The sequence below is a fragment of the Gallibacterium trehalosifermentans genome, from assembly GCF_042433055.1.
GTDB lineage: Bacteria > Pseudomonadota > Gammaproteobacteria > Enterobacterales > Pasteurellaceae > Gallibacterium > Gallibacterium trehalosifermentans.
On record NZ_JBHLWB010000002.1, the window covers coordinates 57,672 to 115,342 of the forward strand.

Annotated in this window: 53 protein-coding genes and 1 tRNA gene (2 of these 54 cut by a window edge); 27 read left to right on the plus strand and 27 right to left on the minus strand. The window is 38.2% G+C overall.

All coding sequences use genetic code 11. The annotated features are described in order from the left end of the window. Positions 1-450: the 5' portion of a 2-C-methyl-D-erythritol 4-phosphate cytidylyltransferase gene (ispD, locus tag ACFFHK_RS02970; protein ID WP_382369325.1), read on the minus strand. The gene continues 249 nt to the left of window position 1, outside the view; 450 of the gene's 699 nt are visible here — the first part of the coding sequence; the start codon lies at positions 448-450; the stop codon falls past the left edge of the window. A 23-nt stretch (positions 451-473) separates the two neighbouring features. Beyond that, positions 474-752: a cell division protein FtsB gene (ftsB, locus tag ACFFHK_RS02975; protein WP_382369135.1), complete on the minus strand. Its 279-nt coding sequence runs from the start codon at positions 750-752 to the stop codon at positions 474-476. A gap of 201 nt (positions 753-953) precedes the next feature. On the opposite strand from ftsB, the gene fmt reads away from it, so the two are divergent. The 6 genes from fmt to ACFFHK_RS03005 all read left to right on the plus strand — a co-directional run bounded on the left by fmt (position 954) and on the right by ACFFHK_RS03005 (position 7,125). Next, the gene (gene fmt / locus ACFFHK_RS02980) at positions 954-1,913 is read left to right on the plus strand and encodes a methionyl-tRNA formyltransferase (protein WP_382369138.1); all 960 of its coding nucleotides are present in this window, start codon (positions 954-956) and stop codon (positions 1,911-1,913) included. A 3-nt stretch (positions 1,914-1,916) separates the two neighbouring features. Continuing rightward, positions 1,917-3,227, plus strand: a complete 1,311-nt coding sequence (gene rsmB, locus ACFFHK_RS02985) for a 16S rRNA (cytosine(967)-C(5))-methyltransferase RsmB (RefSeq protein ID WP_382369141.1) — start codon at positions 1,917-1,919, stop codon at positions 3,225-3,227. A gap of 11 nt (positions 3,228-3,238) precedes the next feature. Further along, positions 3,239-4,615 (plus strand): Trk system potassium transporter TrkA, encoded by a 1,377-nt coding sequence (gene trkA / locus ACFFHK_RS02990; protein ID WP_382369144.1) that lies wholly within the window; start codon positions 3,239-3,241, stop codon positions 4,613-4,615. Positions 4,616-4,630: 15 nt separating this feature from the next. Continuing rightward, the gene (locus ACFFHK_RS02995; RefSeq protein ID WP_382369147.1) at positions 4,631-6,073 is read left to right on the plus strand and encodes a TrkH family potassium uptake protein; all 1,443 of its coding nucleotides are present in this window, start codon (positions 4,631-4,633) and stop codon (positions 6,071-6,073) included. A 98-nt stretch (positions 6,074-6,171) separates the two neighbouring features. Beyond that, positions 6,172-6,573 carry a large-conductance mechanosensitive channel protein MscL gene (gene mscL, locus ACFFHK_RS03000; protein ID WP_382369150.1) on the plus strand — a complete coding sequence of 134 codons (402 nt, stop codon included), beginning with the start codon at positions 6,172-6,174 and terminating at the stop codon, positions 6,571-6,573. Positions 6,574-6,588: 15 nt separating this feature from the next. Then, on the plus strand, positions 6,589-7,125 hold the full coding sequence (locus ACFFHK_RS03005; RefSeq protein WP_382369153.1) for a TIGR00645 family protein: 537 nt from the start codon (positions 6,589-6,591) through the stop codon (positions 7,123-7,125). A gap of 182 nt (positions 7,126-7,307) precedes the next feature. Here ACFFHK_RS03005 and ACFFHK_RS03010 read toward each other — a convergent pair whose 3' ends face one another. The 4 genes from ACFFHK_RS03010 to selA form a co-directional block, all read right to left on the minus strand. Continuing rightward, positions 7,308-7,703 (minus strand): hypothetical protein, encoded by a 396-nt coding sequence (locus ACFFHK_RS03010; RefSeq protein WP_382369155.1) that lies wholly within the window; start codon positions 7,701-7,703, stop codon positions 7,308-7,310. Continuing rightward, the gene (locus ACFFHK_RS03015; protein ID WP_382369158.1) at positions 7,703-14,602 is read right to left on the minus strand and encodes a two-partner secretion domain-containing protein; all 6,900 of its coding nucleotides are present in this window, start codon (positions 14,600-14,602) and stop codon (positions 7,703-7,705) included. The genes ACFFHK_RS03010 and ACFFHK_RS03015 overlap by 1 nt, the downstream gene beginning before the upstream one ends. A gap of 275 nt (positions 14,603-14,877) precedes the next feature. Further along, positions 14,878-16,731 carry a selenocysteine-specific translation elongation factor gene (gene selB, locus ACFFHK_RS03020; protein WP_382369161.1) on the minus strand — a complete coding sequence of 618 codons (1,854 nt, stop codon included), beginning with the start codon at positions 16,729-16,731 and terminating at the stop codon, positions 14,878-14,880. Continuing rightward, positions 16,728-18,119: an L-seryl-tRNA(Sec) selenium transferase gene (selA, locus tag ACFFHK_RS03025; RefSeq protein ID WP_382369164.1), complete on the minus strand. Its 1,392-nt coding sequence runs from the start codon at positions 18,117-18,119 to the stop codon at positions 16,728-16,730. The genes selB and selA overlap by 4 nt, the downstream gene beginning before the upstream one ends. Positions 18,120-18,248: 129 nt before the next feature. On the opposite strand from selA, the gene ACFFHK_RS03030 reads away from it, so the two are divergent. Further along, positions 18,249-18,343, plus strand: a tRNA-Sec gene (locus ACFFHK_RS03030). 28 nt (positions 18,344-18,371) lie between these two features. Here ACFFHK_RS03030 and ACFFHK_RS03035 read toward each other — a convergent pair. From ACFFHK_RS03035 to ACFFHK_RS03050, 4 genes are read right to left on the minus strand one after another with little or no spacing between them, the layout of a single operon-like run. Further along, positions 18,372-18,848, minus strand: coding sequence for a DoxX family protein (locus ACFFHK_RS03035; RefSeq protein ID WP_382369167.1), 477 nt, complete (start codon positions 18,846-18,848; stop codon positions 18,372-18,374). Further along, positions 18,845-19,594, minus strand: a complete 750-nt coding sequence (locus tag ACFFHK_RS03040) for an HvfC/BufC N-terminal domain-containing protein (RefSeq protein WP_382369170.1) — start codon at positions 19,592-19,594, stop codon at positions 18,845-18,847. Before ACFFHK_RS03040 ends, ACFFHK_RS03035 begins: the two co-directional genes overlap by 4 nt. Continuing rightward, positions 19,591-20,445, minus strand: a complete 855-nt coding sequence (gene bufB, locus ACFFHK_RS03045) for an MNIO family bufferin maturase (RefSeq protein ID WP_382369173.1) — start codon at positions 20,443-20,445, stop codon at positions 19,591-19,593. Before bufB ends, ACFFHK_RS03040 begins: the two co-directional genes overlap by 4 nt. 54 nt (positions 20,446-20,499) lie before the next feature. After that, positions 20,500-20,787, minus strand: coding sequence for a BufA1 family periplasmic bufferin-type metallophore (locus ACFFHK_RS03050; protein ID WP_382369176.1), 288 nt, complete (start codon positions 20,785-20,787; stop codon positions 20,500-20,502). A 161-nt stretch (positions 20,788-20,948) separates the two neighbouring features. On the opposite strand from ACFFHK_RS03050, the gene ACFFHK_RS03055 reads away from it, so the two are divergent. Together ACFFHK_RS03055 and ACFFHK_RS09800 are read left to right on the plus strand one after the other, a co-directional pair. After that, a complete protein-coding gene (locus tag ACFFHK_RS03055) occupies positions 20,949-21,545 on the plus strand; it encodes a sigma-70 family RNA polymerase sigma factor (protein WP_382369179.1) in 597 nt (198 codons plus the stop codon). After that, positions 21,545-21,721: an anti-sigma factor family protein gene (locus tag ACFFHK_RS09800; RefSeq protein WP_446685339.1), complete on the plus strand. Its 177-nt coding sequence runs from the start codon at positions 21,545-21,547 to the stop codon at positions 21,719-21,721. The genes ACFFHK_RS03055 and ACFFHK_RS09800 overlap by 1 nt, the downstream gene beginning before the upstream one ends. 69 nt (positions 21,722-21,790) lie before the next feature. Here the strand turns inward: ACFFHK_RS09800 and argH are convergent, their stop codons facing one another. The 3 genes from argH to argC form a co-directional block, all read right to left on the minus strand. Beyond that, entirely contained in the window at positions 21,791-23,164 is a 1,374-nt protein-coding gene (gene argH, locus ACFFHK_RS03060; protein ID WP_382369182.1) for an argininosuccinate lyase, read from the minus strand. 70 nt (positions 23,165-23,234) lie between these two features. Continuing rightward, on the minus strand, positions 23,235-24,008 hold the full coding sequence (argB, locus tag ACFFHK_RS03065; protein WP_382369328.1) for an acetylglutamate kinase: 774 nt from the start codon (positions 24,006-24,008) through the stop codon (positions 23,235-23,237). 2 nt (positions 24,009-24,010) lie between these two features. After that, positions 24,011-25,018 carry an N-acetyl-gamma-glutamyl-phosphate reductase gene (gene argC, locus ACFFHK_RS03070; RefSeq protein ID WP_382369185.1) on the minus strand — a complete coding sequence of 336 codons (1,008 nt, stop codon included), beginning with the start codon at positions 25,016-25,018 and terminating at the stop codon, positions 24,011-24,013. Between the two features lie 80 nt (positions 25,019-25,098). Here argC and argE point away from each other — a divergent pair, with 80 nt between their 5' ends. The 4 genes from argE to ppa all read left to right on the plus strand — a co-directional run bounded on the left by argE (position 25,099) and on the right by ppa (position 28,071). Further along, positions 25,099-26,247, plus strand: coding sequence for an acetylornithine deacetylase (argE, locus tag ACFFHK_RS03075; RefSeq protein ID WP_382369188.1), 1,149 nt, complete (start codon positions 25,099-25,101; stop codon positions 26,245-26,247). A gap of 111 nt (positions 26,248-26,358) precedes the next feature. Beyond that, positions 26,359-26,841, plus strand: coding sequence for a tRNA (uridine(34)/cytosine(34)/5-carboxymethylaminomethyluridine(34)-2'-O)-methyltransferase TrmL (gene trmL / locus ACFFHK_RS03080; protein WP_382369191.1), 483 nt, complete (start codon positions 26,359-26,361; stop codon positions 26,839-26,841). Next, positions 26,841-27,467, plus strand: a complete 627-nt coding sequence (locus tag ACFFHK_RS03085) for a LysE/ArgO family amino acid transporter (protein ID WP_382369194.1) — start codon at positions 26,841-26,843, stop codon at positions 27,465-27,467. The genes trmL and ACFFHK_RS03085 overlap by 1 nt, the downstream gene beginning before the upstream one ends. A 76-nt stretch (positions 27,468-27,543) precedes the next feature. After that, positions 27,544-28,071, plus strand: coding sequence for an inorganic diphosphatase (gene ppa / locus ACFFHK_RS03090; protein WP_382369197.1), 528 nt, complete (start codon positions 27,544-27,546; stop codon positions 28,069-28,071). A 77-nt stretch (positions 28,072-28,148) separates the two neighbouring features. On the opposite strand, the gene ACFFHK_RS03095 is transcribed toward ppa, so the two are convergent. Beyond that, entirely contained in the window at positions 28,149-28,487 is a 339-nt protein-coding gene (locus ACFFHK_RS03095; protein WP_382369200.1) for a carboxymuconolactone decarboxylase family protein, read from the minus strand. Between the two features lie 120 nt (positions 28,488-28,607). Between ACFFHK_RS03095 and ACFFHK_RS03100 the strand changes: the two genes are divergently transcribed. Next, a complete protein-coding gene (locus ACFFHK_RS03100; protein WP_382369203.1) occupies positions 28,608-29,504 on the plus strand; it encodes an AraC family transcriptional regulator in 897 nt (298 codons plus the stop codon). Between the two features lie 89 nt (positions 29,505-29,593). On the opposite strand, the gene aroE is transcribed toward ACFFHK_RS03100, so the two are convergent. The 5 genes from aroE to ACFFHK_RS03125 form a co-directional block, all read right to left on the minus strand. Then, a complete protein-coding gene (aroE, locus tag ACFFHK_RS03105; protein ID WP_382369206.1) occupies positions 29,594-30,421 on the minus strand; it encodes a shikimate dehydrogenase in 828 nt (275 codons plus the stop codon). 8 nt (positions 30,422-30,429) lie between these two features. Then, entirely contained in the window at positions 30,430-30,993 is a 564-nt protein-coding gene (tsaC, locus tag ACFFHK_RS03110) for an L-threonylcarbamoyladenylate synthase type 1 TsaC (RefSeq protein ID WP_382369209.1), read from the minus strand. Next, the gene (locus ACFFHK_RS03115; RefSeq protein WP_382369212.1) at positions 30,977-31,531 is read right to left on the minus strand and encodes a DNA topoisomerase family protein; all 555 of its coding nucleotides are present in this window, start codon (positions 31,529-31,531) and stop codon (positions 30,977-30,979) included. Before ACFFHK_RS03115 ends, tsaC begins: the two co-directional genes overlap by 17 nt. A 2-nt stretch (positions 31,532-31,533) precedes the next feature. Then, a complete protein-coding gene (gene rraB, locus ACFFHK_RS03120; RefSeq protein WP_382369215.1) occupies positions 31,534-31,935 on the minus strand; it encodes a ribonuclease E inhibitor RraB in 402 nt (133 codons plus the stop codon). A 71-nt stretch (positions 31,936-32,006) separates the two neighbouring features. Next, on the minus strand, positions 32,007-32,363 hold the full coding sequence (locus ACFFHK_RS03125; RefSeq protein WP_382369218.1) for a DUF4870 family protein: 357 nt from the start codon (positions 32,361-32,363) through the stop codon (positions 32,007-32,009). A 251-nt stretch (positions 32,364-32,614) separates the two neighbouring features. Between ACFFHK_RS03125 and adhE the strand changes: the two genes are divergently transcribed. The 9 genes from adhE (at position 32,615) to ACFFHK_RS03170 (ending at position 43,449) form a co-directional block, all read left to right on the plus strand. After that, on the plus strand, positions 32,615-35,230 hold the full coding sequence (gene adhE, locus ACFFHK_RS03130; RefSeq protein WP_382369221.1) for a bifunctional acetaldehyde-CoA/alcohol dehydrogenase: 2,616 nt from the start codon (positions 32,615-32,617) through the stop codon (positions 35,228-35,230). A 141-nt stretch (positions 35,231-35,371) separates the two neighbouring features. After that, the gene (gene narQ / locus ACFFHK_RS03135) at positions 35,372-37,081 is read left to right on the plus strand and encodes a nitrate/nitrite two-component system sensor histidine kinase NarQ (protein ID WP_382369224.1); all 1,710 of its coding nucleotides are present in this window, start codon (positions 35,372-35,374) and stop codon (positions 37,079-37,081) included. Between the two features lie 223 nt (positions 37,082-37,304). Beyond that, the gene (gene napF, locus ACFFHK_RS03140) at positions 37,305-37,814 is read left to right on the plus strand and encodes a ferredoxin-type protein NapF (RefSeq protein ID WP_382369227.1); all 510 of its coding nucleotides are present in this window, start codon (positions 37,305-37,307) and stop codon (positions 37,812-37,814) included. Then, entirely contained in the window at positions 37,811-38,089 is a 279-nt protein-coding gene (locus ACFFHK_RS03145) for a chaperone NapD (RefSeq protein WP_382369230.1), read from the plus strand. Before napF ends, ACFFHK_RS03145 begins: the two co-directional genes overlap by 4 nt. Before the next feature lie 21 nt (positions 38,090-38,110). Then, positions 38,111-40,588, plus strand: coding sequence for a nitrate reductase catalytic subunit NapA (gene napA / locus ACFFHK_RS03150; RefSeq protein WP_382369233.1), 2,478 nt, complete (start codon positions 38,111-38,113; stop codon positions 40,586-40,588). Positions 40,589-40,665: 77 nt separating this feature from the next. Further along, complete coding sequence (gene napG / locus ACFFHK_RS03155; protein WP_382369236.1) at positions 40,666-41,448, plus strand: ferredoxin-type protein NapG; 783 nt, start codon at positions 40,666-40,668, stop codon at positions 41,446-41,448. Continuing rightward, positions 41,448-42,311, plus strand: a complete 864-nt coding sequence (napH, locus tag ACFFHK_RS03160; protein WP_382369239.1) for a quinol dehydrogenase ferredoxin subunit NapH — start codon at positions 41,448-41,450, stop codon at positions 42,309-42,311. Before napG ends, napH begins: the two co-directional genes overlap by 1 nt. A 5-nt stretch (positions 42,312-42,316) precedes the next feature. After that, positions 42,317-42,790: a nitrate reductase cytochrome c-type subunit gene (locus tag ACFFHK_RS03165; RefSeq protein ID WP_382369242.1), complete on the plus strand. Its 474-nt coding sequence runs from the start codon at positions 42,317-42,319 to the stop codon at positions 42,788-42,790. Positions 42,791-42,807: 17 nt separating this feature from the next. Beyond that, complete coding sequence (locus tag ACFFHK_RS03170; protein WP_382369245.1) at positions 42,808-43,449, plus strand: cytochrome c3 family protein; 642 nt, start codon at positions 42,808-42,810, stop codon at positions 43,447-43,449. 172 nt (positions 43,450-43,621) lie between these two features. Here the strand turns inward: ACFFHK_RS03170 and ssb are convergent, their stop codons facing one another. Beyond that, positions 43,622-44,122, minus strand: a complete 501-nt coding sequence (ssb, locus tag ACFFHK_RS03175; RefSeq protein WP_382369248.1) for a single-stranded DNA-binding protein — start codon at positions 44,120-44,122, stop codon at positions 43,622-43,624. Between the two features lie 152 nt (positions 44,123-44,274). On the opposite strand from ssb, the gene uvrA reads away from it, so the two are divergent. Next, positions 44,275-47,106, plus strand: a complete 2,832-nt coding sequence (uvrA, locus tag ACFFHK_RS03180; RefSeq protein ID WP_382369251.1) for an excinuclease ABC subunit UvrA — start codon at positions 44,275-44,277, stop codon at positions 47,104-47,106. Between the two features lie 51 nt (positions 47,107-47,157). Here uvrA and ACFFHK_RS03185 read toward each other — a convergent pair whose 3' ends face one another. From ACFFHK_RS03185 to ACFFHK_RS03195, 3 genes are all read right to left on the minus strand, one after another. Then, positions 47,158-48,402: an MFS transporter gene (locus tag ACFFHK_RS03185; protein ID WP_382369254.1), complete on the minus strand. Its 1,245-nt coding sequence runs from the start codon at positions 48,400-48,402 to the stop codon at positions 47,158-47,160. Between the two features lie 88 nt (positions 48,403-48,490). Continuing rightward, on the minus strand, positions 48,491-49,450 hold the full coding sequence (locus tag ACFFHK_RS03190) for a sugar phosphate isomerase/epimerase family protein (protein ID WP_382369257.1): 960 nt from the start codon (positions 49,448-49,450) through the stop codon (positions 48,491-48,493). Positions 49,451-49,461: 11 nt separating this feature from the next. Beyond that, a complete protein-coding gene (locus tag ACFFHK_RS03195; protein WP_382369260.1) occupies positions 49,462-50,151 on the minus strand; it encodes a helix-turn-helix transcriptional regulator in 690 nt (229 codons plus the stop codon). Between the two features lie 212 nt (positions 50,152-50,363). Here ACFFHK_RS03195 and ACFFHK_RS03200 point away from each other — a divergent pair, with 212 nt between their 5' ends. After that, positions 50,364-52,559, plus strand: a complete 2,196-nt coding sequence (locus ACFFHK_RS03200; RefSeq protein WP_382369263.1) for a TonB-dependent hemoglobin/transferrin/lactoferrin family receptor — start codon at positions 50,364-50,366, stop codon at positions 52,557-52,559. 81 nt (positions 52,560-52,640) lie between these two features. On the opposite strand, the gene corA is transcribed toward ACFFHK_RS03200, so the two are convergent. The 4 genes from corA to ftsY form a co-directional block, all read right to left on the minus strand. Continuing rightward, positions 52,641-53,588 (minus strand): magnesium/cobalt transporter CorA, encoded by a 948-nt coding sequence (gene corA, locus ACFFHK_RS03205; RefSeq protein WP_382369266.1) that lies wholly within the window; start codon positions 53,586-53,588, stop codon positions 52,641-52,643. 263 nt (positions 53,589-53,851) lie between these two features. Further along, positions 53,852-54,787 carry a permease-like cell division protein FtsX gene (gene ftsX, locus ACFFHK_RS03210; RefSeq protein WP_382369269.1) on the minus strand — a complete coding sequence of 312 codons (936 nt, stop codon included), beginning with the start codon at positions 54,785-54,787 and terminating at the stop codon, positions 53,852-53,854. A gap of 10 nt (positions 54,788-54,797) precedes the next feature. After that, positions 54,798-55,463, minus strand: a complete 666-nt coding sequence (ftsE, locus tag ACFFHK_RS03215; RefSeq protein ID WP_382369273.1) for a cell division ATP-binding protein FtsE — start codon at positions 55,461-55,463, stop codon at positions 54,798-54,800. A 9-nt stretch (positions 55,464-55,472) separates the two neighbouring features. After that, entirely contained in the window at positions 55,473-56,849 is a 1,377-nt protein-coding gene (ftsY, locus tag ACFFHK_RS03220; protein WP_382369276.1) for a signal recognition particle-docking protein FtsY, read from the minus strand. A 129-nt stretch (positions 56,850-56,978) separates the two neighbouring features. On the opposite strand from ftsY, the gene rsmD reads away from it, so the two are divergent. Next, positions 56,979-57,578 carry a 16S rRNA (guanine(966)-N(2))-methyltransferase RsmD gene (rsmD, locus tag ACFFHK_RS03225; protein WP_382369279.1) on the plus strand — a complete coding sequence of 200 codons (600 nt, stop codon included), beginning with the start codon at positions 56,979-56,981 and terminating at the stop codon, positions 57,576-57,578. After that, positions 57,575-57,671, plus strand: the 5' portion of a protein-coding gene (locus ACFFHK_RS03230) for an MDR family oxidoreductase (protein ID WP_382369282.1). Its footprint extends 896 nt past the window's final position; 97 of the gene's 993 nt are visible here — the first part of the coding sequence; its start codon is at positions 57,575-57,577; the stop codon falls past the right edge of the window. The genes rsmD and ACFFHK_RS03230 overlap by 4 nt, the downstream gene beginning before the upstream one ends.

The following is a 57,671-nucleotide window of genomic DNA, read 5'->3' on the forward strand; positions in this document are numbered from 1 at the left end:
CGTTTTCTCAATTTTATGCGTTGTTCCAAAAGCTTTTTTTATCGTATCCACCACAGGTTTTGCCAAAATAGCCCCTTGAGGATCAGTAATTGCTAATAATTTGTCTAAATCTTGATGAGTAATGCAAGGTCTGGCAGCATCATGCACCATCACCCATACATCATTATCGTCTATTTCGCCTAACGCATTTAATACGGATTGATCGCGGGTTTCGCCACCAATAACCCATTGAATGTTTTGATGGTTTTTTAAAGGAAAATCAATCAAATAAGGGTCATTTTTTGCCGTAGCAACAATAATTTTTTCAATAATAGAATAACTTAATAATCTTTCTAATGTATGCTGCAGAATTGTTTTGCCTAATAATGAAAGATATTGTTTCGGGCGATCAGATTGCATTCTTGAACCAATCCCAGCAGCAGGAACAATCGCAACAATACGGCGTGTTATGTTTGGCGTTAACGTTGTATTCATTATTTTTCTGATTTTAAAATTCGATAAAAAGTTTCGTTAGGTTTAACCATTTCGTAATTACGTCTTGCTCGTTCTTCAACAGCTGAAAAACCTTGTTTTAAATCTTGGGTTTCTGCTTTTGCTTCTTGGTTTAATTGGCTTTGTTTTTCATTTTTTGCTTTTTGCTCGGCAATTTCGATTTTTGTTTGTTGATAAATTCGATAACCAGAATCGCCAAACCAGAAGTTGTATAGCGCGATTAATAATAAACAAAATAAGCTAATAACTAATAAACGCATGAGAAGAATCGTCTGAATAAAAATGAGTGGCGCATAGTTTACCTTGAAATAGGGGAAAAGATAACCATCAAATTTAGCAATATAGTGATTGTGTAGAATGAGAAAAGTAGTATGACTATTGTTTTCTTTCCTTTAAAACGCCCCTAAGGTAAGATAATTAGCTTGTTTAGAACTAAACTTTTGATTTTTTGTTGCGAATTTATGAAACCGTTAAAGATTATTTTTGCTGGTACGCCAGATTTTGCCGCACAACATTTGCAAGCATTGTTATCCTCTCAACATCAAGTTGTGGCTGTTTATACTCAACCAGATAAACCAGCAGGTCGAGGTAAGAAATTACAGCCAAGCCCTGTAAAACAATTAGCATTAACCCATAATGTACCTGTTTATCAGCCAAAATCTTTACGGAAAGCAGAAGCACAACAAGAGTTACAACAAATTGAAGCTGATGTGATGGTGGTAGTGGCATATGGGCTAATTTTACCAAAAGCGGTATTAGAAACACCTCGTTTAGGTTGTTTAAATGTTCATGGTTCTTTATTACCTCGTTGGCGTGGTGCAGCGCCAATTCAACGCGCTATTTGGGCTGGGGATCAAGAAAGTGGCGTAACCATTATGCAAATGAATGAGGGGTTAGATACAGGAGATATGTTGCATAAAGCGGTTTGTTCAATAGACGCAACAGAAACTTCCGCATCATTGTATGAAAAATTGGCTCAATTAGGTCCAACAGCCTTAATTGAAGTATTAGATAATTTGGAATCAGGTAATTATCCGCCAGAAGTACAACAAGATCAATTCAGTAATTATGCTGAGAAGTTGAGCAAAGAAGAAGCGAAATTAGATTGGTCATTATCTGCAGAACAGTTAGAACGTTGTATTCGTGCGTTTAATCCATGGCCAATTAGTTGGGTTGAGGTAATAGATCGCCAACAACAGAAACAAACGCTGAAAGTTTATCAGGCGACAGTTTTACCTCATGTAGATGCTGTACCTGGAACAATTTTGCAAGCAAATAAGCAAGGTATTCAAATTGCTACCAAACAAGGCGTGTTAAATTTAACTTTATTACAACCAGCTGGTAAGAAACCAATGTCAGCGCAAGATTTGTTAAATGGGCGGAGTGATTGGTTTGTAGTTGGGCAAACAGTGAGTGAGTAATAGATGAATCAACAAAAGAAAAAAACATTACGTGCAGTGATGGCGGAAGTGATTTTGCAGGTACTGGATCAAGGTAAATCACTCTCTACGTTATTACCTAATGCTCAACAACAGGTAAAAGCACAAGATGTAGCCTTATTACAAGAAGTCTGTTTCGGTGTTTGTCGTGTATTACCTCGTTTAGAACGTATTATTGAGAAATTAGTAACAAAACCATTAAAAGGCAAAACCAGAATTGTGCATTGCCTATTGTTGGTGGGGTTATATCAGTTGTTATATACCCGTATTCCAGCACATGCTGCAGTTGCGGAAGTAGTAAATGCAACTAGCGATGTAAAAGCAGCGTCGTTTCGAGGGCTAGTCAATGGCGTCATGCGACGTTTTTTGCGGGAGCAAGAAGCAGTTTTAGCCGTTGTTGATAAGCATTGGCAGACGTTACACCCTGAATGGTTAGTAAATTTATTAAAAAAACATTATCCAGAACAATGGCGAAAAATTGTTGATGAGAATAACTTGAAACCACCAATGTGGTTACGGGTCAATCAACAACATACAACACCAACTGCGTATCAAGCATTATTGGCGGCACAACAAATAGAAAGTGAATGTTATTTACCAAATACAGCTCTTTATTTACAGAAACCGATCAGTGTAGAACAGTTACCACATTTTGCCGAAGGGTGGGTGAGTGTTCAGGATCGTCATGCACAATGGGCAGGAGAATTACTTGAGCCACAGAATGGACAATTAATTTTAGATGCGTGTGCGGCACCTGGTGGTAAAACAACGCATATTTTAGAAATTGCGCCACAAGCAAAGGTGATAGCATTAGATGTTGAACAAAGTCGTTTAAAACGTGTAGAGGAAAACTTACAACGGTTAAAGCAACAGGCGGAGATTATTTGCGGTGATGCTAGCCAACCAGATCAATGGTTAGCTTCAGGTGTAATGTTTGATCGAATTTTATTAGATGCGCCTTGTTCAGCAACAGGCGTGATTCGTCGTCATTCAGATATTAAATGGTTAAGAAAAGAAACTGATATAGATCAATTAGTGGTGCTGCAGCAAGCGATTCTAACCGCCTTGTGGCAGCGTTTAAAAAACAATGGGATTTTGTTATATGCGACTTGTTCAATTTTACCTGAAGAGAATAGTCTGCAAATTGAACGTTTTTTAGCAACGCACCCAGAGGCAAAATTAATGCCTGTTCAGTTAGATACAACGGGAATAGATACAGGGTTTGGGTATCAATGTTTTCCTGCTCAGCAAAGCGGGGACGGTTTCTTTTACGCAAAACTGCTTAAACAACATTAAAGGTAAATATCGTGAAAATTATCATTTTAGGCGCAGGGCAGGTTGGTGGCACATTAGCGGAAAATCTCGTTAGTGAAGATAACGAAATTACTTTGGTCGATAATGATGTAGAGCGATTAAATCAATTACAAGATAAGCACGATTTACGTGTAGTTCAAGGAAATGCGTCTTCTCCAAGGACTTTACGAGAAGCAGGAGCGACAGATGCGGATATGCTCGTGGCGGTAACCAGTTCAGATGAAGTGAATATGGTTGCTTGTCAGGTAGCTTATACCTTATTTAAGATTCCTACAAAAATTGCACGTATCCGTAATGCAGAATATATTCGTGAAAAAGAAAAGCTGTTTAAAAGCGATATTATTCCTATCGATCATATTATTTCACCAGAACAGCTCGTTATTGAAGATATTGCTCGTTTAGTCAATTACCCTGGAACATTGCAGGTTGCAAATTTTGCCGATGATTTAGTCAGTTTAGCGGTAGTAAAAGCCTATTATGGCGGACCATTAGTTGGTTATTCAATAGCAACATTACAAGAACATTTACCACATATTGAAGCACGTATTGTCTCTATTTGGCGTCAAGATAAAGTTATTCGCCCTCAAGGCTCGACTATTATTGAAGCAGGCGATGAAGTAACATTTATTTGCGCTAGCCAGCACTTACGGGCTGTAATGAGTGAATTACAACGCTTAGAAAAAAATTATCGCCGAGTGATGATAGTTGGTGGGGGAAATGTTGGATCAGGATTGGCTAAAACCTTAGAAAATGACTATAACGTTAAATTAGTGGAACGGAATCCTAAACGTGCAGAATTTTTGGCAGAAAAACTCTCAAAAACAATCGTGTTCTGTGCAGATGCTTCTGATCAATCATTCTTATTTGAAGAACATATCGAAAACATTGATGCTTTTATTGCTTTAACCAGTGATGATGAAGCGAATATTATGGCATCGCTATTAGCGAAACGTTTAGGGACAAAAAAAGCTATTGCGTTGATTCAGCGCATTGCTTATTTGCATTTAGTGCAAGGGGGAACGATTGATATTGCTATTTCACCACAACAAGCCACTATTTCTGCTTTGTTAAGTTATGTGCGCAAAGGGGATATTGTGAATGTTGCGGTGTTACGCCGAGGGGTTTCAGAAGCCATAGAAATTATTGCTCATGGTAGTGAACAAACATCACAAGTCATTGGACGACCACTCGATAAAGTAAAATTACCACAAGGGGTAATTATTGCAGCAATCTGCCGACAAGGCGAAGTATTAATTGCACAACACAATTTGATCATTCAAGAAGATGATCATGTGATTTTATTTTTACAAGATAAGAAAAATATTGCAGAAGTAGAAAAATTATTCCAACCAAGTCCGTTCTTTATTTAAGGTAAGAAAGCGATAATGTTTAATCGACCATTTATGTTATATATTTTAGGTTCTATGCTTTCCAAAATAGCATGGTTAATGTTTATTCCCCTTATTGTTACTTTTTTTCATAATGGTGATGGTTTAGTGGGATTTTTAATTTGTATTGGCATAACTCATTTTGTTGCTTTTATCTTAACGCGAAAAAAACCACAAGATATGCGATTACGGGTAAAAGATATGTTATTGCTAACTACTTTGATTTGGTTAATGAGTTGTGTATTTAGTGCATTACCTTTTATTATCATCGGTGATTTTAGTTTTACCGATGCCTATTTTGAAACCGTGTCAGGCTTAACCACGACAGGATCGAGTATTATCGTCGATGTTAGTAATACCTCACCTGCATTATTGATGTGGCGCTCAACCTTACAATGGATAGGTGGATTAGGATTTATTGTGATGGCGGTAGCCATTTTGCCGTTTTTAAATGTGGGGGGAATGACGCTTTTCCGTACAGAGTCGTCCGATAAGTCAGATAAAATATTGCCACAAGCCCGTGATGTAGCCAAAAGCATTATCCAAATTTATCTCTTTTTAACAGTAGTTTGTTTATTCGCTTATATGTGGTCAGAAATGGGATTTTTTGATGCAATTAATCATGCGTTTACAACAATAGCAACAGGCGGATTTTCGACTCGTAGTGGTTCAATGGCAGAATTTAATAGCACGACACAATGGATTTGTGTCTTTTTTATGTTTGTAGGTTCATTGCCATTTTTATTAATGGTTCAATCAATTTACCGTAGAAATATTTTTATATTATTTCGTGATCAACAATTAATGGGATTTTCATTATTTATATTCGTTATTAGTTTATTTTTAGCGATATGGTTATATTATGAAAATGTCTTTAATTGGCAAGATAGCTTACGTTATTCGTTATTTACTTTAGTTAATATTATGTCTACAAGTGGATTTAGTTTAGGTAATTTTGATACTTGGACATCAACGACAACAATGATTTTTACTGTTGCTTTTATTTTAGGTGGTTGTTCAGGATCCACTACTGGAGGAATAAAAATATTCCGTTTTCAAATCATGTTCCAAGTATTAAAGCATCAAATTTTACGTTTAATACACCCTAATAGCATTTCTGCAGTCCATTACAACCGCCATATCGTTTCTAATGAAACCGTTTTTGGTATTGTCGGATTTATTTTTAGTTATTTTATGATTATGGCAATTTTAGCGGTATTAATGGGAATGTCAGGAATGGATTTTCAAAGTGCATGGAGTTCAGCGGCTACATCAATCGGTAACGTCGGACCAGGATTTGGTAACCAAGTGGGAGCTTCAGGTAATTTTTCTATGATTCCTACAGTTTCTAAATGGCTGATGATATTAGGTATGTTATTAGGACGTTTAGAGATTATGACAATTTTAGTGTTATTATTTCCACACTTCTGGAAAAAATAAATTGTAAAGAGAAATTTTTTTTGTAAGAAAATTGTAAAATGCAAATAATAAAAATATAATGAGCGCCTCTTTTTCAATAGTAAAAATTAGGAGAAAAAATGAGTCTTTTAAAAGAGTTCCGTGAGTTTGCAGTACGTGGAAACGTAGTTGATATGGCTGTTGGGGTCATTATTGGTGGCGCATTCGGGAAAATCGTTAGTTCATTGGTTGGTGATGTAGTAATGCCAATTATTGGATTATTAGTAGGCGGTGTAGATTTTAAAGATCTTAAAATTATCTTACGTGGAGCAGTTGGTGATATTCCAGCAGTAACATTAAATTATGGAATGTTTATCCAAACAGTATTTGATTTTATTATTATTGCATTTGCTATTTTTATGGCGATTAAAGCAATAAATAAATTAAAACGTGAAAAACCAGCGGAAGAACCAAAACCAGTTGAACCTTCAGTAGAAGAAAAATTATTAACTGAAATTCGAGATTTATTAAAAAATAAATAATTAGTTAAGGATTTTATGCAAAATACTCAAATACCAACACAACCACAGCCTAATTTCGTTGCAAAAATTATTTTTGCAAGTCGATGGGTACAATTACCTATTTATTTAGGTTTAATTATTGTTCAAATTGTTTATGCTTATAAATTTTTAAAATCATTATGGCATTTAGTGATAAATCTTAATCAAATGGACGAAAATACTATTATGTTAGCAGTATTAAATCTAATTGATGTTGTAATGATTGCAAATTTATTAGTAATGGTGTTAGTAGGAGGGTATGAAACGTTTGTATCAAGATTAAATACAGATAATCACCCTGATCAACCTGAATGGTTAGATCATGTTAATGCCTCAGTGTTAAAAATTAAATTATCAATGGCAATTATTAGTATTTCATCTATTCATATGTTACAGACATTTATTAATGCAGGAAACCTACCAGAAAAACAAATTATGTGGCAATTATTCCTGCATTTAGGCTTTTTAGCCTCTGCGATAGCGGTTGCATATACAGATAAAATTTTATATAGCACTACGCATAAAAATCATTAAGAAAAAATCCTCCATATTATTTAATTGGAGGATTTTTTATTTATAAGTTACATCTTCCTGTATCCCATTTGGGGTTTTGGTAGCCACATTGAGCGGGTGGTAAGAATATATATCCTTTTTCAAGCATACAATCGTCAAACTCTTTATAGAATTTACCATTTATAATGTAATTTTATAGTCTATCAATTTCGATATTTCATATTTTCTATACAAGTTCTAGTATTATCACCATCTTGGGCTAAGCACCAATATAATGGTGGTCTAAAACGAAACCCTGAATTATAAAGACACTGAAAAAGATATCTTTGGTGTAATTCAATAGCATCTTCAAGTATTTTATATTCATCTTTATTTTCATACACTGTTTCCCAAGAAACTTTGCCTCTATCAAGTATTTTTTTTTGATTCGAATCTAATATGCTATAAGCCATATCAGAACAATCATTCCATATTTTTTCTTGTTTCATTTCATTTATGTTTTCAGGGGCATACCAGTATTTAAAAGATGATGGAGAACCATTTGCCAGATAACAACCTGATAATAGTAATAAGTAAAATAATAATATAATTTTTCTCATTATTCTTTCCCATCTTTATTATTAAATTCTATTTTCTCTATTCTAGGTCCAATTTTTCCCCATATTCTTTTTTGATATGTCTCAATTTCTTTTATCTTTTTTAAATCCACTATTCTTTCCCTATCAGTATTTAAAAAACGTATTGACTCCTCATCACGATAATATGCTTTTGTATGATGCCCAGTAATCAAATCCCATAATGGAATCCCAGTACTATTACTCCCTGTTGTATCGGTATTGCCAATGCCTAAACTTAAACTTCCAGGAACAAAAGGTAAACCGATACCTGTGGCTACAATATCTCTTGGTGCTACAGCATAAGCTACACTGCCATCTCTAAATAATTCGCTGGCTTTTTCACTATAGCCTTGATCGTATAAACCCATTGAAAGTCGTCCTCCAAAAGTATTGTTAGTCATTGGATAAGAAGTGCCTATTGTATTGGCGTCTAAGGTTGTATGAGTAAAAGTGGTTCCTTGATAACTTGCCCAATTCATTGCATTTTTCGTACTAGATACTCCGAGACTATGTGCAAGGTGTTTAAGGCTAACAGGATCATTTGGATTATTTCGATTGTATTCTTCTAATAAATTCCAAATTTTTACTTGTTCTCGGCTAGCATTAGAAGCTCCAAAGATACTTGGCATATTCAAACCAGCCCTTAAGCGTTCAAATATGGTAAAAGTTAGCTCTGAACGAATAGATGTAAATGGTTTTATTACAACAAGGACATCATTATCTAAATAATCTTTACCGCCATATTGAATTGCTCCTTTTAAGCGATCCATATCACTAGTATTCATAATGCCATGTGCATACATTCTTGATAAGACTTCTGCTTCTTCTTTTGTTTTTGGTACTTCAAGGTTATTGAAATCAAGTTCATGATATTGAATACATGCAATACTCTCACATTTATTCATTCTTTTTTCCTTAATGAGAATATTTCCCTCTTTTTTCTCTATGTTGTAATAAATATCATCTCCAATAACATTTATATTCTTCATAAACGCTGTTGCAATGGTTAAATCCCTATCTAAATCAGACTTGATATTTTCAATATTAGCTTTTGTAACAGCTTGGTGAATATTTGCTTTGTTTATCTTTATTGCTGTTTCTTTAGTAGTTTGACCTGTTAAGGATTTTTGCTCATTGTCATGCCGAATATGAATATTTGTAGTATTGATAGCACTAGTTGTTACGCCATCTTCGTTATCATGATGATTGACTTGTCCTAATAGAGCAGTAGTTAAACCTTTTGCAATTCCCCAATTACCTTGAGATGCTACACCAGCAATGCCACTAAACTCCACATTAGAAGATCCATTCTTCTGATTTTGTCCTATTTGCTGTAATTTAACACCTTCTATTTCTTTTGGTGTATGACCACCGCTAATACTTATCCCTCCACTTAATCCAAATCCTTTTGCTGAATAATTCGAATGATTTTGAATGTCTTTATAAGTTAATGTCCCCGTAGTAAATCGATTTTTACCTTGTTGTTCAGCAAGTTCAGTTGAGGTAACTAATCCACCTTGTAAATCAGTGTGTTGATTAACTTCAACTTTAAACCCTTCATCACCAGCAAAAATCCCTGATTGCTGGTTAACACTGGCATAATCCGCATTGATTTTAGATTGATTATAGCTGCCAGAAAAGGACGCGCCATATCCCACAGTTACTTGAGCAGACAGTTGTTTCTGTTTGCTTTCATAAGTAGCCGTATCTTGCAGGCTAGTAATTGTTAAATTATTTGCTTGAACACTAACGCCTTGACCAATAACTTGTCCGCCTCGAATCGTCATATCTTCACCTGAAATAAGGGTTGTTTGGCTCTGTTTATGACCAATAAGCGTGGTTGCCCAAGTGGTTTCATCGCCATTACCATAACCTTTTCCATAGTTTCCTCCAGCAGTGATACCAAAGGCAAAACCATTACTTCCATAATTAATAGCAACACCAGCATTCCAACCACTAGATTTATTTTTACTTCGTTCTTTATATGTTTGTTGTTGTGCTTCAATTATTAAATTGCCTGCAGTCGCGATTGTCGTTCCTTGTTGCCCGATAACCTCTGAACCTTTAACTGTAATATGAGAAGTATCTTTATCTGCCGTCGTGAGGAGCATTGCATTACCTGCGGCGTTTATCTTGCTACTATTTGCTGTTATTGTCTCTGTAAAAGTGGTTTGTTCATTTTTTTGTTTACCATATGTAATTGATATACCAATATTATTGGTTAAACCTTGTGCGCCTTGATTGGCAACTGAATTTGCAACATTCCCCGCCACTTCAGCCGTATTTGCTAAATCAAACGAAGTATTAATTGCAGCTAATGCATTAATTCGATTATCTTTTGCATCGCCCACTTGTTTTGCTGTTTTGGCAGTTTGTTGTACTTGTTGTACGGCTTGTACAACGGGAATATTCACACCTAAGGTTAGCCCATTTTGTACTAAGGTATGACGATAGTGTGTATTGGATTTATCTTTATCAGCTGTAATATCTATTTGTTTTGCTTGAATATTAATATCTCCTTTACCTGCAGTGATTCGGCTAGATTGTTGTTGATAATGTTCAGTGGCGATAAATGAAACATTGCTTTGTAAAGATCCAAGTTGACTGCCTAGCGTAGAATCAAGATTATAATTTGTATCAGTTGATTCTTTTCGACTACCAATCGTAAACCCGATTCCGCCACTGCTCATTAACCCCGATTTTTTCTTTGCATAATAATCATATTCTTGGCGGATATTGTGTGCCGCTGTGATGGCAATATCTTGTGCTTGTAATTGCATGGCGTTATCTGAGACAACGGCGCCACCTTCAACAGCGATGGTGCCGTGCGTGGCTTGTAATGCAATGTTGTTTCCTGTGAGTTGTGAGCTTTCTGCCAAATCATATTGGTGAGCGTGTTTTATTGTGGTAGTTGTCCGACTCAGTAAGCTTTTATCTTTATATTTTGTCGCAAAATCTAGCGTTTCTTGATGGCGTCCTGCTTGTAGTTGAATATCGCCTTGTTCACTATTTACGATAATATCGCCACCAGTATTGATGGTGGCAGCTCGTAGGGTAACGCCTTGTTTACCACTGAATACGGCATTGTCTTTAATCTCAATACGAGAGCCAATTTCTTGTTGTTGCTTGAGTGTCCAATAGTTTTCGCTATTGGCGATGTAATGTGAGCGTTCTGTTTCTGTAACCGTACCAATATGGAGATTGCCGTTGGCTTTTAATAGTGCGCTGCCTGCACTGATACTGGTGGCATTTAGTTGAATATCCCCTTGGCTTTGTAGTATCAAGGCTTGTTTTATGTGTAATACAGCCTGTTCATCAAGTTGTCGGCGGGCATAGTTAGCATTGGAATTGGCTTCACTCATGCGTCCTTCAAGGTGAATTGTTTTGGCATTGAGTTGCAAGGTATCGGCTTTGAGCTGCCCACCTTGTTGATAAAAGCGATTGGCAAGGGTGAAATTTAGTTGTTCAGCGCTGATGCTTCCTGAGTTTTCTAAGGTGTGCGCTGCGAGGTGAGCGGATTGACGAGCCACTAGTTGCCCGCTATTTTTTATGTCTCCTGCGCTTTCCACTGTTATCTCTTGTGCAGAGATAATGGCGCCCGTCGGGTGGAGAGCGATATCACGTTTAACTAAATAGACTTGTGGGACAAGCACATTAACTTGCTTTCCATCTTTTAATGTAACGGTTTGCGGTTCCAGCCAAACCATATCTTCCGTAAGCGCTTGCATTTGTGCGGCGCTGAGGGTTACACCTGGCATAAGGTTGTGCGCCTTGGCATATCGAATCCCTGCGTCCATTAAGGCTTTGTATTGTTCATAATCAGAGGTGTAATTGCCTAAAAAACGTTGCCCTGTTAGTTGGTTAATTTGTTCATTAATCAGGCGTTGCTCATAATAACCATCGCCTAAGCGTTTTAATCTCATTTGGGGATCTGCCCGTAGGGCATCAAACATATAGTCTGACCCTAGCCAAGTTTTTTTATGGGTAAATCGAGGGTCAGTTTCGATTAAAACATGGCTATCAGGTGCGTGATTGATGCGATAGAGGGAGGCGTGGAGGGTATCAAGTTGTACGGGAAGGATTGCGGCGTGTTGAGCTGTGGATTGTTGGTGAATCTCGCTATTTGTGGCTTGAATCGGCTGCCCAATGCGGTTATCGACCAAATGAAATTTAAAATATTCTATCGGTAAATCACGGCTAAAGGGAATGTCCTCTCCACCGTATTTTGCCCAGACTTTTTTACCCACACCTCGCCGTTTTCGCTTTGTTACCATGGTGTACCATGTACCTTTATCATGTCGGTGAATTTCGCCGATTAAATCTTTATTTTCTAAACGGACACCATTCCCTTTTAAATTGAGATGTTGCTCATTTTGCTTAAAAAGGCGTCCTCCCATACGCAGGTGTTTGCCAACCTGAATGTGGGATACCTCATTGAGTAAATTTTCGCCGTTTAATCGTAAATTCCCTGCAATCAAAATTTTGGCTGGATCGCGATGTACTAATGTGGTGGTGATGGTATGGCGATTAAAATGCCATTGTACCCAAGTTGGTCCTGCAATACGTGGTCGACCATCATTGAAATGAAAATAGGAGTTACGGTCTTTTCGATGGTTGTTGTTGCGATTGAACCACCCTTCTAAACTGGAATAACGTTGGGATTTGTGGTTGAGGGCATATTCACTGATGCGCTGGTCTTGGTGGTGTTCTCCTGTGAGGAGATGTAAGTCATGATTCCATAAGCGTTGGGTATTCATATTACCATTGCCTAAGGCTTCTATGGTGGCGCTGCCGTTATCAATAAAGGTAGCTTGCCCTGTGGCATGAGCATGCCTGTCTAATTCACCGCCAATAAAGAGGTCGCCTTGGCTTAAAATTAAGGCATGGTCGTAATTGGTAAGGGTACCAACACCAAGGTCGAGCCGTTCACGGGCAGCGATTGTCGCCGCCTGCTCTTGTTCTGGGAGATTATTTAGATGAGTTGCTTGAATTGCAAGGTGATTGCCATAAATCCGCCCACTGCCGAGATTAGTGAGTTGGTTGGTAACAATAACGGTTTTTGAGCCGTCAATTAAGCCCTGATTCAGTAGCGTATCCGTATGTAATTGTGTTTTTTGTGCACTTAATTCACTTTGTTGTGGATTGGTAATTGATGCAGCTTGAATTGTTAAGCCTTGACCCGTGATTAATTGGGTTTGGTTGGTAAAGTGATGATTGACCTTTAAATTAAGCATGCCATCAATAAAAAGCGGGGTATCCAAGCGGAAGTGATGATGAATGGTGATATTGGCATTCGCTGCACTTTTTACCTGACCAATGTTTTCCCATTGAGCTAACTGAAAGGTTAAATCGCCCTGACTTGCAATGATACCTTGTGTATTTTCAAGCTGTAAGTTATCGCCACGCAACGCTAAGCTATTTAGTGATAGGAGTTCCCCTTGCTGATTATTGAGGGTATCCGTAATGGTGGCATTTATTGCTTGCTGGCTATATGCCCCACCAGATTGGTTAAACCAATGTGTTGCATGGATAGCTAAGGTCTCCGCAATTAAGCCTTGTGTAGGGGTATTGTGTTGCGCTTTGGTCTGTTGGTTCAATAAACGAGGGGTAGTAATGTGTAGTTGTTTTGCTTTGATTAACGCGCCAGTTGAGCCTGTCGCTTGGTTATTTAATTGGTGTTGAAGGGTGATGTCGGTTTGCTCTGCATGAATAAAACCTGTTTGGTTATTTAGGGAATGTGCTTGCGCAGTAAGCTTTTTAGTTGCGACAAGTTGACCTGCTTGTTGATTTTTTATCGTCGGAGCGGTGAGACTAACATTTTGCTTTGCCCCAATATACCCACTATTGATAATCTGTCCTTGGCTATCAATCACCACATCGCCCGCTGCCGCACCAATATGTCCTGCATTGCGCACACCTAACCCGCTTTCCGTCCCAATCAGGTGGATTTGATTGGCATACATGCCACCTAACTCAGCAACATCTACCGCATACCCCTGAGATGCTGTTACTTCACTGCCACGAATCACTTGGAGACTACTGGCATTTTTTGTTGATTGCGCTGGAACTTGATTTTGCCCCGTAGTAACCGTTAATTGATTTGCCCAAATCCCCGCATTGACTTTCACTTCTTTGGCGATAATCTCGGTGTAGTCTTGTCGATGGCTATCTAACCCTCGCCCCGATACCGTTATCTCACCCTGTTCAACTCGATACCCCTTTACTTGCCCATTTTCAATTTGCACCTGCCCTGTGGTCATCGTACTGCGTCCCGCATTGATAAAACCACACCCCTCACAATGAATACCATTCGGGTTGGCGATAATCACCTCTGCTTTGCTTCCCGCCACTTCAATATAGCCTTTTAATTGACTTGGCTTGCTGGCATTGACTTCGTTTAAAATTACTTTCGCTTCACCGCCCACTAAGTAAGGATTGGCTTGTACCCAACCACCTTGTTCGGTTTTTACATTTTTGCGGCTGTTATTGAGAATCGCCCCACGAGTATTGACATCAAATTGTTGGTATTTGTTATGTGATAAGCCTTTGTCATTGGGCGTTTGGATATTAACTTGCGGTAAGCCATTGGCGGTTTGTAACACAATCGGTTGTTGGCTTTTTGGTGCCTGACTATCGGCACGGATTTGGAGTTCATCAGCAACTGCGCTAGCGGAAAAAGAGGAGACCGCCAAAACGCCTAACAGGCTATAAAGCCCTATCATTAACGGGGGTAATCTCCAGTGAATCAGCATGCGAGAGAGATTGGTGAAAACGCGATTGCCTGATTGAGGTGCTTTCCCTGTTTTAGTTGTTATCTCGGAAACGACAACGAAACGTTGTAAGAGTCTGTTAAAGATGATGCGGTAACAATGTTTGTTCATTACTTTTCTCCTTAACGTTTAATTAATTTGAAAGAAATAACTTACATAAATTAGGTTGTGATAAAGGAAGATTATTTTTTAATATTTTTAGATCAATTAGTTAACATTTTTGATGTTAGCAAAAAGCGTATTCACGACAAAGAAAGTATATTTAAAAATGTGATCTAGCTAGAAAAATAGCAATATTGTTAGTTTTTTTGGGGTATGTTGGGAAATATAAATGTTGAACAGCGATGTTCAACATTTATTTTTGATAAAAAATTTATATTTAGCAATTAAGAAAATGTTCCATGATCACGCAATAAATGCACATTGCCTTTACGGCGTAAAAAACCTGATCGGTCAAAATATTCGATTAATTGTACCGTGAGTTTGCGCCCATATTGCAGGTGATCACGCAACTGATTAACCGAAATCGCCCCATTTTCTTGAATAAAGGCGTGAATATCGTGGGCAAATTCACGCATCTGTTCATCGAGCAGAAAACGATCTTTGACTATCGGCACAAGGTAGCCCAATTTGCCTGCTTTGTAGAGCAAATTGCGCATTGCGCTTTCTTCCACCGCCAACTGCTGGGCAATATCACGCACCCACAGCGCTTGGTTAGTTGCCTTAAATAGAGGCTCAACCTGCGCCCACAGATGCAATTCGTCATCATCAAAGGCGATGCGATGGCTGGGTGCGTGAATCCAGCCACGTGTTTGCGCCAGTTGCTGTTGAGCGATCAGCTCATCAATTAAGGCAAACATCAGCGACTGTGGCGCATCAAGTACAGCCATTCGGTAAAGACGTGCTTTGGTTACGCCCATTTGATCGTGATGCTCGGCGTGAAATTCGGTGATCTTCGCCAAAATGCGGGCTTGCATTGTTTGTTTATAGGTGCGATTAAACAGATAATCACCCACTTGCTCGCAGGCTAAACGTGGCTGAAGTGCATTGACATCGGCAGGGTAGCATTGCTCCGCCCACAAAAGCGGCGGCACGAAAATCGCCTGTTTTTCCAGCATTACTTGCACGCGCATTGCCATTTCACTTGCTTGCGACAGGGCGTGCAGGTAAGAAAGGCGTGTCTCACTGCGCTTGTAGCGCTTCGGCGAGGCAATTTCCAGCACTTGTGCCCCTGCAAGGGTATGTTGATCGTCGCCACTGCGCAAAATCAGTTTATCGCCCAATGCCAAATGTAGCGGAGTATCCAGCACAATTTCTGCAAAATAGGGCTGATTTTCGACCGCTTGTTTTGCGTTCAGCACGCTCACTTTGGCAGTAACGTGGCTGGCGTAATGGTAAAGGTGAACCTGCGTGGTCTCTTTTAGGGGCTGGCAAGGGTGCAACAGCACCGTAAAACGCTCACAAGCAAAATCAGGCGCAAGCTCGCTTAGCCAGTCGCCACGGCTGATGTCGGATTTATCGACACCAGCTAAATTCAGCGCCAAGCGCTCGCCTGCCACACCTTGCTCGCTCTCACTATTTTGTGCGTGAATACGTTTTACCCGCACCTTTTCGCCATTAGTAAGATAGAGCGTATCGCCGACCGCCACTTTACCTGCCACCGCCGTACCTGTAACCACTACGCCAATCCCTTTCAGGGTAAAAATACGGTCTATCGCATAGCGAAATGGCTTTTCCGCCAATGTGGTTTCGCTAGACAGTTGCGCCAAATGGGCTTTCAGCACATCGATACCTTGCCCCGTTTGGGCGGAGGTGATAAAAAAATCCTGCCTGTGCAAAAAAGGGTAGCGCTGTTTGATTTCCTCAATCAGCTTGGTAATTTGTGCATCGGTTGCACGATCAGCCTTAGTGATCACCACCATTATCTGGCGGAATTTCAGCAACTGCAAAATCTGCAAATGCTCTGTCGTTTGCGGTTTGATTCCCTCTTCGGCGGAAACCACCAGCAGGGCGTGTTCAATCCCCCCTAAGCCTGCCAGCATATTTGCCAAAAATTTTTGATGTCCTGGTACATCAATAAAGCCAAGTGTTCGCCCATTTAGAGGCAAATAAGCATAGCCCAGATCGATGGTCATTCCACGCTTTTTCTCTTCAGGCAAGCGATCAGCATTCGTGCCAGTGAGTGCGGCTAACAGTGCCGTTTTGCCGTGATCGACGTGTCCTGCGGTAACAATTATCATAATTCGTTCACCGTTGTTAAGAGGGCGGCTAGATTGGCAACGCTGCGTAAATCTAGCCAAATTTTATCTGCTTCAATTCTGCCAATAATTGGTTGTGATAAGGCTTTAAATTGAGCAACTAAACGATAGAGATCCTCAGCTTTGCCACTTTTTGCTTGTAACGTTACAGCACAAGACGGGATTTTTGCGGTAGGTTGTGAACCACTACCAATTTGCGCATCACTTGTTTCGACTCGAATGATAAAATCTGCTGCGAGTTTGTGTTGTAATGCTTGTTGTAATTGCTCTGCTTGTTGCTGGAGAGTAGTGAGAGCTTGAGTTAAAGCGTGCAGCGTTGGTAAGGTGTGCGTTAAATTTTCAGGCTCTAAATAAAGACGCAATGTTGCTTCTAAACCACTCAAAATTACTTTATCGCAACGTAAGACACGTTTGAGGGGGTGATGTTGTAATTGATCGATTAATGCTTGCCTCCCAACAATAATACCTGCTTGTGGACCACCCAATAATTTATCGCCAGAAAAAGAGATTAAATCTACACCCGCTGTAACTTTTGCTTGAACTTGTGGTTCATAAGGTAAGCCATAGTGGCGAAAATCAATTAATGCGCCACTTCCTAAATCTGTAATAACGGGAATATTTTTTTCTCGTCCAAGTGCAACTAATTCTTCTTCACTGACACTCGCTGTAAAGCCCATAATTTGATAGTTGCTACTATGTACTTTTAATAATAACGCCGTGTTTTCATTAATTGCCTGTGCGTAATCACGTAAATGGGTGCGGTTAGTCGTACCAACCTCCACTAATTTACAACCAGCTTGTGCCATAATATCGGGAATACGGAATGCGCCACCTATTTCAATCAGTTCACCACGAGAGATAATCACTTCTTTTCCTTGAGCAAAAGTGGCTAACATTAATAACACCGCAGCAGCATTATTATTAACCACACAAGCCGCTTCTGCGCCAGTTAAGCGAGCGATTAGCTCACTAATCGCTTGATCACGATGTCCACGTTTCCCCTGGGCTAAATCAAATTCAAGTGCAACATTTTGTTGCATAGCGTGTAATGCTGCTTGTTGTGCTGTTTCTGCCCAAATTGCACGCCCAAGATTCGTATGCAACACCGTACCAGTAAGATTATGTACTGGTTGAATTTTGACTTGGCGTTGCTGTTGTAATTGTTGCTCAATATATTGCATAAAATCTGTGTCTGTCTGACAGAAATGAGGTAATTGCTGTTGTTGTTTAATAAAATCACGTGCGAGTTGTAACTGTTCACGCATCAGTTGTACTACGGCACTATGCCCAAAGGTAACAACTAAATCTGAACCTAATTCCGTTTTTAATAAACGGTCAATAGCTGGAAGTTGGCGATACAACGCAGACATAACGAATTCCTAATGGTGAAGTGTGCGGTAAATAATACTGTTTTTATCGAAAAAATTCAGTAAAATGAAGCCGTTTTTTATGCTATATCCTGATTTATGTAGGATTGTCGTTTAAAAACCGTCATTTATGGAAGGTCGTCGTTTCCGGTGAGGCGGCAGGACTTCAAATCCTGTTAAGGCTGCCAGCAGTCTTGGGTGGGTTCAACTCCCATGACCTTCCGCCAATCATGAAAATGTGTCAATATAAATTTTTCATTTAAGATCAGAAATTATACGGTTGTTTATTCTTTTTGCTATGAAAGGATCTAACGCTATTATTCCACTACCATATTTTATTAAGATCAGTTGCATTACTATCCAGCTAAAGTGTAATGCGTAAGCCTCAGGATAGACAAAAAACTGGATAACTATTGTTATTCCAAATAATCCTAATGCAGCAAAACGTGTTGCAATTCCTAATAATAGTAAAGCTGCAAAAATATGTTCTGCATAGAGTGTAATCCATGCAGCAATATTGGGATTTAGTAATGGTAAATTATATTCATTTTGGAATAAGAAAAATGCGCTCTCACTCGGTACAGGTAATCCAAGTTGAAATGACATTGTGAGAAAATTAAACACAAATGTTTCAGTTTTTGTTTGTGCAGATAACCAAAATATACTTGCCAGAGTAATACGAGCAAGTAAGGCAATCGCACTATAAGGTACTTTTTCACACCATTTTTTCATTGTTTTACTCCAATGATTAATTTATTTTCAATAAGAAATTGCCAAGCTTGAGTGAGATCTGCTTCAGTAAAAGGGTCGATTTCTACTGTTGCTTGATATAATGTTTTTCCTTGTTTTATTGCCATTAAAAAAGAATGTAACCATTGTGGAATCTGTAATACCCCAACTTCATAATTTTCACGTAAGATCGCAGCATACTCACGCTGTTCTAGAGTAATTTTCTGCAAATCCTTTCTTATTTGATGTGCCTCCCATAAGCTAACAGCTGCATAATTTGCAGAAAATAACAGTAAACTCGGAGCAAGTTGTAATTGGTAGTTAGCTATTTCATTATTCTGTAATAATGCTATTAATTGTTCATTGGCAATCGGCTTACTATCTTCAGCATGAAATGATTGCACTCTTAAATATTCCAATGTTGCTACGTCTGCTAAATAGGGTAGGGATTTTGCTGGGGTGAAGTGAGCAATAAATTTCGGAAAGGTATCACCATAGTAAGCAAGAATTGGTGATGTAGGAGGGGATTCTTGTAAATAACAATGAGCCATAGCTTGAAAAAAGTCATCACCAACTAACTGATGTGTAACATTAAACGTTATTTGTAATGCTTTCATTAAAGAAGAAAATATATTGTTACGATAAACATTAAAACGACTTTTTACGTCTATTCCTTCTCGACTTTTTATTTGTGGTAGGAAAGAAAGATCATCATGAAAAATCGCTTCAACAAAAGCCGTTTGTTTCATACTTTATCCTTTTGATTATAACGTTGTTGAGCTTGTTGGATTTGATACAAATCTTTTTGTAATTCACTAAAAGCAGGGATATTGTTATCACGCTCTAATAAAGTGGGTTTTGATCCAATTAATTGCAATGTAAATAAATATAATTGCCAAACTTCATGGGAAACTTGTTCTGAATGGCTATCAATTAACAAGCGTTCCCCATTTGCATCTTGATCCTCACTATAACCTGCGATATGTATTTGCTGAACAGCGGCTAATGGTAGTTGTTGTAAGTAAGCATAAGGATCTCGTTGATGATTAATTGCCGAAACGTAAACATTATTTACATCTAATAACAAACCACACCCTGTTCTTTTTACGATTTCACGAATAAATTCTGTTTCTTCCATTTCATTTGCAGAAAATTCTACATAGGTTGATGGGTTTTCTAATAACATTTGGCGTTGTAAGCGATGTTGTAAATGATCAATATGATCACATACCTGATTCAGTTTTTTATTGGTATAAGCTAAAGGTAATAAATCGTTATAAAAATTAACGCTATGACTTGACCAAGCAAGATGTTCGGAAAATAGTTGTGGCTGATAGCGATGAAGTAAGGCTTTTAAGCGATCGATATGTTCTTCATCTAATTTAGTATCGCTCCCAATCGATAACCCTACACCATGTATCGATAATGGATAAATTTCACAAATACGTTGTAAATAGTGATGCATCGCACCACCAGGAACCATATAATTTTCTGCATGAATTTCTACAAAATCAACATAATCGGGTTGTTGTAAGATTAATTCAAAATGTTCTATTTTTAGACCTATTCCTGCGCCAGAAATGATTTTTTGATGTCCCATAAACTCTCCAAAAGCCTGCTATATTGCAGGCTTATTTTTTCTATTACCTATTAATTAGGCTTTTTCGGTAAATGCTTCTAACTTACCAAATCCTGTATCAGATGTTTTGGATTCAGTTTTTAAGCAAGTTCCTGCTGGCACTAATTTCCAAGCATTTCCTTGATAATCTCGAGTTGAGCTTCCAGCACAACTTGTTCCTGGACCTGCGGCACAATCATTTTGTCCTTTGAGTGCTATACCAAAACATTTTTCTTTTGATTCCGCTTGTACACTAAGGCTTGTAGCGGTAACTAATGCGGAAGTTAGAGCTAATGAAACGGCGACTTTTTTTGAAATTGACATAAGATTTCCTTTTAAGAAAAAATAAAAAATGATTAAATACATAGCGATTTTTATCGCCACATGAGATTAGTTTTTCCTAATCTTATAGTTAGACGGAGTTATCAGTTTTTTCTTACAACTTTTTTTAAAATTATTTAATTGAGCAAAATTAAGTTGTAATTATGTTGATGAGGAATGTGATGGAATATAACGGGAAGACATTATTCTCTACTCAAGAACTTAATGAGCTTCATAATAAAATGCTAAAATTTGCCACCATACAATTAAAAGATGAACACCTTGCAGAAGATGCTGTACAAGAAGCTTTTTATATTGCTTTCAATAAGGTAGAACAGTTTGAGCAACGAGCGAGTTTTAAGACATGGTTATTCACAATTTTAAAAAATAAAGTCATCGATATATTAAGAGAACAACAACGTTATTTATTACATAGCGATCAACAAGCAAATGAGGACGTAATAGAAAATCGTTTTTTTGATCAAACAGAACATTGGGATATTCGATTTACACCAAAACCAATCATAAAAGCCCATTTATTAATTCATCAACAAGAATTTTGGACGATTCTTCAGTGCTGTTTAGAGCGCTTACCACAACAACAAGCAAGAGTTTTTATGATGCGTGAATTTATGGAGTTTAGTTCTGATGAAATCTGTTTTCATGAAGAAATTAGTACATCAAATTTGAATGTCTTGCTTTATCGTGCCAGATTGAAATTACAGGATTGCTTAGTTAAAAAAGGGGTGGAGAATCATTAATGTATAGCTGTAAACAAGCCAGTTTTTTACTCTCTCAAGCAAAGGAAAGAAAATTAAGGTTGAATGAAACACTTCAACTGAAGTTACATTTAGCATTTTGTTCTCATTGTCGTCAGTTTAAACTAAATTTAGAAACAATGAGTGAATTGTGTCAGGGGATTTCTAAACAAAAATAGAGATAATTAGAAGAAAAAGTGTAGAAGAATAAATCATTTTTCTACACTTTTTAATTCTTGCAAAAATTGCTATTTAATCAACTGCTTCGCTTCGGCAATCGCTTCTGCAACACGTTGTGGTGAAACACCGCCTTTTGCACAGCGTTTATTCAAGCAAGATTCTAATGACAAGATGGCATAAACATCTTCACTAATCACATCACTAAAGCGTTTAAACTCGTCAACACGTAACTCTTCTAACGCCTTAGATTTGCTAATTGCATAGACTACCGCTTCGCCAACAATATGGTGTGAATCACGGAATGGGACACCTTTTGCGACTAAATAGTCTGCTAATTCAGTGGCATTGGAATAACCTTTAAGTGCCGCATTACGCGTTTTTTCGTGATGAACTTTAATATCTTCTAAGACTAAAGCTGCCATATCTAAACACGCGTGCCATGTATCTAACGCGTCAAAAATGCCTTCTTTATCCTCTTGCATATCTTTATTATAGGCGAGAGGTAAACCTTTTACGGTAACTAACATGCCATTTAACGCACCAATCACACGTCCTGCTTTACCACGGATTAATTCACACGCATCAGGATTTTTCTTTTGTGGCATTAATGAAGAACCTGATGTAACGCGATCAGATAACTCTAAGAAATTAGCCTCTCCGCTATTAAAGATAATTAAATCTTCTGCATAACGAGAGAGATGTACCATACTTAATGAAGCGGTAGCGAGCAATTCAATGATGTGATCACGATCAGAAACACTATCTAAACTATTACGTGTTGCACGAGTAAAGCCAAGGTCTTGGGCTAATTGTTCACGATCGACTGCGTAGGCTGTACCTGCTAATGCCCCAGAACCTAAAGGACAGGTATCTAAACGACGATACGCATCAGCTAAGCGAGAAAAATCACGTTCTAACATTTCAAAATAAGCCATGCACCAATGTGCAAATGAAATGGGTTGAGCCCGTTGTAAATGGGTATAACCTGGCATTACGGTATGTTGGTTATTTTCTGCGGTAAAAATAAGCTGACTTTGCAGATGGCGAATCGCTTGTTGTAATGAAGTGATTTCTTGTTTGCACCATAATTTAATATCTAAAGCAACTTGGTCATTACGGCTACGACCTGTGTGCAATTTTTTACCTAAATCGCCGACTTTCTCAATTAGTTTACTTTCAACCCAGCTATGAATATCTTCAGCATCATCTTGTAAAATAATTTCTGGATTATTTGCCACTAACGCTTTTAACTCAAGTAATGCCGCTTCGACTTGCTTTTGCTCTGCTGCGGTAAAAACATTTACATTGACTAATGCTTTTGACCAACCGATTGAACCATCAATATCTTGTTGCGCTAAGCGATAATCAAAACGTAATGAATCATTAAAGCTTTTAAAACGTTGATCTGCCGCCTGAGTAAAACGACCGCCCCAAAGTGCCATAATTACCTCAATATAAAAAATGAAACCGCCACGAAATGGCGGAAGTTAATTTAAACCAAAGCCTTATTAATTAAGGCTGAATTCTTGTACCTATACATTGACCAGCAAATAAATCAGCCAGTTTTTCTGGTTTCTGCCAATTTGCGATCTCTACTGGTTGATTTAATGCTTGTGCAGCAACTAATGCTGCTTTGACTTTGACAATCATACCATCTGTAATAACTTGATCATCTATTAATTGTTGAATTTGTGATGAATTTAACGCTGGAATTAGATTTTTTTGTTTATCTAAGACACCATCAACATCAGACAACATCACTAATTCACCTTGCAATAGTGTGGCAATCGCCGTTGCTGCTTGATCAGCATTCACATTCATTAATTGTCCTTGTGCATCAATCGCAATCGAACTGATAATTGGTAAAAATCCGCTTTGCAATAAACTGGTTAATAATGCTTGTTGTGCTGGTGCGACGTTTGCGACATGACCTAACTCAGGGTCGAGCTGCGTTGCTACAGTTAAATTGCCATCGCCTAAACTGATACCAACGGCATTTAATCCTGCTGTTTTTGCGGTTGCCACTAATTTTTTATTTGCAATTCCTGCTAATGCTCCTGTAATAATTTCTACCTGATCAGGTGGCGTGATGCGTAATCCTTGCTTTTTGCGGACAGGTAATTGCAAACGTTGCATTAATTCATCAACAATGCAGCCCCCACCGTGCACAATGACAATATCTCGTTGTTGTGTTTGTTTAAATTGCGCTAAGGTAGAAAGTAAGTTTTCCATTGCTTGCGGTGTATCTAATAACGCACCGCCCACTTTAATAATTAATGGTTTCATCATTAAATTAATCCTAAAACTGGGTCAAAGCCATAGCGAATATTAGCACATTGTACCGCTTGTGCCGCAGCCCCTTTTAACAAGTTATCTTCTGCTCCAACGATAATAATGTGTTGATCTTGTACCGCAAACGCAATATCGCAATATGGGGTAAACTCCACTGCTTTAATGCTTGGGAAACCTTGTTCATACAATCTAACTAAAGGTTTATCTTGATAGGCTTGTACAAAGGCAGATTGAACTTGTTCTACTGTTACGTCTGCTTTCAATTTTGCGGTAATCGTTGCTAAAATTCCACGTTTGAAATTGCCTAAATGTGGGGTAAAAATGATCTCTCGCCCAAGATGAGTGGCAATTTCTGGTTGGTGGCGGTGGTTAAATACGCCATAAGGATTTAAACTCACTTCACAGAAACTGGAGGTTAAACTTGCTTTACGTCCTGCACCACTCACTCCACTGACCGCATTAATCACTGGGAGTTGTTCTTCATCTAATAAATCATTGATAATTAATGGTTTTAGACAAAGTTGTGAAACGGTTGGATAACAACCAGCCACCGCGATTAAATCTGATTGTTTGATTTGGGCTTCATTCCATTCAGCTAAGCCATAAACCGCTTTGGCTAATAAATCAGGGTATTGATGCGCAAAGCCATAATATTTCGTATAAAACTCGGCTTGGTCAACACGATAGGCGCCAGAAAGATCGAACACTTTGCATTGATTTGCTAAGAAAATTGGCGCAAGTTGATGACTTACCTCGTGTGCAGTAGCTAGAAAGACACAATCAGCCGTTTTAGCTAATGAGTGTAGATCGTCTGGTAGGGCTTGCAGAGAGAGGTCAACCAGATGTTTTAGTTGTGGATAAATCTCAGAAATAGGTTTATCTTTATCCAGACTATTTGCCGAAACATATAGCCCACAGAGTTCAAAATTAGGGTGTTTGGTAAGAATTTTTGCGAGTTCTGCACCTGTGTAGCCACTCGCACCGATGATGAGTGTTTTTAGCATAATAGATAAAAATAGTGATTAATTATGCTAATATTTTGCATAATTATTTTGTTTGAATCAATGTTTATTTTGAGGTACTTATGGCAAATCTTCCAGATTTTCTCGCTTTATACTCACAACTTATCGAAATCCCAACCATTAGTAGTACAGATAATCCTCAATTAGATCATAGCAATAAGCCTTTAATCGAAAAATTAGCTAACTGGCTAACAGATCTAGGATTTAAAGTGGATATTTTGCCAGTCAAAGATACACGTAATAAATATAATCTACTTGCTACTTATGGTGAGGGAGAGGGCGGTTTATTGTTAGCAGGACATACTGATACCGTCCCTTTTGATGCAGGTCGTTGGCAATTTGATCCCTTTAAATTAACTGAAAAAGAGGGGCGTTTTTATGGCTTAGGTTCCGCCGATATGAAAGGTTTCTTTGCTTTTATTGTGGATACCTTGCGTACTATGGATTTAACTAAATTACAAAAACCATTACGGATTTTAGCCACAGCTGATGAAGAAACGACTATGTTAGGAGCAAGAACTTTCGCACAACATGCCGAGATTCGCCCTGATTGTGCCATTATTGGCGAGCCAACTTCGCTGCAACCAGTGCGAGCGCATAAGGGACATTTTAGTGATTCCGTTACCGTTATTGGACGTTCTGGTCATTCAAGTGATCCTGATAAGGGGATTAATGCGATTGAAATTATGCATCAAGCTACTGGTCATTTAATGCAGTTACGCAATGAATTAAAAGAAAAATTCCATAATGATTTTTTTGCTGTTCCTTATCCAACAATGAACTTTGGTTCAATTCATGGTGGTGATGCAGTAAATCGAATTTGTGGTTGTTGTGAGTTGCAATTTGATATCCGTCCGTTACCGAATATGGGACTAGAATCGTTAGATGAAATGATTCAAGAAAAACTGCAACCACTCTTTGAACAATATGGTGATCTCATTCAAGTGAAACCCCTTCACGATGGTATTCCAGGCTATGAGTGTTCTCATAAAGCAGAAATTGTTGCAGTGGTAGAAAAGTTATTAGGCAAACCTTGTATTTCAGCAAATTACTGCACAGAGGCACCGTTTATCCAACAGCTGTGTCCTACATTGGTGTTAGGTCCAGGTTCTATTGAACAAGCGCATCAACCTGATGAGTTTTTATCTGCTGAATTTATTCAACCAACACGTGATTTATTGAAAAAATTAATCCAGCATTTTTGCGTATAATTTCTCCATTTACTTAGAGGGTAAAGATAAAATTACTGTCTGAGTAGTTGCTAATAATGTGAAGAAGTAGAAAAATATGACGTTTTTATTTATTACACCATTTAAAAAATTATGTTAGATATTGTCCTTTATGAGCCTGAAATCCCACAAAATACAGGGAATATTATCCGCCTTTGTGCTAATTGCGGTTTCCGTTTACATTTAATTCACCCTCTTGGCTTCCAATGGGAGGATAAAAAATTACGTCGCTCTGGCTTGGATTACCACGAATTTACCGCAATTAAACATCACCAAAACTATGCTGAGTTTTTGGCGACAGAAAAACCAAAACGATTATTTGCGTTGACGACGAAAGGCGGTCCAGCACATAGTCAAGTACAGTTTCAGCTTGGTGATTATTTGATGTTTGGACCAGAAACGAGAGGTATTCCAATGGATATCTTAAACACCATGCCGATTGAGCAAAAAATTCGGATTCCAATGTGTGAGAATAGTCGCAGTATGAATCTCTCCAACTCAGTGGCGGTAACCGTTTATGAAGCTTGGCGGCAATTCGGTTATCAAGGGGCAATTAATCTTTATCAGGAGATCTAATGAACGCGTTTTTACATGGCATTTTTGTAACAGGTAGTTTGATTGTAGCGATTGGCGCACAAAATGCGTTTGTGTTAAAACAAGGCTTATTAAGGCAACACGTTTTTGCTGTTGCACTGATCTGTTTTTTATGTGATGTAGTGTTATTTTGTCTGGGGGTTTTAGGCTTAGGGTCATTTATTAGCCATAACCAGACTGCTGCCGTTTCGCTCGCTTTTGTTGGAGCAGGTTTTTTATCCATTTATGGTTTGCGTGCATGGCGAAGCGCTTATCGAGGGAATGCGAGTTTACAGCTTGATTCAGGCGACAATACCACCTCTTTAACTAAAACCATTTTACTGACATTAAGTGTAACCTTACTTAATCCACACGTTTACCTTGATACAGTTGTGATTATTGGTGGTATTGCAGGTACGTTAGCTTGGCAAGAAAAAATCGCTTTTTTAATTGGTGGATTTTGTGTTTCTGCGACGTGGTTTTTCAGTTTAGCTTATGGGACTCGTTTTCTTATTCCATTATTTAAGCAGCCTGTTACTTGGCGTGTATTAGATTTTATGATTGGAGCGATTATGTTAATGATTGCTTGGGGATTATTCCAATATGGAATGGAGCTATTGGCTAGCTAATTCTCGACAATTTGCAACAAATAGGGCTATAATCGCATGGTTTTTTACTTAATTTTTTTATTAGAAGGAATAGACAATGGGTTTAAAAAACGTACCTGCTGGAAAAGAATTACCAGATGATATTTATGTTGTAATTGAAATTCCAGCAAATTCAGATCCAATTAAATATGAAGTTGATAAAGAAACAGGTGCATTATTTGTTGACCGTTTTATGGCAACGGCAATGTTCTACCCAGCAAACTATGGTTACATCAATAATACACTCTCTTTAGATGGCGACCCAGTAGATGTATTAGTGCCAACGCCATATCCATTACAACCAGGCTCTGTGATTCGTTGCCGTCCAGTTGGTGTTTTAAAAATGACTGATGAATCTGGTCAAGATGCAAAAGTGATTGCGGTGCCACACAGCAAATTAACAAAAGAATATGATCACATCAAAGATGTGAACGATATTCCAGCATTATTAAAAGCACAAATCCAACACTTCTTTGAAAGCTATAAAGCATTAGAAGCAGGTAAATGGGTGAAAGTTGATGGTTGGGAAGACGCTGTGGCTGCGCGTGAAGAAATCCTAACTTCATTTGAGCGTGCGAAAAAATAATTCATTTTTAACCTATAAAAAACCGTTATACCTTACGATATAACGGTTTTTTGTTTTTAGACACTTACAAAAAAGCATTATTCCGTTTTCAAAGTATCATACGCATCTAATACTCGTGCTGAATATACCATTGCAGCTCCCGCATTCATGGCTACGGCAACCCCTAACGCAGCAGCAATTTCTTCTTGGCTACAACCTGCTTTGATCGCTGCATCAGTATGCACATCAATACAGCCATCACAACGAGTAGTAACTGCACAAGCTAAAGCAATGAGTTCTCTCGTTTTTGTATCTAATACACTCGCTTCGCCTGCTTTACTTAAAGTTTGATAACCTTTCATCGTATCTGGGGAAAGTTTGTTGAAGATACCTAAACGGCTCATTAATTGCGTGCGATATTTTTTCCAATCTAACATAAGTTTTTCTCCTAATTCATTGTTATCTTGATTTAACGCAGGCTATTTTGTACCTTATAAATAAGACTTTATAGTGGTTAATGAAGCAAAAAGCTACGTTATCATCTCAATTTATAGATTATGGATAATATTGATCGTCTATTAGCATTATTAGAAATTAAAACAACGATAGATGTATTTTGTCGTTTTAAATCACCTTATTTGATTGAACATCAGCAGGCGGAGTCAGGGGTGGCGTATTTTCATTTATTACTCGATGGTAACTGTACAATGCGTGCGGGGAAGCAGGAATATCAACTCAATGCAGGTGATTTTTGTCTCTGGACAAAGGGAGGCATGCACCAAATTGGTACGCATTCTTCCACTGAACCATGGCATCAAGAACAACAAAATGGGCTGTTGTACCGTTATAATTGTACAACGGATTCATCATTACAAATGTTATGTGGTCGTTATCAAGCGACCAATCATGCGGCAGCGGCTTTATTAAGGCTTTTGCCTGAACCGCTGATTGTTTCCTTGAAAGATATTCCGCAATTACAAGCATTATCGAGTTTAATTCATCAAGAAGCTTTAATCCCTCATTTGGGAAGTGCCACCGCAATTAAAATGATGTGTGAATTACTACTGTTATTTGCTTTACGCCATTGTACAGAATTGCCTCAACAACAAAATCTCATTGGTTTATTTTCTGATCCAGTGTTAAGTAAAGTAATGGCCACAGTACTACAAGATCTTTCTGTGAGTTATACTACAGAACAACTGGCTCAGATGGCGTATCTTTCAAGAGCAACATTTGCTCGCAAAATTCACCAAGCTACAGGTATGGGGATCCAAACCTTAATTCGTATTTTTAAGCTCTCAATGGCAGCAAAATTATTAAGCAAAACACAACTTAATATTGTGCAGGTAATGGAAAAAATAGGTTATCAGTCAGAAACCGCTTTTAATGAAGCATTTAAAGCGCAATTTGGTATGACCCCCGCTCATTATCGGAAAGTGTCTCGGGTAAGGTAATGACGTTTAATTAACAACTCTAAAGATAAGTTGGATATAAAATACCCGACTGATAAACCATAATATTTAGCGCTATATGCACAAACAATTTAGCAATGTTTTAGCCATTCTCGGTTTGCGAGTAATTGATCAATATTTGGCATTACATTTTCCCAAAGTAAAAAGGCATGCGCTGCTTGGGCGACTAACATTCCTAATCCATCACTGCACGCAGGAATGGCTAACTGGCGGCAATGTTGTAGAAAGGGGGTTTCTCCGTTTGGAGTGTATTGCATATCGTAAGTACGCTGACACTGTTGCAATACCGTATCAGAAACAGGGGCAACTTGTCCGTGTAAACCACTGGAAGTGGCATTAATCACAACATCAAAGGATTGTTGTGGAATTTCGTCTAGTGTAGTGGCTTGAATTTCACCATAGACAGAGAATTTTTCAGCTAAGGCTTGGGCTTTTGTTAAGGTACGGTTCGCAAGGGTTATTTTTTGTTTTGCTTGCAATAAGGGATATAGCACGCCTTTTGTCGCTCCACCCGCACCAAGCAATAAAATGTGTTGATTTGGTGCTAACCAGCCGAGTCGTTGTAAGTCTGTTACTAACCCCGCACCATCGGTATTGTCTGCATAAAGAGAGCCATCTTCTAGGCGTTTTAAGGTATTACACGCTTGCGCTAATTGGCAGCGTTCACTATGTTGATCTGCAAGTTGAAATGCACGTTCTTTAAATGGTGCAGTAATATTACAGCCATTGGCACCTTGTTGAAAAAATTGCATTAGTTGTTGCTCAAAATCATTTAAATCACCTAATTCAGCGACATAAGTCAGTTTTTTGTCTGTTTGTTGAGCAAAAAGTTGATGAATTATGGGCGATTTACTTTGAGCAATGGGATTGCCCCAAACGGCATAATGATGTTGTTGCATAACTCTATTTATCCTTGTCTAACAATTTGATTCGTAAAGAGATTCCTTATTTCAGAGGGATTTTTTGCCTTACCCACGTCAGCTTGTAATACAGGAAATTTTTCACCAAATTGGGCGAGAACTTCCTGATAATGACGGCAAGGAGGTTGTCCCGTTAAATTAGCACTCGTTGAAGTGATTGGCATATTGGCTTGTTGGCAAAGTGCAACCACTGCTGGGTGTTGGCATAAACGAACAGCGACACTATTAAATTTTCCTGTCAATAATGGTGAAACTGTTGTCTGTACTGGTGCGATCCAAGTCGTTGGTCTTGGGTAAACTCGTTGGATTCGTTGTAAGAGTTCGGGAGATAATTGGTCAAATGCAATAATCTGTTGAAAAAAATCTAAAGTGGGTGCAATTAAAATTAAGCCTTTCTCTACTGGGCGTTGTTTTAACGCTAATAATTTTTGGATTGCTTGATCATTAAAGGGATTACACCCTAGTCCAAAAACAGCTTCGGTGGGATAGGCAATGACTTCTCCATTTTGGAGTTGAGTAACAATATGTTTAAGATTATTCATTTGTTTCATAAAAAATATGTTTACAACTTTTGTTTAAACATTGATAACTAATGCGTTGTTCGGTCAAATTTTTTCTATATGCTAGTGGAAAATGGCATTGGGGACACGCTTTTTCAACAGGTTGTTGGGCAACATTAAAGCGACATTGTGGATAATGGTTGCAAGCAAAAAAAACTTTACCTTTTGCACCACGTTTAGCAATCAACTTTCCTTGGCGACAAGTAGGACAAGTTACGGGTTGGTAATCCTGTTTTTCGGGTTCGTCATTCACAATAAAATGGCATAGTGGATAATTGCTACAACCAATAAACATTCCAAATTGCCCACGTCGTAAAACCAATGGGTGTTCACATTCAGGGCAGTATTCTGGTAAGACTTTAAGTATTTCACCAAGCGTTTGCGATTGTAATGGCTTTAGGTAATCACACACAGGATATTGACTGCAACCTAAAAATAAGCCTTTCTTGCCACGTTTTAACTGTAAAAAATGCCCACATTGCGGGCATTTCTCAGCGGATTTGTGAGCGGTAAAAAGTGTATCACGCATGATTAATCTTCATCGTCGAAAAATTCGCCATCTTCACCATATTCATCTTCATCATCATTAGGATCTTCAAAATAGGTTCCCCAACCATCGTAAGTTCCTTGATGTTTTTTGATAAGAGGTAATAATTCTGTTTGCTGTGCATCAATTAGTTCGGCTTTTAGCTCAATTTCACTAATAATATCAAAGCAATAAACTTCCACACCATCGTCGGTTTCTAGCTCTTCCGCTTCAGATATTTCATAGCCAAGTTTAAAGGCATCAAGGGCAATTTTTTCCAATTTATCGAAATCATGATGAGAAATATGGTGTTCAATAATATATAACGCATCAGGATCACTGCCATCATTTAAAAGCTGATCAATAATTTCCCTTGTTTCTTGTTGTAAAGCGGTAAGTGCTGACATAGTTAAAGCCTCATCTTGCGTGATAAAAATTGTATTCTAGAGGCTAATGTCTTGATTCACAAGCAAGTAGATCAAAATAACCACGTTTTTTCATTGAAGAGAGGCATTTCTTTATGTATCGCCCGTAATCCTTTAATTGAACGAACGATAAACCAAATAAAAGTAAAGAGTAATACGAAATAACCAATAAAAACTAAAGAAAAAACCACCCCAATCGCACTATATAACAAGCCAATCCAAAAGGTTCTGATTTGATACGTAAAATGGCTTTCAAGGTAAGAACCATGAGCATCATCACGGAAAATATACGCAATAATGACACCGATAATACTTAATGAACCGCCGAAAAATACGGAAACAATATAAAGCCAATAAGTAATCGTTGCCCATTTTTTCGTGTTTTCAAGTTGATAAATTGTAGGTTCCATATCATTTTCCTTTTCAAATTGTAGATAAAAATTTTCTCTACTATAGAACGAAAAAAGGCAAAGATCACATAAAAAATCGAGATTGATCAAGAATTAAAAACGAGCTTTCAACACAACCTCAACGACTATAACAAACGTATAACACAGAAATTGAGCTAGATCAGATAATAATGAAATACCTCAAAAAGGGGAGCTTCAAATAGCTATAATTTTATTAGTTAAAATAATTTTTAATTTTTGGAGAAATCATTATGAATAAGACAACTGAAGTGGCTGTCAGTCCAGCGCAAGCAGAAGTGGATCAACTTGTTGCCAACGGTTTAGTGGCGTTAGAAGAATTTCGGCAACTTAACCAACAACAAATTGATTATATTGTAGCAAAAGCATCTGTAGCAGCACTGGATCAACATGGTGTGTTGGCAATGCACGCTTATGAAGAAACTGGTCGTGGTGTATTTGAAGATAAAGCGACTAAAAATTTATTTGCGTGTGAATATGTCGTCAATAATATGCGCCATTTAAAAACTGTGGGGGTCATTAAAGAAGATGATGTAACTGGTATTACTGAGATCGCTGATCCAGTTGGGGTAGTTTGCGGTATTACTCCAACAACTAATCCGACATCAACTACCATTTTTAAATCATTAATTGCTTTAAAAACTCGAAATCCAATCGTGTTTGCTTTCCACCCTTCAGCACAACAAAGTTCTGCACACGCTGCACAAGTGGTTTATGAAGCTGCAGTGCAAGCAGGTGCGCCAAAAAATTGTATCCAATGGATAGAACACCCATCTATGGAAGGTACCCAAGCCTTAATGAAACATTCTGGTATTGCCACTATTTTGGCAACAGGCGGTAATGCGATGGTAGAGGCAGCTTATTCTTGTGGTAAACCAGCGTTAGGTGTTGGGGCAGGTAATGTGCCAGCATATGTGGAAAAAAGTGCAAATTTAAAACAAGCCGTTCACGATATTGTAATGTCAAAATCATTCGATAACGGCATGATTTGTGCCAGTGAACAAGCTGCGATAGTTGATAAAGAAATCTATGATGATTTTGTCAAAGAGATGCAATCTTATGGCGTGTATTTGGTCAATAAGAAAGAGAAAGCGTTACTTGAAGAATATATCTTTGGCGCAAAAGCAAATAGCACCAACTGTGCTATGGCAAAATTAAATGCTGCTGTGGTGGGGAAACCAGCTGCTTGGATTGCAGAACAAGCAGGATTCAGTGTTCCCGCAAATACCAATATTCTGCTTGCAGAATGTAAAGAGGTTGGCGTAAAAGAGCCACTTACTCGTGAAAAATTATCGCCAGTATTGGCATTATTAAAAGCAGAAAGTGTCGAAGATGGCTTAAATAAAGCAGAACAAATGGTGGAATTTCACGGTTTAGGACACTCTGCGGCAATTCATACTTCTGATGCGGAATTAGCGAAAACCTTTGGTGAACGTGTGAAAGCGATTCGTGTGATTTGGAATTCACCGTCAACATTTGGTGGTATTGGTGATGTGTATAACTCTTTCCTACCATCATTGACTTTAGGGTGTGGTTCTTACGGTAAAAACTCCGTTGGTAACAATGTTAGTGCGGTGAATTTATTAAATATCAAACGAGTTGGCAGACGGAGAAATAATATGCAATGGTTCAAAGTACCTTCAAAAATCTATTTTGAACGTGATTCAATTCAATATCTACAATCAATGAAAGGCGTTGAGCGTGTTGTCATTGTAACCGACCGTGTGATGGTGGATTTAGGATTTGTCGAGAAAATTGCAAAGCAACTCACGATGCGCGGTGATCACGTAACTTATCAATTATTTGCTGACGTTGAACCAGATCCGAGTATTGCAACAGTCCGTCGAGGGGTTGAATTATTGCGTAATTTCCAACCAGATACCATTATTGCATTAGGTGGTGGTTCGGCAATGGACGCGGCGAAAGTTATGTGGTTATTCTATGAACAGCCAGAAGTAGATTTCCGTGATCTTGTACAGAAATTTATGGATATTCGCAAACGTGCATTTAAATTCCCACAATTAGGGCGTAAAGCGAAATTTATTGGTATCCCAACTACCTCTGGTACAGGTTCGGAAGTTACACCATTTGCGGTAATTAGTGAGGGAGATAAAAAATATCCTATCGCTGACTACTCATTAACCCCAACGATTGCGATTGTTGACCCTGCATTAACCATGACGGTACCTGCTCATGTAGCGGCAGATTCTGGCTATGATGTATTGGTTCATGCAACCGAAGCCTATGTTTCAACCTTAGCCAATGACTTTACTGATGGTTTAGCCTTACAAGCGATTAAATTGGTATTTGAATTCTTAGAACGTTCGGTGAAAAATGGAGCAAGCGATCCAGAAGCAAGAGAGAGAATGCATAATGCGTCAACGATTGCAGGTATGGCATTTGCAAATGCGTTCTTAGGTATGACGCACTCATTAGCCCATAAAGTTGGCGGTCGTTTCCATACACCACACGGTAGAACCAATGCGATTTTAATGCCATATGTGATTCGTTATAACGGTACTCGCCCAACCAAAACAGCGACTTGGCCGAAATACAATTACTATAAAGCAGATGTTAAATATCAAGAAATTGCTAGAATGCTTGGGTTACCATGCTCAACCCCAGAAGAAGCGGTACAAGCTTATGCACAAGCATGTAAAGAATTGGGACAACGTATTGGTATTAAAATGTCTTTCAAAGAGCAAGGTATCAATGAGCAAGAATTTATGGAAGCTCGCCGTGATTTAGCATTACTTGCCTTTGAAGATCAATGTTCACCAGCAAACCCTCGTTTACCGATGGTTGAAGATATGATGGAAATCTTAACCAAAGCGTATTACGGTGAATAAAACGTATTAATATAGATCATTTACGCTATTAATCCCCGCATAAAGTGGGGATTTTTTTTCGATTGTATAATCTGGCATTGCGAGGAATTAATGTTTATTAATACAATGGCAGCTATTCCTATCCGAAGAGAAAGAAACATTATGAAAAAATATTCTGTATTAACTCGAGTTGCTAAATATTTGATTGGTATTATCTTTTTGGCGAGTGGTTGTATTACTTTAGTCTTTTCTATTTTACTCAGTAGCCAGAATGATGCAGAAGCGATCAATTTAGCGGGGTCATTACGAATGCAAGCTTATCGTTTAATTTACCAAATGGAACATGATCCCAGCACATTACAACAGAATATTGCAACCTATAATCAAACATTGGATTCAGAGATTTTAGAGCGTATTCAAACTAGTTTTTTTGTTTCCATAAGTGTGAAAACAGCTTATCAAGATGTATTAGCACATTGGCAAACAATGGAAGAGTTTGTTCATCAGAATCAAGTTGAGAAATATCAACAGCAAGTAGATAAATATGTACAAAAAGTCGATCAATTTGTGGTGGTGTTACAACATTTTTCAGAACGGAAGATTATTCTTGCGATTCTAATGAGTATTTTCTCAATTATTACTATTTTAGGCATTGGTTCTTATCTTATCTGGTTTATGAAACGAGAAGTAATGAATCCAGTGGCTAAATTAGTGAAAGCCAGTACCCAAGTACAAACAGGACATTTCAAACACATTCAACTTGATACAAATAAACCAAATGAATTAGGGACTTTATCGGAAACCTTTACCACGATGTCAAATGAGTTACAAAAACTTTATTGGTTTCTTGAAGATAAGGTGCGAGAAAAAACACAAAAATTAAGCCAATTAAACCGCACCTTATCGATGTTGTTCCATACTTCGCAAAAAATCACTCATACAGATTTAGATTACAACAAATTAGTTGAAGTGTTAGCAGATATTCAAGTGAGTGAACATTTGCGTTATATCGAATTAATCGTATATGGTGCAGAACACCTTAATCTTTCGGCGGGGAATAAGGAAGAACATTACCCTTGGCAACAGCAAAAAATTAGTGTTCATGGGCAAGAGTTATCTTGTTTGCGTTGGCAAGCAGGATTGCCATGTCCTGATTTACGTTTAATGCAAAGTTTAGCGCAAATGTTTGGACGAGCAATTTATTTTATCCAAATGCAACGACAACAACAGCAATTAGTCTTAATGGAAGAGCGTTCTATTATTGCACGAGAATTGCATGACTCATTGGCACAGGTATTAGCATTCTTACAAATTCAACTAACCCTGTTAAAACATACGTTAAAAAATGATGAACCAACGGCGCAAGAGAAAAGTTTTAAAATTATTGCGGATTTTGAACAAGCCTTAAATGATGGTTATGTTCAGTTGCGAGAGTTGCTTTCCACATTCCGCTTGACCATTCAAGAGGCTAATCTGAAAGTGGCGTTAGAACAGGTAATTGAATCATTACAGAATCAAACCGATGCGCAAATTACTTTAGAATGCTCATTACCATCGCAAATCTTCACAGCTCAACAATTAGTGCATGCGTTGCAAGTGATTCGGGAAGCCTTGTTGAATGCAATTAAACATTCACAAGCGACATTAATTGAAGTGATTGCTCATACTAACCAAGATGGTGAAAATGAAATTATTATTGCCGATAATGGCGTGGGAATTCCGTCATTAGAGGAGCCAGAAGGGCATTATGGTTTGAATATTATGCAGGAACGGACAGCGCAATTAAATGCAACATTACAGATTCAATTACGTCCAACAGGTGGAACAGAAGTAAGAATTTTATTATCTGATCCTTTTATGAATAAGGAATAGGGCGTTCTCATTTAGCGAGGTTTTCTTAATGCAGGCTGTGCTGCTGTTTTTATAAGAAAAATGATTGCCGAGTATAGAATATTGGCAAAGCAGCAGAAATTGATTTATCTCAAGAAACTTGATTAAAGAAAGGAATATACCTCATAACAGGTACTGACTTAACAAGTGGTTACTTTAGAATACTTGGCGAATAAGTAATCTTTAACCAATACTTGCACGAAGTATGCAAAATCTTGATTTATCCCGTCGAAAATTTCTTTCAGGAAAATTCCGTGAAGCAGCAACGATCGATGCTTTGCAAGTGATTTTACCTCCTTGGGCAGAAGCTGATGTTTTTTGGGAAAAATGTACACAATGTAACGATTGTATTCAGCAATGTGAAACACAAGTATTGATCAAAGGTCGAGAAGGTTATCCAGAAGTATGTTTTGCAAACGCAGAATGTACGTTTTGTGGAAAATGTGCCGAGATATGCTCACAACCAATATTTAGACCGATAACAACAGCGGCGTGGCAGCATAAAATTGTGATAAATAATGCTTGCTTAACGCAGCGACAAGTTGAGTGTCGGAGTTGTCAGGATAGCTGTCAATGGCGAGCGATCTCTTTTAAACCTATGCTAGGGCAAGTTGCTCAACCACAACTGAATCTTGATGAGTGTAATGGTTGTGGCGCATGTGTTGCTGCGTGCCCAGTACAAGCAATTTCAATGGTAAATACTCAAACGGTATGAATATAGATCAAATTACAATGGAAAATGCCGAAGAATGGCATGTTTGCGGTGTGGTTATACAAGGACGACCAGAAAAATTAACGAAAATTTCAGAGAAACTATTGGACGTTCCGCATACAGAAATACATGGTTCTGATCCAGTGTTAGGAAAGTTAGTTGTGGTTATGCAGTCTCATAACCAGCGGATTTTGTTAGAAAATATGGAAAATGCGCGCAATATTGATGGTGTTATCAATGTATCGTTGGTATATCACCAGCAAGACTTAACAGATTGATTTTTTGTGGGGAGATTAAAGATGAATTTAAGTCGACGTGATTTTATGAAAGCCAATGCAGCGACTGCGGCAGCGGCTGCTATCGGAATGACAATTCCAATCAAAAATGTTGAAGCAGCAGACACTTCCATTAAATGGGAAAAGGGCGTTTGTCGATTCTGTGGGACGGGCTGTGGGGTATTGGTCGGTACACAAAATGGGCGAGTTGTTGCTTCCCAAGGTGATCCTGATGCAGAGGTAAATCGTGGGTTAAACTGTATCAAAGGGTATTTCTTGCCGAAAATTATGTATGGTAAGGATCGTTTGACTCAGCCCATGTTACGTATGAAAGATGGTAAGTACGACAAAAACGGTGATTTTCAACCAGTGAGTTGGGAAGTGGCGTTCAGTACGATGGCAGAGAAATTTAAAGCGGCTATGGCGAAGAATGGTAAAAATGCCGTAGGGTGTTTTACATCTGGGCAATCGACCATTTGGGAAGGTTATGCGTTGAATAAATTATTCAAAGCAGGATTGCGCTCGAATAACGTGGATCCAAATGCTCGCCATTGCATGGCATCTGCTGCAGTTGCTTTTGCACGTACTTTTGGTATGGACGAGCCAATGGGGTGTTATAACGATATTGAACATGCTGATGTAATGGTACTTTGGGGTTCAAATATGGCAGAAATGCACCCAATTTTATGGTCGCGTATTTCTGATCGTCGTTTATCTCACCCAGACTGTAAGATTGCCGTACTTTCTACGTTTGAACATCGTAGTTTTGAGTTGGCAGACTATGGTTTAATTTTCAAGCCGCAATCTGATTTAGCAATTTTGAATTATATTGCTAATTACATTATTCAAAATAATGCCGTTAACCAAGATTTCGTTAATAAACATACTGTATTTAAAAAAGCGGATACCGATATTGGTTATGGTTTACGCCCGACGCATGAGCTTGAAAAGGTCGCGAAGAATGCGGGTAGCGGTAAGATGACCGATTGCACCTTTGAAGAATATAAAGCCTTAGTTGCGGAATATACTTTAGATAAAGCGCACGAAATTAGTGGTGTCGATAAAAACTTATTAGAAGAATTAGCGAAGATTTACGCGGATCCAAATAAGAAAGTTGTGTCATTCTGGACTATGGGCTTTAACCAACATACTCGTGGCGTGTGGGTGAACCAATTAATGTATAACGTTCACTTATTAACAGGTAAGATTTCACAACCTGGTTGTGGTCCATTCTCGTTAACAGGTCAACCATCTGCTTGTGGTACCGCGCGCGAAGTAGGTACATTTGCACACCGTTTACCAGCTGATTTAGTGGTAACCAATCCAAAACACCGTGAAACAGCAGAAAAAATCTGGAAAATTCCAGCAGGTATTATTTCAGATAAAATTGGTTTACACGCGATTGCCCAAGACCGTGCATTAAAAGATCGTAAGCTCAATGTGTTATGGGTAATGTGTAATAACAATATGCAAGCAGGTCCAAATATTAACCAAGAACGTTTACCAGGTTGGCGTGATCCTGAAAACTTCATTATTGTTTCTGATCCCTATCCGACATTAAGTGCGGTATCTGCTGATTTAATGCTACCGACTGCAATGTGGGTGGAAAAAGAGGGTGCTTATGGTAATGCAGAACGTCGTACCCAATTCTGGCATCAAATGGTGAAAGCACCAGGCGAAGCAAAATCTGACTTATGGCAATTAGTTGAATTCTCTAAATACTTCAAAACTGATGAAGTGTGGCCAGCCGATATTCTAGATAAAAACCCAGAATATAAAGGCAAAACCTTATACGAAGTATTATTCACCAATGGTCAAGTGAATAAATATCCATTAAGTGATATTGGGGATCACCCAAATGATGAATCAGAATATTTTGGCTATTACATTCACAAAGGGCTATTTGAAGAATATGCAACGTTTGGACGTGGGCATGGGCATGATTTAGCGGATTTTGATACGTACCATAAAGCACGTGGTTTACGTTGGCCAGTAGTAGATGGTAAAGAAACCTTATGGCGTTATCGTGAGGGTTATGATCCATATGTGAAAGCAGGGGAAGAAGTGAGTTTCTATGGTCAAGCGACTAAACGAGCAGTAATTTTAGCAGCACCATATGAGCCACCTGCAGAAGCACCAGATCAAGAGTTTGATTTATGGTTATCAACAGGTCGTGTACTTGAACATTGGCATACTGGTACTATGACACGTCGTGTACCTGAATTACACCGTTCCTTCCCGAATAATGTGTTGTGGATGCACCCATTAGATGCGAAAGATCGTGGCTTACGCCATGGCGATAAAGCAATGATCGTTTCTCGTCGTGGACAAATGGAGACTGTTATTGATACTCGTGGGCGTAACAAACCACCTAGAGGTTTGGTATTTACCACTTTCTTTGATGCAGGGCAGTTAGCCAATATGTTAACACTAGATGCAACGGATCCAATTTCTAAAGAAACAGACTTTAAGAAATGTGCCGTTAAGGTAAGCAAAATTTAAGCAAGGGTAACTGTGCTTGAGAGAATCATACTCAAGCACAGGTTCTCATAAACGTACCAATACAGAATACAAGTAAGATGGAACGCAATATACGAAATGACAACCCAGTGCGTGAATCAGGATTTACGCCTGAGCGTCGTCGTTTCTTAAAAGATGCTACTCGTACCGCTGGGGGCTTGGCTGGGTTGGGTATTTTGCTCAGTTTGCCACAAAAGCAAAGCTTAGCACGTGATGGTGTGGCATTACGTCCACCCTTTGCACTGGAGAACGAACAAGCATTTGCTGATGCGTGTATTCGTTGTGGGCAATGTGTACAAGCTTGCCCTTACGATATGTTGTATCTGGCTTCGTGGGTATCACCGTTGCAAGCAGGAACGCCTTATTTTGTGGCACGCAAAAAGCCTTGTGAGATGTGTGAAGACATTCCTTGTGCAAAAGCCTGTCCAAGTGGGGCATTAGATGCAAATGCAAACGATATTAATCAGGCACGTATGGGGTTAGCCGTATTATTGGATCATGAAACCTGTTTGAACTGGCAAGGTTTACGTTGTGATGTTTGTTATCGAGTTTGTCCATTGATCGATAAGGCGATTACACTGGAGGTTCAGCGTAATGAGCGCACAGGTAAACACGCTTTAATGATTCCAACAGTACATTCTGAGGCTTGCACTGGGTGTGGTAAGTGTGAAGAAGCGTGTGTATTGGAAGAGGCTGCAATTAAAGTACTACCGCTTGAATTAGCAAAAGGTATGTTAGGTAAACATTACCGTTTTGGCTGGCAGGAAAAAGCGAAAGCAGGAAAATCGCTACTGTCAGAAGAAACCATTAGTTTACCTGTACGTATGCCGGAGGTGAAATAATGGCGAATGCACCTAAAGTTGCAGGGCGTGAAGCGAGAGAAAAATTAGGTTGGTGGTCTGCGAATCGCTTTTTATTTTGGCGACGTTTATCACAACTAGCTGTGTTAGCGATGTTTCTTTCTGGACCATTATTTGGCGTTTGGATTTTACGAGGCAATTATAGTGGCAGTTTATTCCTAGACACCATACCGTTAAGTGATCCATTAATTACCGCCGAAAGTTTGGTTACTGGGCATCTTCCAAGTGTTATGACCTTATTAGGTGCGGGCATTATTATTGCGTTTTATGCTTTGGTTGGCAGTAAGGTGTTTTGCGGGTGGTGTTGCCCGTTAAATGTGGTAACTGACAGTGCGGCATGGCTGCGTCGTAAACTCGGTTTACGCCAAACGGCAAAACTTCCTCGTTCACTACGCTATTGGTTATTGCTTGTTATTTTAATCGGCAGTGCTGCAAGTGGAACGTTATTATGGGAATGGGTTAATCCTGTTGCTACCTTAGGTCGAGAATTGATCTTTGGTTTTGGGGCAGGACTTTGGTTAATTTTAGCAATTTTTTTATTTGATCTGTTTATTGTTGAGCATGGCTGGTGTGGGCATCTTTGTCCTATCGGGGCAACTCACGGAGTTATTGGTGCCAAGGGGATTTTTCGTATCAAGGTAATTGATCGAACACGTTGTGATAATTGTATGGATTGTTATAACGTTTGCCCAGAAGCGCAAGTATTACGTGCCCCTTTACATGGTAAGAAAGACGAGGGCCTGCTCGTATTATCAAAAGATTGTATCAGCTGTGGGCGTTGTATAGATGTCTGTGCTGAAAAAGTATTTAAATTTTCAACAAGATTTGATCATTCTGGGGAGTGAGAAAGATGACAAAAAATAGAACTGTTTGGACGGTAGCAACCGCGCTATTTGCTAGTATGATGGCGGCTTCTGTAATGGCTGCAACAGAGGCAAATCCAAATAATGAAAGCTTAGCAAAAGAGGGTGTAAAACTAGAACACGCTGCGGAAAATATAGCACCTAGTGCATTTAATGTGCCAAAAGAAGGTGGTCAACAAGCATTAAATTATGTGAATCAACCACCATTGATTCCACATAGTGTAACAGGTATGCAAGTAACAAAGAATGTTAACCAATGTTTGAATTGCCATAGTGCAGAAAATTCACGTGTAACAGGTGCAACTCGTATTAGTCCAACCCACTTTATGGATCGTGATGGTAAGATTAGCGCTAATGCTTCTCCTCGCCGTTATTTCTGTTTGCAGTGCCATGTGCCACAGACAGATGCAAAAGCGATTGTACCAAATGAATTCAAACCATTACCAGGTTATGGTCAATAAATTAAAGGAGAAGCATAATGACCACAGAAAAGCAAAAAAAATTAAGTTTATTTGGCTTAATTAAACGTTTTTGGATTTGGTTTAGAAGCCCAAGTAAAATTGCAGTTGGTACGTTAATTGTTGTGGCATTTATTGCGGGGATTGTGTCATGGGTAGGATTTAACTATAGCTTAGAACAAACAAATACAGAAGAGTTCTGTGCAAGTTGCCATAGTAATGATGTTTATCCTGAATATTTGCATACAGCCCACTACCAAAACCGTAGTGGTGTGAGTGCAAGTTGTCCTGATTGCCATGTACCACACGAATTTATCCCGAAAATGGTACGTAAAATTAAAGCAGCTCGGGAAGTATATGCTTACTATATGGGTTATACCGATACGTTAGAGAAATTTAATGCGCGTCGTTTACATATGGCAGAACGTGAATGGGAACGTATGAAAGCCAATAATTCACAAGAGTGTCGTAATTGTCATAATGTAGATCGAATGGATTTCTCTCAACAAAAAACGGTGGCTGCAAAAATGCACGAATTGGCAATCAAAGAGAACAAAACTTGTATCGATTGTCATAAAGGTATTGCACACCAACTTCCAGATATGACAGGTCTTCCACCAACATTTAGTAATGCGAAACCTGAACAACCTGAAAGCAAATAAATTATTCAGTCAGACAAAAAATGCGGTGTTTTGGCACCGTATTTTTTTGTTCAATCCAAAATCAAACTTTCAGAGGTAACAAACATATCTGATAGATAAAAAAATGGCTTAAACATTCGTATTTGTTTAAGCCACTTTCTTGAAATTTAGTATTTATGCTACTGTATCAGTGTTAAAACGGCATATCATCATCAAATGCGATATCTGGATTTGCTGCTGGAGCGGTTGGTTGAGGTGCTGTTTTTGCAGCAGGTTGAGCATTAAATTGCGGTGCTTGTTGGAAATTATTTGCTGGTGCAAATTGATTTTGTTGTCCCATATCAGCACCCATTCTATCATTACGGCTATCTAGCATTTGCAGTGTATCTGCATGAATTTCAGTGGAGTAACGATCTTGTCCATTTTGATCTTGCCATTTACGGGTACGGATTTTGCCTTCAATATAAACTTTTGAACCTTTGTGTAAATATTGACCTGCGACTTCTGCTAAACGGCGGAATAAAACAATACGATGCCATTCAGTAATTTCACGCCACTCTCCAGATTGTTTATCTTGCCAGCGATCACTGGTCGCAACACTAATATTGGCAACAGCATCGCCGTTCGCAAATGTTCTTAATTCAGGTTCGTTACCTAAATTACCAACAATAATGACTTTATTTACGCCTGCCATAAATTTTACCTCTTTTCTTTTGGTTAAAAACTTAAAATGTGCGTTATCTTACCGTAAATCCCTAGTGAAAAAAATAAAAGATACTGGATATTTGCACAGTTTTTTTGATTTTGCGATAATCATTGGGTTTTTCAAATTTTTTATCGCAGTATATGGACAATATCGAAATTAGGGGCGCAAGAACCCATAATCTAAAAAATATTAATCTGACTATTCCTCGTAATAAATTAGTGGTGATTACTGGTTTATCTGGTTCTGGTAAATCGTCATTAGCCTTTGATACTTTATATGCAGAAGGGCAACGCCGTTATGTAGAGTCGCTCTCTGCTTATGCTCGTCAGTTTCTCTCTTTGATGGAAAAACCTGATGTTGATCATATTGAAGGTTTGTCGCCAGCAATCTCGATTGAACAGAAATCAACTTCACACAATCCACGTTCAACGGTTGGGACAATTACGGAAATCTATGATTATCTTCGTTTGTTATTTGCTCGTGTTGGGGAGCCTCGCTGTCCAACACATGGTACACCATTAACCGCACAAACCATTAGTCAAATTGTTGATCAGGTGTTGGCATTGCCAGAAGGTAATCGTATGATGCTACTTGCACCAGTTGTAAAAGGGCGTAAGGGTGAGCATACCAAATTGTTAGATAGTATTGCCGCACAAGGCTATATCCGTGCCAGAATTGACGGCGAGATTTGTGATTTATCTGATCCGCCGAAATTAGAGTTACAGAAAAAACATACCATTGAAGTTGTTGTGGATCGTTTCAAGGTTCGAGCCGATTTAGCACCACGTTTAGCAGAATCGTTAGAAACCGCATTAGAGTTATCTGGTGGTATTGTCGTGGTTGCAAATATGGAAGACAGCAATGTAGAGGAGTTAGTCTTTTCGGCAAATTTTGCTTGTCCACATTGTGGCTACTCTGTCTCTGAACTTGAGCCAAGAATGTTCTCGTTCAATAATCCAGCGGGTGCGTGTCCAACGTGTGATGGATTAGGAATTCAGCAATATTTTGATGAAAAGCGGGTGGTACAAAATCCAAGTTTATCTTTAGCTGGTGGGGCAATTCGTGGTTGGGATCGCCGTAATTTTTATTATTATCAAATGCTGACTTCATTAGCTCGTCATTATCATTTTGATATTGAGAGTCCATTTGAGGAATTACCACGTAAGATTCAAGAATTAGTATTAAACGGTTCGGGACGAGAGGAAATTGAGTTTCAATATGTAAATGACCGTGGCGATGTGGTGGTGCGCCGTCATATATTTGAAGGCGTATTGAATAATATGGCTCGGCGTTATAAAGAAACAGAATCGATGTCGGTAAGAGATGAGTTAGCAAAATATATTAGTGATCGCCCATGCCAAGACTGTCATGGTTCACGCTTAAAAGAAGAAGCTCGTCATGTCTTCATTGGTGAAACGACTTTACCACAAATTTCAGAAATGAGTATTGGTGAAGCGTTACGTTACTTTGAGCAATTACATTTCGAGGGGCAAAAAGCCAAAATTGCTGAAAAAATCTTGAAAGAAATTAAAGAACGTTTGCAATTTCTAGTGAATGTTGGTTTGGAATATCTTTCACTTTCTCGTTCTGCGGAAACGTTATCAGGTGGTGAAGCCCAGCGGATTCGTTTAGCTAGCCAAATTGGTGCTGGGTTAGTGGGGGTGATGTATGTGCTAGATGAACCCTCTATTGGCTTACATCAACGAGATAATGAGCGTTTATTAAATACCTTGTTACATTTGCGGAATTTAGGCAATACCGTGATTGTTGTGGAACATGACGAAGATGCTATTTTAACTGCTGATCATATTATTGATATTGGACCTGGGGCTGGCGTGCATGGTGGTTCAGTGGTTGCACAAGGTACAGCACAACAAATTATGCAAGATTCTAATTCTTTAACAGGTCGTTTCTTGTCTGGTAAAGAAAAAATTGAGATTCCTGTTAAGCGTACGGCAATGGATCCACAACGAATGTTGCAGTTATTTGGGGCAACAGGTAATAACTTGCAATCGGTCAACTTAGAGATTCCTGTTGGCTTATTCACTTGTATTACGGGAGTATCAGGTTCAGGAAAATCTACCTTAATTAATGATACATTATTCCCGATTGCGCAAAATGCGTTGAATCGTGCGGAAAATCAACAACACGCGCCATTTGAACGCATTGAAGGATTAGCGTTTTTCGATAAAGTGATTGCTATTGACCAAAGCCCTATCGGGAGAACGCCTCGTTCTAACCCAGCAACCTATACTGGCGTATTTACGCCAATTCGTGAGTTGTTTGCAGGTGTACCAGAAGCTCGAGCAAGAGGGTATAACCCAGGTAGATTTAGTTTTAATGTGCGTGGTGGACGTTGTGAAGCGTGTCAGGGTGATGGGGTAATTAAGGTTGAAATGCACTTCTTACCAGATATTTATGTACCTTGTGATCACTGTAAAGGTAAACGCTATAACCGTGAAACATTGGAAATCCGTTATAAAGGAAAAACGATTCATCAAGTGTTGGAAATGACAGTGGAAGATGCGAGAGCGTTTTTTGATGCGATTCCGATGATAGCACGTAAATTGCAAACATTAATTGATGTTGGATTATCTTATATTCGCTTAGGACAAGCCTCTACAACTTTGTCAGGTGGTGAAGCGCAGCGTGTTAAATTAGCAGCAGAGCTTTCAAAACGGGATACGGGTAAGACGTTATATATCCTTGATGAGCCAACCACAGGATTACATTTTGCGGATATTAAACAGTTACTTGACGTTTTACATCGTTTGCGTGATCAAGGGAATACGATTGTTGTGATTGAACATAATCTTGATGTTATCAAAACAGCTGACTGGATTGTCGATCTAGGCCCAGAAGGGGGCAGTGGTGGAGGACAAATTATCGCAACGGGTACGCCTGAACAAGTTGTAGAAATTGAAGGGTCGCATACGGCTCGATTCTTGAAGCCAATGTTGGCAAGGAAGTAATTTAATTAAAAAATGCGGCAAGTGCCGCATTTTTATTGGGTAATAGGACGATTATTTTTTATTAATACGACGTAGTAGCATTGTTGCACAGATAAGTCCTAATAGACCAAATGCTGCCATAATATAGAACACTTTGTTATAACCAGCGATACCTGGATAGGTATCTAACATATAACCATAGATAGCATAACCAAACATTGATGGCATATAACCAATCAAGCAACCTAATGCCATTGAAGAGCCAGCATATTCACGTGGTACGCCCACTTCTTCCATTGGTGCAAAGAATACTGCACGCTGGGTAAAAATAATGGCGCCAAATCCTAATGTAGCCGTCATACCAAGATAAACATTCATGGATTCATGTGGTAATTGGATAAAGAGCAACATACTAATAACGGAAATAACAAAGGCGACCTGTAGATATTTCAATGGAGATTTGAATACTTTATCAGAAAGGAAACCTCCAATAGGCCCGCCAACCATTTTTAACCCATATTGATTGATAATGCCGTATGCGCCTACTAATGCGACAGGCAAACCATAAATATCTTTAAGGAATGGAATAAAGTAAGTTAATCCAGTATAGGTTGAGTACACAAAGAAAATGACAAACGCTGCTAACCAAGTATTTGCGTCTTTAATAACATATAAAATCCCTTCAAATACTTTCTGGTTAGCAGATTGATCTTTGTTAGTAACAACTTTATCGTCATTATCAACAAGAAAATAGGTAATAACACCAACAAGTCCCGTTACAATCGTGTAATAAAGTAACCCAGCTTGCATACCTGTTTTACCCTCACCAAAAAGCACGAAGATCCATAATGCACCTGAGGCAACAATCACATCAATTACACCACGTCCTGTTTCAAGGAAACCAAATAAACGCCCTTGTTCTTCTTTTGTACCAAGTAATCTTACTGCTTTTAATAAAACAGGCCAGTAAACGACTTCACCAAAGAACGCTAAGGCACCAAAAGCAATTAAATAGCCCCAAAAAGGAGGTAATGTTGCTAGGTAAACACCACAAAGGGCAACGCCTAATAACCCAGCTGGGAGTAAATATTTTTTAGAATAGCGGTCTGCTAGGTACATTGAGAAAAAATAGCCAATGGTTTGTACAATGGCATAAACGGTAAACCCAAGACCAATTTGTGTATTGGTGAGTCCCCAATCTTGTTGCATTGGGACATAGAAAACATCTTTAATACTAGAGAGTTTATAAACTGTTCCTCCACCTAATACTAAAAAACCGAGCTGAACCCATTTGTTGGAAAAAAGTCCTGTTCGCATAATATATTACTCCCTATCGTGAGAATGTGTTTAATCACTATGATGCTTCTTAGCATCAAATCATTTACCTTTACTTTGAAATAAGGCTTTATTGACCATATTTTTTATTGAACTCCCATAATTTATCACGAGAAATTTCTAGGGCTTTCAACTGTGCTTTTGTCAATTCTGTTAATGCGTGTTCTGAAATTTTATGTGGATAGTAATAATCTAATGGTTTTACGAGATCTTCTGCAAAAATAGGTGGTTTGATGGCAAATGCCCCAGTAAATTCATTCACGCCACCAGTTCCTTTTGGTCTTGCGAAACGAGCGCAATAAGGGTAGCAATTCTCTATATTGATTCTTGTTATAGGTGATTTCTCTAATAAAATTTGATAACAACGTTCTACATCAATGCTGCCTTGACCGATTGGAACCCCGCAAACCACAGGTTCATCGTTATGTAATGTAATAATATGATCTTTAAAATGTGTTGAATAAGTATAAGGCGCAAGCGCTTCTACTGCTTCAACTGGATCTTCCCATGCCATCATAGCGTTCCCAATATCACATAAAGCACCAACCCAAATACTATTCACTTGCTTGATAATATTGATAATTTCTGTTGATGTTTCATGTTCATGATTTTCTAGAGCAAGTTTGATCCGATATTTTTTGAGTAAAGGCACGATCTCTTTTAAATTATCAGGAGCAAGTGCCATTCGTTGAGGATTAAATTGTCCGTTACTGACATACGTTCTGACAATATCGGCACCTAATTCATTGGCGATACGGAGTGCGGGAGCAAGAAATTGTTTTTCACAAAAGCGAGTATCGACTTCACAATATAGGTTATAACGCTCAATTTCTTCGCGAATACGATGTAAATATTGATTATCTGCACTGGCAAGGACACCTAATTCTGGGTGTAGATTAAGATCTGGAATAATATTTAATTGAACACCCTCTAAACCAAGTTCCCACGTTTTACGAATAAAAGAAAAAACATCCATTTTGTGATGTTGGAACAATAAATGACAAGATTCTGTTTCAAGTCCAAAACGCATAATTATCTCCTTTATTTTTGGTGTTTCCGTAAGTGCATATAGACAGTATGAATGGAGAGGTTAAGTAATTCAGCAACCTGCTTAATCGCCCCCTTGAGCTCAAAAACGCCTTTCTGATTAAGTAAAAAAATAATTTGTTTATTTCTATTCGCTATTGAAATAGTTGGGTCTAAATTAACTTCAGTAATAACTTGTTGTGTAATTTGCTGTAATAAATCTTCGGCATTTTCGGCAAAATGTTCTGTTTGCTGACTTTCCTGCTTTGAATTTGTTGTATCGTTAAATAAAAATTGGAAAAAGTCTGCTAAAGGAATATCTAGGTTAAGATTGACACATAATAAGCCAATAATACGCTGATTTTCACCGTAGATAGCCTGAGTGATAGATCGCATTCTTTTCCCTGTTTTTGAGTGTGTGAAATAAGCAGAAGAAACCATTGTCTGCCCACTTTCAATTTGTTTTAACATTCTCAACGCTGTATTGGTTATTGGTGCTCCCGCTTTTCGCCCAGTTAAATGTGCATTTGTTATTTTAATCACGGAATGTTCTAGATCTTCTAATGAGTGTAAAACAGCTTCACATTCTGCACCCAATAGGTTACTTAGCATATCTAAGACTGGTTCATATCTTTGTAGAATCAATCTATCTATTTTAGTTAAAGGTGAATTGAGAATGCTTTTTTTTGCGAGCGCCTTTTTCATTTAAACTAAAAATTTTTTGATTTTAATTGCATATAATCAATTAAATTTTATTACAGATAAAAAGTCAAAATGATTTTTTTAATTCTGTGATGTAGATCTAAATCTGAAAACGTTTCGCTACTAAAAAACAGCTGTTATTCATAAATCTCTTGCTCACGCAAATAAGAATTATTATTATTTATTGAGTGGTATGTCAAAGGAATTTAAATAATATGTTGAAAAAAACTTTTTATCAGAAATATCTTGCTATGTTAGCACTTTACCTCCCGCTCCTTACTCCAACTACAGTGTTATCTATACAATATGAAGCATTACCTGAAATTATTGTTAATCAAGATGATAAAGCGGTGCTTGGTGGGAGGGTTTTTCTCAATAGTGAAAATATTACTCAACAACAAGCCGATAATATAGGTAATTTAATTAATACTCTCCCAGGTGTAAGCATGGCTGGCTCCCCAAATCCAGGTGGACAAAGTATTAATATTTGGGGAATGCAAGATAGTGAAGATGTGAGAGTATTGTTAGACGGTAACCAAAAGAGCTTTGAACGTTATCAACAAGGATCAGTTTTTATTGAACCTGACATTTTAAAGCGGGTTGAGGTTGATAAAGGAAATTTCTCAGCGAAATATGGAAATGGTGGCTTTGGCGGAACTGTTCATTTCACAACGAAAGAAGCGAGTGATTTTTTAACTGAAAATCAACAAATAGGAGGGTTACTAAAATATAGTTACCACTCCAATGATAAGCAAAATATTTATAGTGCAGCCATTTTCGCGCGAAATGAAAATAAAGATCTAGATGGATTGTTTTATACTGCTATCAGAAATGGACGAAATATTGTTCGCCCAGATGGTACAGAATTTTTGTTTTCAGAAAATGATAATAAAAGTTATCTTTTTAAAGTGAATTGGTTTCCAACAGATAAACAACGATTTACTTTTTCTATGGTAGATTTTAAAGATGAAGGTTGGACACCTTTTGCCGCTAAACGTAGTGCAGATTTACCAGCACCAACGATTGGTGATATAAGAAAATATGGTTTGGATATTGCGTGGAAACGAAAGCTTGTTTATCGCAAATTAAGAGATCAAAATTATGTATTAGAGCATTCGTATATTTCGGGTAACCCATTAATTAATGTTGAAACTAAATTAGGGCTTGCTAGAACAATACAGGAAGATGAGCGTCATAAAGATGCGTCAAAATTTTTATCAGCTTCTATGGGAAATAAGAGTAAAACAGAATACAAAGATTGGAATTTTGAGCTAAGTAATATCTCTTTTTTCAATACAAAAGCGCTTAAACATAATCTTACTTTTGGTATTCAATGGCACCATAATCAACGTGATGTGATAATGCTTGATTTATCAAAAGTAAAAAATGCTCAATATAATTATGGTTGGTATTCCCCTGCGTATATGCCGTCAGGGAATCAATATACAAAAAGTTTTTTTATCGAAGATCAAATTGAATGGGACTCGTGGGTGATTAAACCTGGTTTACGTTATGATCATATTAAAAATGTTGGGCAGGAAAATTTAGCGAATATTTATAATACACCGAGAGCGGGACATGATTATCGATCTAAATCTTATGCTGGGTGGTCTCCATTTTTTGGCTTGCAGTGGAATATAAATAAACAGTTAAGTTTCTTTAGTGATGTCAGTAAAAGTTGGCGAGCCCCAGTGATTGATGAACAATACGAAGTGCAATTTCCATCAGCGAATATTTCAGGATCAAGCCGTCATTTAAAGAAAGAAAAAATAACGGCTGTTCGTTTTGGAACATTCTTTAATGTAGATAACTTATTACTGGCTAATGATAATTTTCAGTTACGTACATTAGTTTTTTATCATCGTGGAAAGAATGAAATATTTAAAACGCGAGGTGTGGTTGATAAAGAGAGTAAACCGATAGCTAATTATCGTAACTTGCCTGGATATCGTATCCAAGGCTTTGAATTAGAAGCTTATTATAATTCAGATTATATTTTTAGTAGTTTTAGTTATTCACAAATGAAAGGGAAAAGAGATGCCTCGCCAAGAGATCCTCATTTTCCACAACAAACATGGATTGCCGAAATTCCGCCTAGAACAGCAAGTTTTTCTTTAGGATTTAATATACCATCTATTGATGTATCATTAGGTTGGCGAGCTGATATGGTGAGACGACAAGATAGAGCGCCAAGTGATCATGATCCAAATGCCTTTTATTGGAGCCTACCAAAAACGGCAGGTTACACTTTACATAATGCCTTTATTACGTGGAAACCGAAACGTTTTAAATCATTGAAAGTACATCTAGCAGTAGATAATATTTTTAATAAAAATTATCAGCAATATTTAGGCGAAAAAGTTTCTGGCGTTGGACGGAATATTAAAGTAAGTACTTCTCTCACATTTTAATTAAATGTTCATTAATTTAATGAGAGGCTGATATCATTATTGGATTTCAGCCTTTCTATTTTTGTATCTATATAAACTTTTTTACAGCCAGCCTTTTCGTTTAAAGTAAAGGAATGGGAATAGGGCGGCTAGCGCCATTAAGCCTAATGCCAATGGATAACCAAATTTCCACGTTAACTCAGGCATATTGGCGAAATTCATACCGTAGGTTGAAGATACCAATGTTGGCGGTAAGAAAATCAATGAAGCCACCGAGAAAATCTTCATAATACGGTTCTGTTCGATATTCATAAAACCCATTGCTGCTTGCATTAAGAAGTTCACTTTTTGGAACAGTGATTCATTATGAGGTTGTAGTGATTCAATATCACGTAATACATCTCTTGCTTGTTCTAACTGGCTAGTTGGTAAACGTGTTTTACGCACTAAAAAGCTTAATGCACGTTGGGTATCCATCAAACATAAACGGACTTTAGAACTTACATCTTCTTGCTCGGTCAATGTTGCTAATGCTTGATCAAAGGCTTCGCCTTGTTTCCCTTCTAAGATAATTCGACTTAATTTTTCTAAATCTGCATATACCGTTTCGATGACGTCTGCTAGCTGCTCAATTTTAGTTTCAAAGAGATCAAGCAATAGTTCATAAGCATTACATTCTAATAACTTTTGGGTACGAGAACGCATTCGATATAGGCGGAATGCAGGCAATTCCCGATCTCGTAATGAAAATAAACGACCATCTTTTAATGTGAATGCAACGGTAGCAATATCGGCATAATCATCTTCATCTTCACAATAGAAGAAAGAGTGTAAATGAAGTCCATCTTCATCTTCAAAGAAACGTGCAGACGCTTCGATGTCTTCTAATTCAAGGTAGGAAGCTAAACTTTGTCCTAATCCTTGTTGTAACATTTCTCGTTCTTCAACAGTCGGTTCTAAGAGATCGATCCAAATTGCATCATTCAATGCTTCACTATTTTCGTCAATACGCACTAAGCGTGCGTCATCTAAAGCAAAAGCTCCGATCATGTTCGTACTCCCTAGGGTGGGTGAACAACGCAATGAACAAAATAAAAAGATTCTAGTTTAAATGTGGAAAGTAAGGATACTTACCGACTTTTCGCCGATAAGCATAGGCTATGAGGGCGAAAAGATTAGTTGAAAATATAAAACCAGTATCGACTGTGGCTGTCCAAAGTGTTTGTCCTCATAGAAAAAATATCGGGCGGAATGTTACTCTTGTCGTACAGGATAGTCAAGTTCCGCTATACGGTGGAACTTGACTTTTCGGATTAATATTTCTTTTCAAAATCATTAATGTGTTTGTTTGCTGAAATCCATGCAGCGGCATAGCCAATAGCGGAACAAATAATGATCACAAACAGAATCTCAGGAATTGCTAAACCATGTAATTCAAATTTAAAGGCAAAGATATTGGCAACATAACTTACTGCGGTTGAAAAGTAGCTTATTAAGAGAAAACTAAATAATGCTGCTAAAACACTGCCTAATATGCCGTAAATAATGCCAGTACAAAGAAATGGACGTAAGATAAAGTGATTCGTTGCACCAAGTAATTTCATCACTTCAATATTTGAACGGCTGCTATACACATCAGAACGCACACTATTACCAATGACTAAAAAGACAGCAAGACTCATTAAGATACTGCAAATAATAGCAATTTGTGCAATTAAGTAAGATACTGCGCCCAGTTTCTCCACCCAATCATCATCTAAACGCACTTCCTGTACACCTTTAATTTTGTTTAATGCTGTGCGTAATGATAAAAGCTCATTGGTATTTTGATATTCTTTAGTAGGTTTAATCATCACCACTGCGGGAAGAGGATTATCGTCCAATAGGGCTAACTCCTCACCAAATCCAGACCATTGACGAAAATCTTCAAGACTTTTTTGGCGAGAAATATAATTTAGTGAAGCAACACCCTCTTGTGTGCGTAATTTTTCTACAACCCCTGTGGTATCTTGTTCACTAAGATTCTTATTTAGATAAACAGCTAATTCAGATTCTGGATAAAAATTATCCACTGCATATTGCACATTTTTCCATAACAAATAAGTCGTAACAGGGACGGTTAAGGAGACTGCAATGACTAATACCGTGAGTAAAGTGCCTAATTTTCTTTTATATAATTCACGTATCACCATTTGGAAAACGATTTTAAGTTGTAGCCAAAGTGGCGCATTCACATGACGTTGACTCATAATAATCCTATTAACGAAAAAATTGTTTCAAATGTCCTTGTTCAAGTACGATTGTTGGTTTTGGGGTTTGCGAAATGATATTAACGTCGTGCGTGGCAATAATCACTGTTACGCCCATTTGATTTAATTGCTCAAAAAGTCGGAAAATATCTAATGATAACTCTTTATCTAAATTACCTGTTGGCTCATCTGCTAATAAAAGTTGTGGTTTATTAACAATCGCTCGAGCAATATCAATACGTTGTTGTTCACCACCAGAAAGCTGTTGTGGATAATAATCTGCTCGATGAAATAACCCTACTCGATCGAGTGCTGCCGACGCTCGCCGTTTAACTTCGGAAGGGTGCATACCATTAATGACCAGTGGCAAACCGACATTATCTAGGACAGTATAACTGGTTAGTAAACGGTAATCCTGATGGACCATACCAATTTGACGGCGTAGATAAGGCATTTCTGAAGCAGAAAGGCGAGTAATATCATGTCCGTTGAACCAAATATTGCCACCATTAGCCCGTTCAATACCTAAAATCAATTTAAGTAAAGTACTTTTACCTGCGCCCGAATGCCCTGTAATATAAGTCATACTACCTGCAGGTAAATGAAAATTTAATCCTTGTAATGCGGGTTTTGTTCCACCGCTATACACTTTACTTACATCGGAAAATCGAATCATAGTTTTTCCTTATATCTCTTTATCTGATACAAACAGCGCTTCGATAAATTCTTCACTCTTGAATGGACGTAAATCATCAATTTTTTCACCTACGCCAATATAACGAATTGGGACCTTGAATTGATCGGCTAAGGCAAAAATTACACCACCTTTTGCTGTACCATCTAATTTTGTTAAGGTAATGCCTGTAATTCCGACCGCCTCGTTAAACAGTTTCATCTGACTAATTGCATTTTGTCCTGTTCCTGCATCAAGGGTAAGCATAATTTCATGTGGTGCAGTTTCATCATATTTCTTCATTACACGAACAATTTTGCGTAATTCGTCCATAAGATTATTTTTATTTTGTAATCGGCCAGCGGTATCAGCAATCAGAACATCAATGCCTTTTGCGGTAGCAGATTGCATTGCATCATAGAGAACTGAAGCAGAATCAGCACCAGTGGCTTGAGCAATAACAGGAATATGATTACGTTCACCCCAAACTTGTAACTGCTCCACAGCAGCTGCTCGGAAGGTATCGCCTGCTGCCAACATCACAGATTTTCCTTGCTGTTGGAATTGTTTGGCTAATTTACCAATGGTGGTCGTTTTACCCACGCCATTTACCCCAACCATTAAAATCACAAATGGTTTTTTGTCAGTAAGGATTAATGGTTGCTCATTAGGTTTTAAAATTGCTCCTAATTCCACTTTTAATTGTTGGTAAAGTAATTCAGCATCTTTTAACTGTTTGCGTGTTGCATGTTCGGTTAAGTTATTAATGATTTTACTGGTTGTAGGAACACCTACATCAGCAATTAATAATTGTTCTTCCAACTCTTCAAATAAATCATCATCAATTTTTTTGCCAGTAAAGAAATTAAGAAAACCTGCCCCAATGTTCTGTTTTGTTTTGACTAAACCTTGCACTAAACGACTAAAGAAGCCTTGTTTGGTTGGTTTTTCTTGTGTTTCAATTTTAGTAGGCTCAGGCTCAGGCTCAGGCTCAGGCTCAGGCTCAGGCTCAGGCTCAGGCTCAGGCTCAGGCTCAGGCTCAGGCTCAGGCTCAGGCTCAGGCTCAGGCTCAGGCTCAGGCTCAGGCTCAGGCTCAGGCTCAGGCTCAGGCTCAGGCTGTTCTTGTATTAGTGTTACAACCTGCTCTTGGCTATTTTCAATGTCTGATGTTGTGAATATTTCTTCAGGTTGTTCAGATACTTCTTGTCTTTCTGGAGTAGCGTCAACAGCCACTATTTCTACTGTGGCGATTGCTGTATCATCAATTTTTTCTGCTTCTGTGTGTGTAGATGAAGTGATCTTCTGTGAATTATCGGTTGGTTGTTCTGTTGGTTTATTACGTCCAAATAAGGAAGCCCAAAATCCTTTTTTCTGTTTATTTTCTGACATAGATTAAAATACCAAGTTAAATCACTAAAAATTAACGTAAAATAAGGTTATTCAAATTTATTAAAGATAGACTAAAATACGCGCTAGTTTATCATTTAAATTCATCTATGCTTAGTATTTCTTCTAATTATGGCAAAAAACCTCTCAAAAATTCCACAAGGTAAAGGTGAAGTGCGAATTATCGCTGGGTTATGGCGAGGTCGAAAGTTACCTGTATTGTTATCACAAGGGTTACGTCCGACATCTGATCGTGTGCGTGAAACCTTATTTAATTGGTTAATGAATGATATTGTTGAGGCGAGATGTTTAGATTGTTTTGCGGGGAGTGGGGCATTAGGTTTTGAAGCCCTTTCTCGACACGCTGCAAAAGTTGTTATGCTAGAGAAGTCCACAGTAATAGCAAAGCAGTTAAAACAAAATCTACAACAATTAAAAACAGAAAAAGGGGAGGTACATTGTACTGACACATTGCAATATTTAACGCAACAAACGGTGGAACAGCCGTTTGATATCGTCTTTCTTGATCCCCCTTTTCATCAAAACTTATTGGCGCAAACCTTGTGTTTATTAGATTCTGAACACTGGTTAGCAGAAAATGCGTTAATTTATATTGAGAGTGAAAAAGATCTCACCACATTAGCGATTCCAGCAAATTGGCTATTATTGAAAGAAAAATTTACCCAGCAAGTCGCCTATCGTTTATATCAAAAGCAAGGAAAATCTGAATGAAAGCACTCGTCCTTCGTCAATCTGACACTGAACCATTTAGCGCACAATTAGAAAATATAGATGAACATTTTATCCCAGAAGCACAGCGTGAAG

Coding starts and splice junctions, on each gene's coding strand:
- ftsB (WP_382369135.1), bottom strand. CDS start 752: ATGCGTTTATTAGTTATTAGCTTATTTTGTTTATTATTAATCGCGCTA.
- fmt (WP_382369138.1), top strand. CDS start 954: ATGAAACCGTTAAAGATTATTTTTGCTGGTACGCCAGATTTTGCCGCA.
- rsmB (WP_382369141.1), top strand. CDS start 1,917: ATGAATCAACAAAAGAAAAAAACATTACGTGCAGTGATGGCGGAAGTG.
- ACFFHK_RS02995 (WP_382369147.1), top strand. CDS start 4,631: ATGTTTAATCGACCATTTATGTTATATATTTTAGGTTCTATGCTTTCC.
- mscL (WP_382369150.1), top strand. CDS start 6,172: ATGAGTCTTTTAAAAGAGTTCCGTGAGTTTGCAGTACGTGGAAACGTA.
- ACFFHK_RS03005 (WP_382369153.1), top strand. CDS start 6,589: ATGCAAAATACTCAAATACCAACACAACCACAGCCTAATTTCGTTGCA.
- ACFFHK_RS03010 (WP_382369155.1), bottom strand. CDS start 7,703: ATGAGAAAAATTATATTATTATTTTACTTATTACTATTATCAGGTTGT.
- ACFFHK_RS03015 (WP_382369158.1), bottom strand. CDS start 14,602: ATGAACAAACATTGTTACCGCATCATCTTTAACAGACTCTTACAACGT.
- selB (WP_382369161.1), bottom strand. CDS start 16,731: ATGATAATTGTTACCGCAGGACACGTCGATCACGGCAAAACGGCACTG.
- selA (WP_382369164.1), bottom strand. CDS start 18,119: ATGTCTGCGTTGTATCGCCAACTTCCAGCTATTGACCGTTTATTAAAA.
- ACFFHK_RS03035 (WP_382369167.1), bottom strand. CDS start 18,848: ATGAAAAAATGGTGTGAAAAAGTACCTTATAGTGCGATTGCCTTACTT.
- ACFFHK_RS03040 (WP_382369170.1), bottom strand. CDS start 19,594: ATGAAACAAACGGCTTTTGTTGAAGCGATTTTTCATGATGATCTTTCT.
- bufB (WP_382369173.1), bottom strand. CDS start 20,445: ATGGGACATCAAAAAATCATTTCTGGCGCAGGAATAGGTCTAAAAATA.
- ACFFHK_RS03050 (WP_382369176.1), bottom strand. CDS start 20,787: ATGTCAATTTCAAAAAAAGTCGCCGTTTCATTAGCTCTAACTTCCGCA.
- ACFFHK_RS03055 (WP_382369179.1), top strand. CDS start 20,949: ATGTTGATGAGGAATGTGATGGAATATAACGGGAAGACATTATTCTCT.
- ACFFHK_RS09800 (WP_446685339.1), top strand. CDS start 21,545: ATGTATAGCTGTAAACAAGCCAGTTTTTTACTCTCTCAAGCAAAGGAA.
- argH (WP_382369182.1), bottom strand. CDS start 23,164: ATGGCACTTTGGGGCGGTCGTTTTACTCAGGCGGCAGATCAACGTTTT.
- argB (WP_382369328.1), bottom strand. CDS start 24,008: ATGAAACCATTAATTATTAAAGTGGGCGGTGCGTTATTAGATACACCG.
- argC (WP_382369185.1), bottom strand. CDS start 25,018: ATGCTAAAAACACTCATCATCGGTGCGAGTGGCTACACAGGTGCAGAA.
- argE (WP_382369188.1), top strand. CDS start 25,099: ATGGCAAATCTTCCAGATTTTCTCGCTTTATACTCACAACTTATCGAA.
- trmL (WP_382369191.1), top strand. CDS start 26,359: ATGTTAGATATTGTCCTTTATGAGCCTGAAATCCCACAAAATACAGGG.
- ACFFHK_RS03085 (WP_382369194.1), top strand. CDS start 26,841: ATGAACGCGTTTTTACATGGCATTTTTGTAACAGGTAGTTTGATTGTA.
- ppa (WP_382369197.1), top strand. CDS start 27,544: ATGGGTTTAAAAAACGTACCTGCTGGAAAAGAATTACCAGATGATATT.
- ACFFHK_RS03095 (WP_382369200.1), bottom strand. CDS start 28,487: ATGTTAGATTGGAAAAAATATCGCACGCAATTAATGAGCCGTTTAGGT.
- ACFFHK_RS03100 (WP_382369203.1), top strand. CDS start 28,608: ATGGATAATATTGATCGTCTATTAGCATTATTAGAAATTAAAACAACG.
- aroE (WP_382369206.1), bottom strand. CDS start 30,421: ATGCAACAACATCATTATGCCGTTTGGGGCAATCCCATTGCTCAAAGT.
- tsaC (WP_382369209.1), bottom strand. CDS start 30,993: ATGAAACAAATGAATAATCTTAAACATATTGTTACTCAACTCCAAAAT.
- ACFFHK_RS03115 (WP_382369212.1), bottom strand. CDS start 31,531: ATGCGTGATACACTTTTTACCGCTCACAAATCCGCTGAGAAATGCCCG.
- rraB (WP_382369215.1), bottom strand. CDS start 31,935: ATGTCAGCACTTACCGCTTTACAACAAGAAACAAGGGAAATTATTGAT.
- ACFFHK_RS03125 (WP_382369218.1), bottom strand. CDS start 32,363: ATGGAACCTACAATTTATCAACTTGAAAACACGAAAAAATGGGCAACG.
- adhE (WP_382369221.1), top strand. CDS start 32,615: ATGAATAAGACAACTGAAGTGGCTGTCAGTCCAGCGCAAGCAGAAGTG.
- narQ (WP_382369224.1), top strand. CDS start 35,372: ATGAAAAAATATTCTGTATTAACTCGAGTTGCTAAATATTTGATTGGT.
- napF (WP_382369227.1), top strand. CDS start 37,305: ATGCAAAATCTTGATTTATCCCGTCGAAAATTTCTTTCAGGAAAATTC.
- ACFFHK_RS03145 (WP_382369230.1), top strand. CDS start 37,811: ATGAATATAGATCAAATTACAATGGAAAATGCCGAAGAATGGCATGTT.
- napA (WP_382369233.1), top strand. CDS start 38,111: ATGAATTTAAGTCGACGTGATTTTATGAAAGCCAATGCAGCGACTGCG.
- napG (WP_382369236.1), top strand. CDS start 40,666: ATGGAACGCAATATACGAAATGACAACCCAGTGCGTGAATCAGGATTT.
- napH (WP_382369239.1), top strand. CDS start 41,448: ATGGCGAATGCACCTAAAGTTGCAGGGCGTGAAGCGAGAGAAAAATTA.
- ACFFHK_RS03165 (WP_382369242.1), top strand. CDS start 42,317: ATGACAAAAAATAGAACTGTTTGGACGGTAGCAACCGCGCTATTTGCT.
- ACFFHK_RS03170 (WP_382369245.1), top strand. CDS start 42,808: ATGACCACAGAAAAGCAAAAAAAATTAAGTTTATTTGGCTTAATTAAA.
- ssb (WP_382369248.1), bottom strand. CDS start 44,122: ATGGCAGGCGTAAATAAAGTCATTATTGTTGGTAATTTAGGTAACGAA.
- uvrA (WP_382369251.1), top strand. CDS start 44,275: ATGGACAATATCGAAATTAGGGGCGCAAGAACCCATAATCTAAAAAAT.
- ACFFHK_RS03185 (WP_382369254.1), bottom strand. CDS start 48,402: ATGCGAACAGGACTTTTTTCCAACAAATGGGTTCAGCTCGGTTTTTTA.
- ACFFHK_RS03190 (WP_382369257.1), bottom strand. CDS start 49,450: ATGCGTTTTGGACTTGAAACAGAATCTTGTCATTTATTGTTCCAACAT.
- ACFFHK_RS03195 (WP_382369260.1), bottom strand. CDS start 50,151: ATGAAAAAGGCGCTCGCAAAAAAAAGCATTCTCAATTCACCTTTAACT.
- ACFFHK_RS03200 (WP_382369263.1), top strand. CDS start 50,364: ATGTTGAAAAAAACTTTTTATCAGAAATATCTTGCTATGTTAGCACTT.
- corA (WP_382369266.1), bottom strand. CDS start 53,588: ATGATCGGAGCTTTTGCTTTAGATGACGCACGCTTAGTGCGTATTGAC.
- ftsX (WP_382369269.1), bottom strand. CDS start 54,787: ATGAGTCAACGTCATGTGAATGCGCCACTTTGGCTACAACTTAAAATC.
- ftsE (WP_382369273.1), bottom strand. CDS start 55,463: ATGATTCGATTTTCCGATGTAAGTAAAGTGTATAGCGGTGGAACAAAA.
- ftsY (WP_382369276.1), bottom strand. CDS start 56,849: ATGTCAGAAAATAAACAGAAAAAAGGATTTTGGGCTTCCTTATTTGGA.
- rsmD (WP_382369279.1), top strand. CDS start 56,979: ATGGCAAAAAACCTCTCAAAAATTCCACAAGGTAAAGGTGAAGTGCGA.